The sequence below is a fragment of the Gordonia mangrovi genome, from assembly GCF_024734075.1.
GTDB classification, from domain to species: domain Bacteria; phylum Actinomycetota; class Actinomycetes; order Mycobacteriales; family Mycobacteriaceae; genus Gordonia; species Gordonia mangrovi.
The window spans coordinates 514,089-569,789 of record NZ_CP102850.1 but is presented as its reverse complement, the minus strand read 5'-3'; the positions used below and the strand labels follow the sequence as shown (position 1 = coordinate 569,789).

Sequence of the window (55,701 nt, the reverse complement as noted above, 5' to 3'; positions counted from 1 at the left end):
CCCGGGCGATCCGTTCGGTCTCACCGATGGGCTTGGCGTCGCCGAAGGCGAACGCCGAGTCGTGTGGGTACTCGTGCGGCTGGTCCGGGTCGTCGTCGATGAGGGCGTCGGCCGGCTGGTGATCGTCGCGGGGGCTGTCGGACATGATTCAACGATAAACCGAGTTCTGCCCGGACGATCAGGATCCGCGCCGGGAGAATCCGCCGTCGGTGTGTTCGTCCCAGTCGTCGAACAGACGTAGCACCTTGGGATCGCCCTGAGCCTTGATCCAGTCGCACAGATCTTTTGGCGCGGCCGGGTTGGTGACGATGAACGTGTGCAGCGCCGGGTCGTGCTCGGCGAGGTAGCGCAGTGTCTCCGGCGTACTGTCGGGGTTGGCCGCGGCCAGCGCGTCGCGCGGGTCGAAGGCGGCCGCACCCATGGCGTCGCCTGCCGACAGGCCCAGTCCGTCCTTGGTGACCACCTCGATCTCGCCGGTGTTGTGGTAGTCCGCTGGATCGGGCGAGGTGCTCTTCGTGTTGAGCAGCAGGTTCAGCAGGATCGCCGTGAGCGCGCCGGCGGAGATGCCGGAATGGAAGATCGTCTGGAACCAGTCGGGGAACTGGTGATACAGGTCCAGCGACACGTTGACGGGGCTGTCGCCGAGGTCGCGGTTGGTGTAGTACAGCTTCGCCTCGGTCAGCATCGCGACACCCACCGAGATGGCGACGACCAGCACGTTGGTGTTGTTGAACTTGACCTTGCTCAACGTCCGCACGCCGCTGGCGGCGACCATGCCGAACAGGGCGACGCCGGCGCCACCGAGGACGGGCTGCGGGATGCCCTCGACAATGGCGGCCATCTTCGGCAGCAGACCGAGGATCACCAGGATGACGCCGGCACAGGTGGCGACGTGGCGGGTCTTGACCCCGGTGATCGCGACCAGGCCCACGTTCTGGGCGAACGCGGTGTACGGGAAGGTGTTGAAGACACCACCGAGCACGGTGCCCATACCGTCGGCGCGCATGCCGTCGGCGAGTTTCTGAGGCGTGATCTTCTTGTCGACGATCTCACCGACCGCGACGATGTCGCCCGTCGTCTCGGTCATGATCACCAGTGCCACGATGATCAGCGCGATGATCGAGGAGATCTCGAAGGTCGGGAAACCGAACTGGAAGGGCTGCGGAATGCCGACCCACGGGTTCTCGCCGACGGCATCCCAGTTGGCCATGCCGAACGGGATCGCTACGAGGGTGCCGATGACGAGGCCGATCAGCACCGAGACACGCTTGATCGGTTCGGGGCCGAAACGTTCGAGGGCGATGATGACGGCGAGGGTGAAGAACCCGAATGCGATCGCCTTGGGCTCACCGAAGTCCTCGCCGGTGGCGGTGCCGCCACCGAACCAGCCGGCCGCCACACGCATCAGCGAGACGCCGATGATGAGGATGATCGTGCCGGTCACCAGCGGTGGGAAGAACCGGATGAGCTTTCCGACGACGGGAGCCGCCAGGATCATGAACAGGCCGCAACAGATCACCGAACCGTAGATCGCGGTGATGCCGTGGGCCTGTCCGATGGTGATCATCGGACCGACCGCGGCGAAGGTGACGCCCTGCATCAGCGGTAGCCGGACGCCGAACCGCCAGAACCCGACCGCCTGCAGGATCGTCGCGATACCGGCGACGAACAGGTCGGCCATGATCAGGTGGACGATGTCGCCCTGCTCGAGCTGGCCGGCGCTGACCATCGCGCCACCGACGATCAGCGGCACCGCCACCGCGCCGGCATACATCGCCAGGACATGCTGCAGACCGAGCGGGAGGAGCTTCGCCAGAGGCGGTATCTCGTCCACCGGGTGGGGAGTCGTCTTGCCGCGTTTGATCGTATCGAGAACCGCCATACGCAGTGTCTACGAGTCGGGCATTTCCGGAAGCGATCGATCGTGTGACGGTGATGTTTCCGCGAAAATATATGTCGCCGGACGAAACGGCTGTCGGCGGCAGCGGGCCAGAATGATGGCATGGCGCGACGCACCCCCACACGCAGTGCCGGACTGCTGCTGTTCCGGCGCCTCGATGACGGCATCGAGGTACTGATCGCCCACCCGGGCGGTCCGCTGTGGGCGCGCAAAGATGCCGGTGCCTGGTCGCTGCCGAAAGGACTCTACGACTCCGACGAGCAACCGGAGGCCGCCGCGCGACGCGAATTCACCGAAGAGCTGGGCACCGCGCCACCGGACGTGCCTGCGGTCGAACTGGGTGAGGTCACGCTGGCCAGCGGCAAGATCGTGACCGGGTTTGCGATCGAGGGAGATCTGGACACGGCCACGGTGGCGAGCAACACCTTCGAGATGCAGTGGCCCCCGCGCTCCGGGCGGATGCAGGCCTTCCCCGAAGTCGACCGCGCGCAGTGGGTCGACCCGGCCACGGCGCGGGCGAAGCTCAACCCCGCGCAAGCCGCCTTCGTCGACCGCCTGCTGGATTCACTGCGCTGAGTCGACGCGTTAGGTCACCCTGACTTCAGTGAACACTGAGGTTGTGCTTGACGCCCGCCGAAACGAGCGCACACTGGACGTGGTCGTGCCACCGTGATCCGGAACACAGTACTGGCCGGTGAGATGAGGACGTGTAGATGCGAGATGTGCTGCCCGTACTGCTGGAGCGCTGGCGCAACGGCGAGACGGTCGGATTGACCACGGTGGTGGCGACGTTCGGCTCGGCCCCCCGCCGGCCCGGCGCGGCGATGCTCCGGCTGACCGACGAGACCGTCGTCGGCTCCGTGTCGGGCGGTTGCGTCGAGGGCGCGGTCTACGAACTCGCCGGCGACGTGATGAGCTCCGGCGTGGCGACCACCGAGCGGTACGGCATCGCCGACGACGACGCCTTCGCGGTCGGCCTCACGTGCGGGGGCACCCTCGACGTGTTCGTCGAACCTGTCTCCGCGCAGACCTGGCCGCATCTCGACAGACTCGCCGATGCGCTCGAAGAGCGGCGGCCGGTGGCGGTGGCCACCGTGACGCTCAGCGCCGACCCCGCGACGGCGGTCGGTGGCCACCTCGTGGTGGGACCCGACGAGGTGAGCGGCAGTCTCGGCGATGCGGAACTCGACCGGGTCGTCGCGCAGGATGCGCGCGGCCTGCTCGACCTCGGTGAATCGTCCACGCTCCGATACGGCGCCCGAGCACGTCGGATGGGTGAGGACATCACCGTGTTCGTCAACAGCTTCGCGCCGCCGCCCCGGCTCATCGTGTTCGGGGCCGTCGACTACTCCGCGGCCGTCGCCGAGGTCGGCTCGGCCCTCGGCTATCACGTCACCGTCTGTGACGCGCGCGGGGTTTTCGCCACCCGGCACCGTTTCCCGGCCGCCGACGAGGTCGTCGTGGACTGGCCGCATCGGTACCTGAGCGCCGAGACCGCGGCCGGTCGCGTCGACTCGCGGACCGCGATCTGCGTCCTCACCCATGACCCGAAGTTCGACGTTCCCGCACTGCAGGCGGCCTTCGAGACACCCGAGGGCGTCTACATCGGCGCGATGGGTTCGCGCCGAACGCACGACGACCGCATCCGGCGCCTCCGCGAGGCCGGGGTGACCGAGTCCGACCTCGCCCGGCTGCATTCGCCGATCGGACTCGACCTCGGGGCGGCCACCCCGGCCGAGACCGCCGTGTCGATCGTCGCCGAGATCATCGCCGCGCGCCGCGGTGGCAGCGGCGCCAACCTGACCCGTCTTGCCGACCACATCCATCCCGACATCATCCGCAGGCCCGTCAGCTCACCGTAGAGGAGACACCATGCAGGTACCGGCCCCCTTCGAATACGAACGCGCGACAAGTGTGGAGGATGCGATCGGCCTGCTCGGGCGCCTCGGCGACGAAGCCCGCCTGATCGCGGGCGGCCACAGCCTGCTGCCGATGATGAAGCTGCGCCTCGCGACTCCGGAATACCTGATCGACATCAACGATCTGCACGACGAACTCGGCTACATCCGGTTCACCGACGACGACGTGCGCATCGGCGCGATGACGCGTCACTGCGAATTGCTGGCCAGCGAACCACTGTTCGACACCTTCCCGATCTTCCGCGATGCGGAGAAGGTGATCGCCGACCCGGTGGTCCGCAATCGCGGCACCCTCGGCGGATCGCTCTGTCAGGCAGACCCGTCAGAGGATCTGTCGAGTGTGTGCTCCACCCTCGACGCACGCTGCGTGATCCGAGGCGCCGACGGGGAGCGGGTGATCAGCATGGCCGAATTCCATCGCGGCCCCTACGAGACCGCCGTCGAACAGAACGAGATGCTCACCGAGGTGCGGATTCCGGTCCGGCCGGGCGGCGCCAGCGCGTATGAGAAGGTGGAGCGCCGCGCGGGGGACTGGGCGGTGGTCGCCGCGGGTGCCGCGCTGTGGCTGACCGACGGCACCATCGCCGACGCCCGCGTCGGCCTGACCGCGGTCGGTGCCAACACGACCGACATCCCGGCGATCTCCGACGCGCTGCGCGGCGCGGACCCGACGGAGCAGACCTGGCGGCAGGCGGGGGAGATCGCCGCGCAGGCCTGCGATCCGGCCGCTGACGGTCGCGGCACCGTCGACTACAAACGGCACCTCGCCGCCGAACTCACCACACGTGCGCTGCGCCGCAGCGCGCACCGTCTCGGCGTCGACGCACCCGCCCCGGCATCCTGACCGTCCCGTCCGACAAGTGCTGAGCAGCAAGGAGAACACGATGAAAGTGACGATGACCGTCAACGGCGAGTCGGTGACCCGCGACATCGAGCCGCGCCTGCTGCTCGTCCACTTCCTGCGCGACCACCTCGCGCTCACCGGTACCCACTGGGGCTGCGACACCAGCAACTGCGGGACCTGTGTGGTGCAGGTCGACGGACAACCGGTGAAGTCGTGCACCATGCTCGCCGCGATGGCCGGGGGTCACGAGGTGCGGACCGTGGAGGGGCTCGAACAGGGCACCACTCTCGATCCGCTGCAGCAGGGATTCATGGAATGTCATGGGCTGCAATGCGGATTCTGCACACCCGGCATGCTGATGACCACCCGCGCACTGCTCGACGAGAACCCGAATCCCACCGAGGCCGAGATCCGGGAGGCGATCAGCGGGCAGATCTGCCGCTGTACCGGCTACACCACGATCGTGCGATCGGTGCAGTGGGCCGCACAGCATGAGGCCGGCACCACCGAAACAGCCGCCACCGATGACGTTGCGGAAGAGGCGCTCCGATGACCATCACCACACCCCCCGAACCGGCCGCCGCGCCGGGACCCGACGACCTCGTCGACAACAACCACAAGCCGATGGGCTACGGCCGCATGCTGCGCAAGGAGGATCCGCGCTTCATCCGCGGCCTCGGCCGGTACTGCGACGACGTGCAGTTGCCCGGCATGCTGCACATGGCGATCCTGCGTTCACCGGTGGCACACGCGAGGATCGTCGGCATCGACACCACCGCGGCCGAGGCGCTGCCGAAGGTGAAGGCCGTCATCACCGGCGAAACCCTGAAGGGACTGGGTCTGGACTGGATGCCGACCCTGTCGAACGACGTGCAGGCGGTGCTGGCCACCGACAAGGTCCGTTTCCAGGGCCAGGAGGTCGCGGCCGTCGTCGCCGAAGATCGCTATGCGGCACGTGATGCGCTCGAACTGATCGACGTCGACTACGACATCCTCGACCCCGTCCACGATGTCCGCGCAGCCCTCGACCCGTCGGCGCCGGTGATCCGGGACGACCTCGAGGGCAAGACCGACAACCACATCTTCGACTGGGAGACCGGTGACAAAGCAGCCACCGACGCGGTGTTCGCCGACGCCGACGTGGTGGTCACCCAGGACATGGTGTACCCGCGCGTGCACCCCGCGCCGATGGAGACCTGCGGCGCGGTCGCCGATTTCGATCGCGTCGACGGCAAGCTGACCCTATGGTCGACGAGCCAGGCGCCACACGCACATCGCACCCTCTACGCATTGGTCGCCGGCATCCCCGAACACAAGATCCGCGTCATCTCGCCGGATATCGGCGGCGGGTTCGGCAACAAGGTGCCGATCTATCCCGGCTACGTGTGCGCTGTCGTGGGGTCGATCGTCACCGGCAAACCGGTCAAGTGGATGGAGGACCGCACCGAGAACCTGACCAGCACCGGCTTCGCCCGCGACTATGTGATGCGCGGCGAGATCGCTGCCACGAAGGATGGCCGCATCCTCGCCATCCGCACCAACGTCCTCGCCGACCACGGAGCATTCAATGGCGTCGCGGCGCCGGTCAAATACCCGGCCGGGTTCTTCGGTGTCTTCACCGGCAGTTATCAACTCGAGGCCGCGTACTGTTCGATGACGGCGGTCTACACCAACAAAGCTCCCGGTGGTGTCGCCTACGCGTGTTCGTTCCGGATCACCGAGGCGGTCTACCTCGTGGAGCGGCTGGTGAACTGTCTGGCCTTCGAGCTGAAGATGGACCAGATCGCGTTGCGGCGCAAGAACTTCATCGAGCCCGACCAATTCCCGTACACCACCAAGACCGGCTGGATCTACGACTCCGGCGACTACGACGCGGCCATGGCCGAAGCGATGCGGATCGCCGACTACGACGGCCTGCTCGCCGAGCAGGCCGCCAAACGCGAGCGCGGTGAACTGATGGGTATCGGCGTGGCGTTCTTCACTGAGGCGGTGGGCGCCGGCCCGCGCAAGGACATGGACATCCTGGGCCTCGGCATGGCCGACGGGTGCGACGTGCGGGTCCATCCCACCGGCAAGGCCGTCGTCCGGTTGTCGGTGCAGTCCCAGGGCCAGGGACACGAGACGACGTTCGCGCAGATCGTCGCCGAGGAACTCGGCATCGCCCCCGACGACATCGACGTCGTCCACGGCGACACCGACAACACGCCGTTCGGCCTGGGTACCTACGGCAGTCGATCCACGCCGGTGTCCGGGGCGGCGGCGGCGATGGCCGCCCGCAAGGTCCGCGACAAGGCCAAACTCATCGCCGCGGGCATGCTCGAGGTCTCTGTTGCCGACCTGGAGTGGGAGAAGGGAAGTTTCGCGGTCAAGGGCGATCCGGGCACATCGGTGACCATCGCCGACATCGCGATGAAGGCCCACGGTGCCGGTGATCTGCCGCCAGGGGTGGAGGGTGGCCTGGACGCCTCAGTGGTCTACAACCCGGCCAACCTCACCTACCCGTTCGGCGCCTACATCTGTGTCGTCGACATCGACCCCCACACCGCGGTGGTGAAGGTGCGCAGGTTCGTCGCGGTCGATGACTGCGGTACCCGGATCAACCCGATGATCGTCGAGGGGCAGGTGCACGGCGGACTCACCGATGGCATCGGCATGGCGCTGATGGAGATCATCGAGTTCGACGAGGAGGGCAACTGCCTCAACGGGTCGTTGATGGACTACCTGATCCCCACCGCACTCGAGGTGCCGCACTGGGAGACCGGGCAGACGGTGACCCCGTCGCCGCACCATCCGATCGGTGCCAAGGGCGTCGGCGAGTCGGCAACGGTCGGATCGCCGCCGGCAGTGGTCAACGCCGTGGTCGATGCGTTGGCGCCCTTCGGGGTTCGGCATGCCGACATGCCGCTGACCCCGTCGCGGGTCTGGGAGGCGATGCAGGGCCGGGCACGGCCGCCGATCTGAGCCCAGGGCTCGCGAGCCGAGCCGGGGAGCGCAGCAGCGTGTAGACGAGAGGAGTGCCATGACATCCGACGACCGCAGATCGCTCGACGAGGTGGCCGCCGAGTTCACCGATCGGCGTACTCCGTTCGCACGCGCCACCGTCGTGCGGGCACAGCCCCCGACCTCGGCGCGGGCCGGTGACCAGGCATTGGTGACCCCGGACGGTCAGATGTTCGGATTCGTGGGTGGCCAGTGCGCGATCGAATCGGTGCGGCAGACGGCCGTCGACTCGATCGCCGACGGCGAAGGCGTGCTGCTGCGGGTGCTCCCCGACGGGGCCGACGCCTATCCGGAGACGTCCGGTGCCCTGGTCGCGGTCAACCCATGCCTGTCGGGCGGTGCGCTGGAGATCTTCATCCAACCGGTGGTGCCCACCCCGATCATCCACGTGATCGGTGACAAGCCGATCGCACTGGCCGTCGTCGATCAGGCTCGGCTGTTGGGATTCGAGGTGCGCCGAGCCGACCCGGACGAGGCCGGAGGACATGACGTGTCCGAACCCGACGCGGTGATGGCGTCGATCGTCGCGACACACGGCGGGGACGAGGCCGGGGCGATCCGCGCCGCGCTGGAGAGCGGCGTCCCGTTCGTCGGGCTGGTGGCCAGCAGAACGCGCGGGGCGGCGATACTGGACGCGATGGATCTGTCGGCACCGGAGCGCAAGCGGGTGCACACCCCGGTCGGTATCGACATCGGAGCGCGCACCCCGCCGGAGATCGCCCTGTCGGTTATGGCGCAGGTGGTGGCAGCCATCCGACAGGGCGGGATCGCGGTCACTCACGGCACCGCTGCCGGCGCCGACGCCGACGCTGCCGGTGCAGACGCCGAGGGCCCGCGACGGGAGGTCGATCCGATCTGCGGGATGACCGTCGTGGTGACCGACGACACCGTCCAATGCACCGACGAATCCGGCCCACATTGGTTCTGCTGCACCGGATGCCGGGACACGTTCGTCGCCCGGTCGGCAGGTGGGCTGCAGGCGGCCCGATGACGGCGCCGGTATGTGCGGTCATCCTCGCCGCCGGCGGATCCCGCCGCCTGGGACGGCCCAAGCAGTTGCTCCCGTATGCAGGCACCACACTGCTGGGTGCGACGCTGGAGAACGTGCGCCGCCTGGGATTCGACCAGATCATCCTCACCCTCGGCACGGCCGCCGACGAGGTGATCGCGCACCACGACCTGGCCGATCTGACCGTGGTACGCAACCAGGTCCCCGAAGCCGGCTGCTCGTCGTCGATCCGGCAGGCGATTCGGTATGTGCCCGCCGACGCGGACGGAGTGGTGTTGCTGCTCGGCGATCAACCGGGAGTCGCCGGTTCGACGGTTCGGTCCCTGCTGTCGGCGGCCCGCGCAGCACCGTTGGCTGCGATTCGGTACCGAGACGGTCTCGGACACCCGTTCTGGTTGGGGCGCGAGGTGTTTCCCATGCTCGATCAACTCCACGGCGACAAGGGCGTCTGGAAGCTGATCGACGCCGCCGGTGCCCAACTCGTCACCGTCGACGTCGACGATGAGACCCCGCTCGACGTCGACACCGAGGACGACTACCGGAGACTGCTCGCCCGGTCACCCGAGGCGGATGCGGCGAGATCGCGATGACCGGCGAGGCGCCACTGTTCTCCTCACCCGACGACGTCGTGCGCCGCCTCGACGCCGTCGACTACCTCGCCGACGACGGACTGGCCACCGCACTGTTTCTCGCCACGTCGCTGCAGATGCCGATCCTGCTGGAAGGCGAACCGGGTGTGGGCAAGACGTCGGCAGCGACCGCGCTGGCGAGCGCCGTGGACACCGAACTGATCCGGCTGCAGTGTTACGAGGGGCTGGCCGCCCACGATGCGCTCTACGAGTGGAACTATCAGCGGCAGCTGCTGGCGATCAAGATGTCCGAGTCGCGTGGTCGCGCGCTGGACGACGCTGATCTGTATGCGCCCGAGTTCCTCTCGGAACGACCGTTGCTGGCCGCCATCCGGCATCGTGGGCAGCGGCCGCCGGTCCTGCTGATCGACGAGATCGACCGCGCCGACGACGAATTCGAGGCGCTGCTGTTCGAATTCCTCGGCGAGGGGGCGGTCACCGTGCCGGAGCTCGGCACCATCACCGCGCAGCGCCGGCCGCTGGTGGTGCTGACCTCCAACCGCAGTCGGGAGTTGCATGAGGCGCTGAGGCGGCGTTGCCTTTATCACTGGATCGTCTACCCCGGTGCGGCGCAGGTGGCCGCGATCCTACGGCGCACCGTGGCCGGCGCATCGGAGCGCCTCATCGCCGACGCATCGGTGTTCGTCGGCCGGGTGCGTGACCTCGACCTCGACAAGCCGCCGGGCATCGCGGAGGCGATCGACTGGCTGTCGGCGCTGATCACGTTGGGCGTCACGGAACTGGCCGCGACCACCGTCGCGCCGAGCATCGGCACGTTGGTCAAGACACCCGACGACCACGACACCCTGCTGGCCGCCCTCGATCACGGCGGCGTGTGGTGACCCGGCATCCGAGATGACCGGATCACAGATACTGGGGCACGTCGATCGTGCGGCGTTTGCCGCCGGATTCACCGACCGCCTCCGCAGCGCGGGTGTCCCCGTCGGCCACGCCGACGCCGCGGTGCTGTGTCGTGCTCTCGACGCGTTGCCGCGTGGGTCGATGTCGGATCGGTACAGACTCTATTGGACGATGCGGATCACCTTGGTGCGCAGACGATCCGACCTGGCAGTCTTCGACGCCGTGTTCGCCGCGGTGTTCGACGACGCCGTGTTCTCCCTCGACCCGGCAGCGCTGCGTAGCCGGTCGTCGGCTCGGTCCGGGGACCAGGAGCATCCGATACCCGGTGCGGCCCGGGGCGGAGATGACCCGGAGGGGCTACCGTGGGCCACTCTGCCCCGAATGTCGGTGGCCGAGAACTCCGACCGATCCGACGACGGCGGTGCACCGGTGTGGGTGCCCCGGCCGAGTGCCGTCGAAGCGATCTCGCAGGTGCCCTTCGATCACCTCGACACCGAAGAACTTCGGCAGGTCGAGGCTTGGCTGGACCGCGCCGTCGCCACTTGGCCCCGACGAAGGGGCCGTCGCGAACGCACCCTCGCCGACGGCAGGCGCATCGATCTGCGCGCAACGCTGGCACACTCCCGGCACACCGGATGGGAAGTCGCCGATGTCGCCTACCGTGGCCCGAGGTGGCGCGACCGTCGCGTGGTGATGATCTGTGATGTGTCCCAGTCGATGCAGGCCTACACCCGTGCATACCTGCATGTCATGCGCGCCCTGTCGCGACGGGGGCGGGGCGAGACCTTCGCGTTCGGCACTGCACTGACCCGAATGACACCGATGCTGGCGAGATCGTCGGTGGACGAGGCGATCGAGGAGGCGAGCGCGACAGTGGCCGACCGATTCGGCGGTACCCGGATCGCCTCCAGTCTGGACGCCCTGGTCACCTCGCGCCATGGCCAGGCCCTGCGCGGGTCTATTTGCGTGATTGCCTCCGACGGTTGGGATTCCGACGATCCAGAGCAGATGACCCGGGCGATGGCGCGGATCGCACGGCGCACCTTCGCGGTCATCTGGCTCAACCCGCGTGCGGGTGCCGCCGACTACGAGCCGCTCGTCGGCGGCATGGCTGCGGCTCTTCCGTACTGTGACCGACTGATGCCCGCGGCGACCGTTGCCGATCTCGCCGCGGTAGTCACCACCATCACCGAGCTGCGGCGGCGATGAGGCCCACGAAGCACACTCGCGGGCGGCCTCGGCCAGGCATCACGCGCGGCCGTCAATTCCACAGCGTGACATAGACGGCCGGCCGGAAACTCTTCAGCGGCACACCCGCTCCGCGGAGCATCGCCTGTATCGCCTTCGGGGTGGTCACGAATCGCATGAGTTCGCCGGCCGTGCGCGTGGGGTCGTGGGCGAGTGTCATCGCGCTCCAGGTCGCCCGTCGATGGACGCCTGGACCGGCCACCCGCGCGAGGCGTTCGGCGCGGAGATCGGAGTGCACGGCGAAGGTCAGGGCCAGGGTCAGACCGGTGCCGCGTTGCGTTTCCTCCCATGCGGCGGCGTCGCTCTGGAAGATCCGCTGACAGTCCTCGGGGACACCGAGATCGGCCAGCATCTCGGGGACCACACCGCTCTCGCCGGCTGCCGACGGGCCCAGATTCCACGTGGCGTGGGCCATCTCCTCCGGACTCACCCGGCGAGTGGTGAAAGGATGCGACGGCGACGCCATCACCTCGACGTCATAGGTCAGGAATTCCTTGCAGCTCAGCGTCGGCGCAGCCGATGCCGTCTCTGCCTCCAGCGGGGCGGCTCCGATCGCGACGTCGACGGCGCGCGACGCCAGTAGGGACGCGAACTGATCCGGCGGCTGCACGGTCAGCTCTACCTCGAGGTCTTTCGCGCGACGGGTGAACAGGTCGATCAGGCCGCCGACGGCGTGTTCGGCGAACAGGCTCGAGGTGGCGAGGCGGATCGTGCGCTGCCCGCCCGCGGCGGCCTCGACCTCACTGATCGTCTGGTCCTGCAGGCCCAGGATCTCCACCGCGCGCGCCGCGAGCCGCAATCCGCCCGGGGTGAACGCCAGCCCGGAGTGTGTCCGCCGGAACAGCTGATCGCCCAGACTCTTGCGCAATTGCGCGACGTGCATCGACACCGCCTGCTCGGTGAGGCCGAGTTCGGCGGCTGCCTGCTTGACCGACCCGGTCCGCACGATGGCGACAAAGGCGCGCAACTGGGCCGAGGTCATGGAGCCCATGATATTGAGGCTGCGGCGTCGATTCCGCGCTTCGGCGATGCTGCGGCGGAACGCTTTGCTCTCGAAAATCGTTGCCAACACGACTAAGTTGTGGGCATGAGTGGACCGTCACTTGCGGACATCTTCAATTCCACCAGCCCGGACTTCGACACCGTCACACCGTTGGTGTGGGGACCCGCCGGTGAGGCGCTCGTCGACGAGGTCGGCCTGTCGCCCGGTGACCGGGTTCTCGACGTGTGCGCCGGCACCGGTGCGAGTGCGTTGGCTGCGGCTCGGGTCGTCGGGCCGCAGGGTTCGGTGGTGGCCGTCGACTTCGCGGCCGATTTGATCGGTCGTGCGCGCGCGGCCGCCGATGCGGCGGGATTGCGCAACATCGACTTCCGGGTCGACGACGTGACCGCTCTGCCGGGCCGCGACGACGGTGGATACGACGCGTTGATCTGTGGCTTCGGGGTGTTCTTCCTCCCCGACATGGATGACACCGTGCGTCGACTCCTGACCTTGCTGCGCCCTGGTGGGCGACTGGGTTTCGCGGTCTGGCATGGCGACGCACTGTACGACTTCGTGGGAACCTTCTACACCGAGGTGGCCCGGATGACGGGTGCGGAGCCGCCGCCGTCGCCCCGTGACCCGTCGGACGGCCCGCCCCATCCCATCACGCGGATCGACACGGTGGACAAGATCACCGGGTGGCTCGCCGCTCTGGGCGCGGTCGGCGCGTCGGCGTCGGTGCTGACCTTGCGGGTGCCGCGCACGGACGAGTTCTCCTGGTCGATGGTGTTGGGTAGTGGGATGCGCGGCGCCCTGCACGGTATGGAGCCGCAGACCGTCGCCGACCTACGTGACGTGTTTCTCCGTCGACTCGCCGACGACGGCATGTCCGAGGTCAGGTGCGACACCCTGATCGCGACCGCGCGGCGGCCCTGAGCTCGCTGTTCTCCCCCGGAATTCGTCCCCCTGCGCCGCGACTCGACACCCTCCGCGCCATGGTCGTGCCCAGGTTCTCACGGGTGCCCGGTAATAGTGGACGTGATCGATGTGGTCGACCGTCCACGCAGCCCTCGATCGTCCAATTGGTACAGAGTATTGTGTATTCAGTATTGCGTGTACTGTTCGACGTATGGAAACTGTGGTCGCGGTCCGCGATGCGTTGACGAGGTTCGGCTACGCGTTGTCGGATTCCACCCGTACGCAGGTGCTGCTACGCCTGCGTACCGGCGGGGCCTACCCTTCCGAGTTGGCCGAGTCCATCGGCGTCACGCGGCAGTCGCTGTCGAATCATCTGAGCTGTCTACGTGGTTGCGGCTTGGTGGTGGCGGTACCGGAGGGGCGCCGCACCCGATACGAACTGGCCGATAAGCGAATTGCGCACGCACTCGACGACTTGCTCGGGCTGGTTCTGGCGGTCGACCCGACCTGCTGCGACAACGCTGATGACGAGGACTGCTGCTGATGGCGTCGGAACTGGGGATGCCGTCAGTGGGCAGCCGGACGACGAGCAGTCCGACGATCAGCCCCGACCATCGGAAGTTGTTGCAGCGTCGAATTCGATGGTTTGTCGCGATCACGATCACTTACAACGTAATCGAGGCGGTCATAGCGCTCACCGAGGGTGCTCGGGTGTCTTCCGGAGCGCTCATCGGCTTCGGTCTCGATTCGGTCATCGAGGTGTCGTCGGCGGCCGCCGTCGCCTGGCAGTTCGCCGGTAAGGATCCAGAGCATCGCGAGAAGATCACGTTGAGGATCATCGCGTTCTCGTTCTTCGCGCTGGCGTTGTACGTCGGAGTCGATTCGATCCTCGCCCTGGTGGGATTGGGCAGTGAGGCGCAGCAATCGTCGATCGGGATCGCGTTGGCTGCGGCGAGTGTAGTCGTCATGCCGGTGTTGTCGTGGGCTGAACGCCGAACCGGCCGCGAGCTCGGATCCCTCACGGCGGTCGCTGATTCCAAACAGACGTTGCTGTGCACTTATCTGTCCGCGGTGTTGCTGATCGGCTTGCTGCTCAACAGTCTGCTCGGGTGGTCGTGGGCCGACCCGATCGCGGCGCTGGTGATCGCCGGGATCGCGGTCCGCGAGGGTGTCAACGCGTGGAAGGGCGACGCATGCTGTGCGCCGGTAATCAATCGCGAGGCCACCGCAGCGCATGATTGCGACTGCTGCTCCTGACCGTCGACTGGGCGTCGGATTTCGTCGACTGGGCATGCCGGCGCCGTGCCGATATGGCAACCCCTCGACTTCAGCCCTGCCGTGCCTTGAAACGAGGATTGGCCTTGTTGATGACGTAGATCCTGCCCTTGCGCTTGACCACCTGAGAACCGGGTTGGTTCTTCAATGACCGAATGGATGCGCGGACCTTCACGAGGCAACCTCCTTGTTGGGAATCGTTTCCATTAAAGCATGAGCGTCCGGCGACTCGGAAATCGTTCTCGATACGAGTTCTTCGGTGACCAAGTCGTCCAATGGGTTCGCATCGGGACGACGGTGACCATCGCCCCCTGACCGATGGCAGGGCGCCGGTCGCGAGTCACAGGAGGTACGTCCTGGTCATCGACTTCCACAACTCGAGGTGCGGGTCCGTGGTCGGATCGCGGCGGTCGATCAGGTAGGTGGTGGCCACGCCGCGCATGCTCGACAACAGCAACGGATACAGCTCCGGGTATCGCGGTCGGGAGGTGAGTTCGTCGCCGAGGAAACCCGCGACGGCCTGACGCACCGTCGGTCCCAGGCGCCGCTCCGTCGGTACCAGCGCATTGCGGAGCTGCTCATTGGTCCGTGCGGCGATCCAGAGTTCCATCGAGGCAACGAAATACGGTTGGTGAAACGTGCTCCAGCCCACATCGATCGCGGGGCCGATTCGTTCGGCGGGATCGCTGGGCCAGTCCACCTGCTCGGGCATCTCGGCGATGCGGGTGCGGGCGAGATGGTCGACGGCGGCCATCAGCAAGCTGTCCCGGGAGGGATAGTGATGCAGCAGCCGTCCGCGCGTCACACCTGCCTCGGCCTGGATCGCCAGCGTGCTGGTCTTGGCGTATCCCCGCTCGACCAGTACCCGGATCGCGGCATCCAGGATCTGGGTGCGCGTGCGGTCACCGCGCGGCTGCGTGCCCGGCGGAACTGCTGCACGCGCCGATGAATCCATTCCGCGATAGTAGCCCGCGACGACGTGCTCAGACGTCGAGGAAATGCGGCAACCCCGCACGGTAACGGTTGCGATCCTCGGCCTTGAACGGATCGAGCATCGGCAGCTCCCACAACGGGAACACCGGTGCCGGCCGCGCCGGACTGTCGGCGGCGGCGAGGATCGCGTTGGTCACGCGCCGGCCGGATTCGTTCGCGCCCTCCATGGTCGCGAGATCGATATTGGTTCGGACATGGTCTCCGGCGATGAAGAAGTTGGGGATACGGGTGTGCGCGGTGGGGCGATGTGCATAGGAGCCGGCGGTGTTGACCATCAACGGGGTGGCGTTCTGGATCGTCGGCGACCAGGTGATGCCCGGGTCGAGCGACCAGGTGACCAGATCCTCGTCGCGGAGGATGCGTTTCCCGCCGGCGTTCATCGCGCGGCTCATCTGCGCCCACACCTCGCGCGCGATCTCCTTGCGGCTGCACTGTTTTGCTGTCTTGCCGTAGAGGATCCCGGGTTTCTCCCATTCGGAGATGTCGATGGACAGGCAGTCGCGCACGGTGCCGTCGCCGTAGGTCTTGGCGAAGTCGACATTCCAGGGCTTTGCCTGGAACAGGCCCGTCAGTGCCCACGGGGTGCCGAGTGAGGCGATGTGACTCGGCGGCACCTCGGACTTGCGGGACATGAAGTACTGGATGCCGACCATCCAATCGTCTTCGAGGCGACGGATTCCGGTCAGCGACGGATCGGCGCCCACGAGATCGGGGGTGAGCAGGGGCTTGAGACGGTCGATGGGCATGGCTGCGACGAACCAATCGGCGGTCGCTGTGCTGCCGTCGCTCATCGAGGCGCCGGTGATGCGTTTGCCCGCCACCTGGAATCGGCTGACGCCGGTGCCCATGGCGAATCGCACACCGCGCGACCGGAGATAGGCGACCCACGGATCGATCCAGGTGTGGTTGGTGGGTCCGTTGAGGATGCGGTCGACACCGCCGTTCACGAGCTCGGCATCGTAGTGTCCGACCAGGCCGGTGGCCGAGGTGGCCAGGGCCAGACCGATCTGCCCGATCGTGCGGGCCGAGGCGGTATGCGACTTGGCCGCGACGAGGGCGCGGGTGAGCGCACCCGCGAGGTAGGCGCGATACGCCGGAGACTTACCGTCGGCTTTGACGAACTGCAGCCACGACTGCTTCTCCCACTGGCCCAGCCGGCGCTCCTCGCAACTGGTGGCGATGATCAGTTCGCGGGCGACGAAGTAGGCGAGCTCATGCGGCGGGATGTCCACCACGAACTTCAGTCCGGTGGTCAGCGCGTTGCGTAGGTTCTCGAGATTGACGATGGCGGGAGCGTGGTCGATGAAGCCCATGATCGAGGCCGGAGCCGAGACCGGGGCGTATCCGGTGTCGTCGAAGGCGACGACCGCGGTTTCGACGTTGACGAGATGCCGGTTCTTGACGTCGCCGCCGCCGGCCAGCGGGATACGTTCCATGGTGTCCGGAACATGTTGGTAGCAGCCCGGGTAGAACCGGAAGCCGTGTTCGCCGGGCAGGTGCTGTCGGCCGCCGCGGGCGGTGTTCGGCACATCGTGACTGCGGGCCTTTCCGCCGAGGAAGGCGGGCTCGTACACGGTCACGCGGAACCCGCGTTCGATCAGCTCGTGCGCCGCCGCCAGCCCCGACATCCCGCCGCCGAAGACTGCCACTTCGCGGCCCTTGCCCTGGCCGGTGCGCGGCACCGCGCGGGCTGACGGCACCGCCACATTGGGCAACGCGACCGCGGTGCCGGCGAGTACTGCCGCGGCGGCCGCGCCCTTGAGCGCGGAACGTCGTGTGAATTCGTTGTGGTTGTTGTCCATGGTCCCCGTCCCTTGACAAACCAGTCAGCACTGACTGATGTGATGTGTACCACCCTGGGGGGTCGCGGTGGGACGGTTTGGGGAAATAGTCTCAAGAAAGTTGGTCAACTGTCTCAATCCCGCCGATCCGCGACTGTCTTGGACCTGCCCGTCCGTGCTCAGTCGACCGGAGACAGCGCCCAGCCAAGACAGCGCCCAGCCAAGACAGCGCCCAGCCAAGACAGCGCCCAGCCAAGACAGCGCCCAGCCAAGACAGCGCCCAGTTAACGGGGTCAGATGAGGAACGGCGCGACGAGGTCGGGGGAGACGGTGGCCATCGCCTCGGTGGCCGCTGCGGGGTCGACATCGACCATCGCATAGGCCTCGGTACCCGCCGCGGTCGCCAGCACCAGGGTCTCGACGCCTCGGCGTCGCTGGAAGAACGATGCGCGTGATGCCCAGCCGACCACGCCGTCGCGGTCGACGACGTAGCGATGGCGCGCCACCCGCGGCGGCCCGACGACCACCGACCGCTCGGTGATCCGGAAGCCGAGGTGGCGGTAGCGGACCACGCCGAGGCCGGTGGTGCCGATCGCCGCAGCGCCGGCAACGACCAGCCAGGGCCAGGTCAGTGGCCCGATCACGGCGACGATGACGCCGATCGCGACGAGCGCGCCGCCCCAGAATGCTCGGGTGAGACGACGGGACAACGCCACGGCTCCGTGGCGGATCAGCGGCACCGTGAGTTCGTCGCCCTCGTGGGTGACCAGCCGGCCGACGCGGACGGCTTCCTCGGCTGGTGCCGGCGGCAGCAGCAGCGGGGTCTTCGCCGGCCCGGTGGCGATCGCATGCAGACGTGACCCGCCCAACGGGCGCATGAGTATCGGTTCGTGTAGGTGGACACCGCGGACGCGCGCCTCGTCGAGGCTGGTCGCGTTGGTCGTCAGCAGCCCGCGGCGAATCCGCAGAGTGGCGTCGTCGGAGTTGCGGCTCAGGTCGAAGTTCCAGTAACCGAGGACGTATCCGGCGACCGACAGCACCGCACCCACGACGAGCACGGCCACCACGACGGCGGTGACGAGCAGTGGTAGCGGAATCGCGCGGAGACTGTCGGCGGTCTTCTCGGCGATGCTCGCGCCCCGCTCGTAGAGCCCGGTCTCGTTGGCGAGCTGCACCGAGAGTCCACCGACCGCGGCGGCCGCGGCCAGTCCGGCCATCGAGAACGGTGCGAAGCGCAGCCACGACGGCTGCAGGTGCGACAGCTGCTGGGGAGCACCGGCGGGTGTGGATTGTGCGGTGGCCTGCGCGGATTCGCGCGCCCCGGTTGCCATCAGGTACTCGTGCAGCATCTGTGCCTCGGGTGCGCCGACGGCGTTGAGCTCCACCACCGACGACTGCTTGTCGCCGCCGGTGCCGATGCGCACCTTCTGCAGTCCGAGTAGCCGCAGCGGCAACGACGCGGTGAGGTCGACGCTGCGAACGCGGTCGCGGCGTGCGGTGGCCACCTTTCTGGTCAGCAGTCCGCTGCGGACACGCACGTGTTCGTCGGTCACCTGATAGCGGGTGGTCAGCCACGGCACCACGGCGACCACCAGCACCGCGACGATGGCCAGGGACAGCATCAGCAGCGGCGCGCTGCGGCCGGCGAACACGATCGCCAACAACACCGGGATCAGCTGCGGCAGCTGCTCCACGGGGCGGACGGCGATCATCCACGGGGACAGCCGATGCCACTCGTCGGCTTGGTCGACGACGGTGCCGGCGAGGTCAGGTCGCGTCATCGGCCTGCGTACGTGCGGTGAGGTCGGCCGCGGTGGCCCGGGCGACACCCGAGTCGAGTCCGACGATGCGGATGGTGCCGGCCGACGACGCGGTGGTGACGGTCAGGGTGGCCAGGTTGAGCAGCTGTTCGATGGGGCCGGCCGCGGTGTCGACGACCTGGATGCGCGCGATCGGGATCATCACCCGCGACCGGGTGAACCATCCCGATTGGGTGTAGACGGCCTCGTCACTGATCTCCCACCGATGAAACCGGTACCGCCAGATGGGCACGACCGTGACATAGAACGCGGTACCCAGCACGCACGCGATCGCGGCGATCAACGCGATCAGCCGGACCTGATCGACAAGCGACGCGACGATCACACACGCGGCGAGCAGCGGAAGTCCCACCAGTAGCGGCGTCATCCGCCACATGGTGATCGACCGTCGGTCGACCTGGTGGGCGGGTTCGCGCAGGAGTAGTTCAGGGGTGGCAGCCATGTCTCCGACAGTCTACGAAGACCGGTGCCGGGTGCGGCTCAGCCGACCGATGCCGTGTCGACGGTGATCCAGGCCGGATGTTTGGCCGAACGGGCATCGCCGGACGATCGACCGCGCAGGCGGCGGATCACCCATGGCGTGAGATGGGTGCGGACGAAGCGCAGGTCCTCGACGGCGCGACCCCGGGTGATCGGCGCGGCCGGACGCTCCGGGATCGGTACCGTGTGCACGCCGAGCGCCCGCAGGAGTGCGGCGGCGACGCGCTGGTGGCCGACGGGATTGAGGTGGAGCCGATCGTCCGACCAGTACTCCGGCCGCCGCAGTTCGGTGTCGTGGAACAGGTCGACGAAGGTCACGCCCGCCTCGTCGGCGAGCGTGGCGGTCTCGGTGGTGAGCAGTTCGCCGCGGGCCCGGATCGTCTCCCCGAACGGCAGCCCGCCGGACGGGTCGGCGCCGGCGAGCAGGACCACCTCGACGCCGGCGTCGAGGCAGCGCCGCACCGCGACGCGGGTCATCTCGATGAGCTGCGCGGGTTCGATTCCGCGACGCAGCATGTCGTTGCCGCCGCCGTTGAATGTCAGCAGGGTCGGCAGCGGATCGAGAGCCAACGCGGCATCCATCTGACCGGTCGCGATCGGTGCCAACAGCCGGCCGCGGATCGCGAGGTTCGCGTATTCGATCTGCCCGTGGTGCATCGCCAGCCCGTCGGCGACCAGATCCGCCCATCCGCGCACGTGGTCGCCGACCGGCACTCCACCGACACCTTCGGTGAAACTGTCGCCGACCGCGACGTACCGAACCGGATTTGTCTGCTGCCGCATGGACTATGTGACGGTGATGCCGCCGTCGACCGGGATCGTCTGTCCGGTCACGTATCCGGCTGCCGGCGAGGCCAGCCAGATGGCGGTGGCCGCCAGCTCCTCGCCCTGACCCATCCGGCCGAGCAGAATGCGCGGCAACTGGGATTCCAGATAGCCGTCGTGGTAGCTGTCGGTCATCTCGCTGGCGAAGAATCCCGGAGCGATCGCGTTGACCCGGATGCCCTTTCGTGAACCCCACTGCTGGGCGAGGTCTCGGGTCAGACCGATCACGCCGGCCTTGCTGGCGGCGTAGGCGGCCTGGGGAAGCCCGGCGGTGGTGATGCCGAGCACGCTGGAGATGTTGACGATCGCGCTGCCGGGCTGCATGACCCGCCCGCACGCCTGCGCCATCCAGTACGACCCGTTGAGGTTGATGTCGACGACCGAGCGGAACTGGTCGGGGGTCTCGCGGGTGGCCGGGACGGCGGTGCCGATACCGGCGTTGTTGATCAGTACGTCCACGCGGCCGAACGTCTCCATCGCGGCATCGACGACGGCCTGGCACTGGTCGGGGTCGGCCACGTCGGCCGTCACGTTGAGCGCCTTGCGGCCCAGGGCTTCCACCATCGCGGCGGTGTCGGCCAACTTCTCCGCGCGGCGCGCAGCGAGCACGATGTCGGCACCGGCCTCGGCGAACGCCTTGGCAAATGCCACCCCGAGCCCCGACGATGCGCCGGTCACGATCACGACCTTGTCGGTCACGCCGAACAGATCTGTCACGGACATGCAGTTCTCCTCAATTGCTGGTGATCGGGTGCGTCACGGCGGACTGGTGTTCCGGCCTACAGCCAGGCCGGGTCGGCGTCCAGGGTGGTGCGGTCGAGCGCGGCGACCAGATCGAGCTGGATGCGGGTCTTGGGCAGCTCGTAGCGGTAGAAGTAGCGTGCCGCCGCGCGCTTGCCGTCGTAGAAGTCGCCGGTCTTCGTGCCGACGGCGAGCAACTGTTCGAGCCACATCCACGCCACCACGATGTGTCCGGCGGCCTCGAGGTAGGCGGTGGCATTGGCCAGGGCGACGGCGGGATCGCCACTCGACCATGCGGTGGCGGTGGCTGCCACGAGCTGATCGACCGCCCCGCGCAGCTGCGTGGCGAACTCGGCGGCCTCGGTGTCGTCGGTCTGGCTGTTGTCGGCGGCGCGTTCGATGGTGGCGCCGATCGTCTCGGTCAGCAACGAAAGTCCGGCGCCGCCGGCCATCACGACCTTGCGACCCAGTAGATCCAGGCCGTGGATGCCGTGGGCGCCCTCGTGGATCGGGTTCAGCCGGTTGTCGCGGTAGTACTGTTCGACATCGAATTCTTTGGTGTAGCCGTATCCGCCGTGCACCTGGATGGCCAGGCTGTTGGCTTCCAGACACCACTGCGACGGCCAACTCTTGGCGATCGGGGTCAGCACGTCGAGCAGCAGCCCGGTGCGGGAGCGTTCGTCGTCGTCGCCGGTCTGTTGGAGGTCGACGAGCTTGCTGCAGTACAGCTCCAGTGAGAGCGCGCCTTCGACGTAGGACTTCTGCGCCAGCAGCATCCGTTTGACGTCGGCGTGCTCGATGATCGGCACCGGCTTGCTCGCGGGGTCCTTCTGGTCGACCGGACGGCCCTGGGTACGCACCTTCGCGTACTCGAGTGAGGCCAGGTAGCCGGCATATCCCAGTGCGGTGGCGAGGAATCCGACGCCGATGCGGGCCTCGTTCATCATCTTGAACATGTACGAGAGCCCGCGGTGTTCCTCGCCCACCAGATAGCCCACCGCGCCGGGGGTGTCGGTGGGGGAATGGCTGCCGTCGCCGAAGTTCAGCAGGGTGTTGGTGGTGGCGCGGTTGCCCATCTTGTGGTTGAGGCCGACAAGAGCGACGTCATTGCGGGTGCCGTCGGCCAGGTACTTCGGCACGATGAACAGCGAGATGCCCTTGACGCCGGGGCCGCCGCCGGGGGCCTTGGCCAGCACGAGATGCACGATGTTCTCGGACAGTTCGTGTTCGCCCGCCGAGATCCACATCTTGGTGCCGGTGATCCGGTAGGTGCCGTCGTCCTGCGGTTGTGCCTTGGTGGTGATGTCGGCGAGCGACGATCCGGCCTGCGGCTCCGACAGGCACATGGTGCCGAAGAAGCGCCCCTCGATCATCGGTCGCACCCAGGTGTCGATCTGTTCGGGGGTGCCGTACTCGGCCAGCAGGTTCGCGTTGCCGACACTCAGGAAGGCGTACGACGACATCCCCGCATTGGCGGCCTGGAACCATGCGCTCGAGGCGCGGCTGACCACGGTGGGCAGCTGCATGCCGCCGAGCGACTCGTCGAAGGACCCCGCGGTGAGGCCGGCCTTGATGAACTCGGCGATGCCCGAGGTGATCTCCTCGGGCAGCACGACCTTGCCGTCGTCGCCGACGTAGGGCTCGTGCTGGTCGCCGAGCTTGTTGACGGGAGCGAAGCGCTTGGTGGCGAGGTCCTCGCTGAGCTCGAGTACGGCGTCGAACGTCTCCCGGGAGTGCTCGGCGAACCGCTCGCGACCGGTTAGCGCCTCGGCGTCGAGCCACTCGTAGAGCAGGAACTCGAGGTCGCGGCGGGAGAGTGGTGCAGCCATGGGGCTCCTTCGTCGGCATCTCGCTAAGCGCTCGCTTATGATGCATCGTACTGTGCGACGAGGTCAACAGGTCCTGATCGAGTGAGGAGTGAGATGCCGGTGACGACGCGCGACTCCGCGGCCGCCGAACGGATCCGGCAGGCGGCGATCGCCTCGTTCGCCGAGGTGGGTTACGGCGGCACGTCGACACGGCAGATCGCCAAGCGGCTGAACATGAGTGCTGCGGCCATGTATCCGCACTACAAATCGAAAGAAGAACTGCTCTACGTCATCGCGCTGGACGGCCACCGCGGCGTCTTGTCGGCATTGCGCGAGGCGGACGACGACGCGCTGCCCGCCGCCGACCGGCTGCGGACCGTGATCGAGGTGTTCACCCGCTGGCAGGCCGAGCACCACGAGCTGGCCAAGGTCGTGCAATACGAACTGCACGGACTCACCCGCGAGCACTACCGGACGATCACCGCGATCCGGCGCGAGACCTCCGCCGTGTTGGCCACGATCGTGCAGGGTGGGATCGACTCCGGTGAGTTCACCGTCGCCGTCGCCGACGACGCGGTGCTGGCCCTGTCGTCGTTGTGCGTCGACGTGTGCCGGTGGTTCCCCTCACGAACCCACCGGGATCCGGTGGCGCTAGGGCGGGCCTACGGGGAGCTTGCGGTCCGCATGGTGCGGTGATCGCCACGCGGCATACGGTTTGCGGGCAATGTGGCCGCCGGCGCACGGTGTCGCGTACCGCGCACCACCCTGGTTGGCGTGCAACTGTGGTGGCCGTCGGGTACGCGTCACCATGGTGGTGGCGCCGGTTTACGCTGTGGAGTTCTCAAGGGACGGTTGCGGTCCCGACCGGGGCCGGGTGCGTGGGAAGTGGTGGGCCTGGCTTCAGGCGGCTGCAGGCAGGTTGTCGAGGTTCAGGGTGCGTCGGTTGTAGGCGGGTATCGGTCGGCGGTGCGGGTCGACCGAAACGGGTGGGATGAGCCAGGGGTGTCGGTCGTGGCCCATGATCACCTCCCATCCGTTGTGGTGGATGTCGGCGTGACAGGATGGGCATAGCAGGCATCCGTTGTCCAGCACTGTGATTCCACCGTCAGCCCAATGCACGAGATGGTGTCCCTGGCAGCGGGTGGCCGCCACTCCGCATTTGATGCAGCACTGATCCCGCTTGTGCAAGGCTTTGCGTAGGTGGGGCGGGAACAGGCGTTTCTCCTTACTCATCTCCATCGGCACCTGCTCACCGTCGACGATCGCCACGGTCGCGGTGGTGTCGCAGGTCAGGGTGCGCAACGTGGCTTCGGTGAGTGACCCCATGAACGGTAGTTCGGCCAGGTCCGGGGTATCGGCCGGTACCGACACCAGCATCTGATGACGCGGTGCGGACGCGGCATCCCCGCTGCGGGCGGCGATATCCAACAACGCTTCGAGTGCATCGGCGTGGCGGCGCTCCGGGCCGCGGGCATCGGGTGAGCCGTCGGGTTCGGGTCGGGGTGCGGCCAACTCTTCCATCGCCGCACTGAATTTTTCGCCGACTTCGGTGTTGAGGTCGGCGCGCACCTGCAGGCGGCCGTCGCCGTCGACGTCGTGGGTGAGGGCGTTGAGGTTGCGGTCCTCGGATGCGGGTAGCCCACCGGTGTCCTCGGCGTGCTGGTTACCCAGCCGGCGGGCGTGTTTTCCGATCTCGGCGGGGGTGGCGCCGGAGAAGAATTGGGCGAGGAGGTCGGTCACGATGTTCAGACGTGCCGGGTCGTCGATCGGTTCCGCCGATCTTGTCGCGACGTGCTCGACACCTTTGCCGACCGCGTCGACATGTTCGGCCGAGATCGCCCCATCGGCGGCATGGGCGCCCAGGGTCGGGAGTTTCGTGCGGGCGGCGGCGATCCGGATCAACCGGGAGGCGACCGCCGGGGCCAACCCCATCACGATCAACAGTTCACTCACCTTGCGGCCGTGATCGGTGGCCACGCCGAGTCGGTCGAGATGGCCGACCACCGTGGCAGCGTGATGCTCGATCAGATTACGCAACGTGACCAGCGCGGTCATCGCGTCGAACGCCGCCCGCCCCGACATGTCGTCGTCAAAATGCAGCTCGCGCAATGAATCAGTGATGGTGGTGAGATCCCCCGAAGTTCTCATGACTCCAAGGTAATCGCAAGAGTGTTCGATGTCAAGGGAATGGTTCGTGAGAATTATTCTGGGACAGAGGGTTTGGACGGAAACGCAGTGAATTGTGCTTTTCAGTGGACTTTGGTGATCAGGAGTCACAGGAGTTACATGTTTCGGGTAAATATCACCGCGAGAAGATAATTCGCCCGAGCGTGCAGCGAGTTCGGCTGGATAAGCCTCGAGCCACCGATCGATGATTCGTGGTGCGGTGACTCGTGTTGAGCGGGTCGGGGCGTGGTGGTTAGGGTTCAGGTTGGCTGTTGTCGGTGGATCACTTTGGTGAACAACAGGTTCCACTCGGTTTCCCATGGCCACCGGACGGGTACGTGCAGGGTGATGCGCCCACCGCCCGGTGTCGGCGTCGTAGATGGCGTCGGTGTATTCGATGGCCGTCCATGCTGAATCGCCGAGTTCAACCCGCGGACCCGGGTGTAGCCGAACCCGGCACCTTGTTTGGCGGGCCATGTACTTCGATGATCGAGTCGTCGATGTCGACCATCACCGGCCCGTCGGCCCGGGCCGGCACCGGCGTGTGCGTGTGTAGACCGGCCAACAGTCGGGTGGCGGGCAACTGTCCGGGTGACCAGCCTGTCACGTCCAGGGGGGAAGGGTCTGGGTCAGCATCTTTCGACTGACACCCGCGATGATCCGAGATAGCTCCGAATACCGCAGGGTCAGGGCTTCTTCCGCACCGACTGGGTCATCGCGCCCAGGGCCACAAGATCCAGGACGACCCATTTGTCCGACAGTCGCTCGAGCAATCGGCGGAATCAGCCCCAGACGGCACCGGTGTTCACATCAATCCGGATGGGCTCGTGGCGTAAGACCCCGACGGCAACAACGGGTCGTTCATCCTGGGCGCGTACTGGTCGAAGTAGACGCGCGCGATGAGTTCGCGTCGGCTGCGCACACCGGCCTTGTCGAAGATCGACTTCAAGTGGTCCTGGACGGTGTAGGCGGATACGTGCAGGGTGGCGGCGATGTCCTTGGTCGCCACACCCTGCAGCACCATCTGCGTGACGTCGCGCTCGCGGGAGGTGAGTCCGAAAGCCGCGACGACGAGCGGCACGATCTCCGGGGGACGCGCCTCCTCGATGGTGACCACCACTTCGCCCACCCGATCGACGGTGCTCGACAACGGCGACGCGTGCACCACCAGCCACATGCCTGACGCTCCGCGCACCCGCAGCCGCGGCGGAACCTCGGATTCGCCGCGCCCGTAGCGGCGTGCGGCGCTCACCAGGCCAGTGATCACCGACGTCGCGGCACCGCTGTTCGCGCCGGACAACAGGTCTGCCAGCCGCTCTTCGGCGCCGGCACTCATCTGGATCATCTGGTTGTGGCTATCGACGATCAGGACGCACGGGCCGGACGGCACCGCCTGCGGCTCGGCGACGATGGTGGCGAGCAAGCCGGTCCGCACACCCCGGGCCAAGGGCTGGGACAGCGTACGTAGGAAGTCCACCTCGCCGGAGGTGAAGGGCTTCTCCTCGAATTCGCGGAAGAAGGCGATGGCGCCCCATACCTGATCGCCGTCGCGCAGGATCAGTCGCGCTTCGTCGGTGAAGTCGTAGTTCGGCCGCATGAACTCGTGCATGCGGGGCGAATCCTGGGTCTTGCCCGCGGTCATCTCGTGCATGCCGACCGCGTCGATGCCGGCCCGGGCGAGCTGCCGAAACGACGAGCATTCCGGCGCCCCGTATTCGCGCAGTCCCCACTCATCGTCGTGGTCGTTGCGGCCCAACAGGTTTCCGTACTTGCGGGTGCTGGTGAGCAGCAGCGTGTTGGGGTCGACCGTGGCCATACACGCCGCCGCGTGCGGGACGGCCCGGACCAATGAGCTGATCGCCTCGCCGAGGAAATCGCCGACGTCGAGGCCGGCGCGGGCGAGGACGTCGACATCGCTGCGCACGCGCTCGAGGGTCAGACTCGTCGTCATGGATAGATTCTCCGTTTTCGCAGGTCATCTGTCTATCCCAGATATGTGGGGGGGCACCGGACAGCGCACGGCGAGGGTGCGTCGGGACGCACCCTCGTCGTGCGAGTGAGATCACCCGAGGCGGGAGAACATCCCTGTCGAGTCGTGCCGGCGTCGGATCTCCGCGAGTCGTGACCACTCGGCGGCCGACCAGAGCGTGGGCAACTCAGCGGCCGGGGTCTGGCCGGCGAAGTTGAGCAGACCGCCGGCCGACCACGGTGCGACCGCGCCGTTGACGGCGGCGACATGTGCGCCCGCCTGCTCGCCCAACGGGCCCGCGGGCACCCCGATCGCCAGCACCGTATAACCGGCGGCACGCCCGGTCACTGCGTTCGGCACCCCCTGGGGTGCGGCCAGGGCGCCGCCGAGCAGGCGGATCTCGACGATGGCCAGCGGACTCGCCACCTGCGGGCCGGCGACGGCCAACACGGCGTCGACCGCCTCGACCGGCAGGTCGCGGATGGCGCAGCCGCGCTCCACGCTGGGCAGCGGGCCGGGTGGGTCCATGTGCACGGCGTCGAGCGCCGCGGTCGGCAACACGTCGACGTTCTGCAGCAGTACCGGTCCGGCAGACATCATCGGCGCCAGCAGTTGGGCACCCACGGCTGGATCGCCGGTGTAGGTGAACCGCAGGTGCACGGCGGTCTGGCCTTGCAGCGGCGGCGGCAGGGTGGGATCCGGTGGGAGTCGCAGGATGGCCACCGACGTCCCGGCCGTGTCCGGCAGGGTCGGCGCCCAATCGCGCCACATGTGCAGCACCTGTTCGGCGGCGTCGCCGGCGAAGAAGACCCCACCCCCGTAGATCGTGCTCAGATCGAGCAGTTCGAACTCGATCGCCGTGACGACACCGCAACCGTCGCGGCCGCCGAGCAGTGCCCAGAACAGATCGGAGCCCGCGCCGGCGTCGACCGTGCGGATGATGCCGTCGGCGGTGACCAGTTCGATGCGTCGCACGCGGTCGGCGGCGTAACCGAACTGGCGTCCCAGCGGGCTGAGCCCGCCGCCCAGCGTGTAGCCGACGATGCCCACCGACGACGACGACCCGGCCAGCCCGGTCAGTCCGTGCGGTGCGGTCGCCGGGGCGAGGTCACGCCACCGCACGCCCGCGCCGACCCGCGCGGTCCTGGCCGCCGGATCGACATGGATCTCCGTCATCCGGGCGGTGGTGACCATCAGGTAGCCGCGCCCGTCGATGGCTGCTCCGTGGCCGGTGGCCCGGGCGCCGACGCGCAACCCGTTGGCCCGGGCGTAGCGCACCGCCTCGGCCACGTCGGCGGCGGAGGTCGCGCCGACCACGACGGCGGGTGCCGGTGTGCCTGCCGCATTGAAGCCGGCGAGTTCGGTGGCGTAGTCGGCGTCCTCGGGGGTGAGCACCGGGCCGGCGACGGCCGCGCCGAGCTCCGTGACGTCGAGGGTGCGGGTGGGTGGGATGTGTTCTTCGGGGGTGGTGACGGACATGAGTTCTCCTTGGGTTGGGGTGATGCTGGGTTGGGTTGGGGGACAGGGGGTGCTGGTGTCGAGATCGTGACAGCTACCGCAGCGGTGCAATCGATCCGACGACGAAGCTCACCGACCCGCCTGCGCGGTGATCTCGATCGCCAGGCCGGGCAACGCGAGGGCGGCGACACCGACCAACGCGGCCGGCGGGGTGGCGCCGTGGGCGTCGAGCCGTTCGGTCAGCGCCTCGTAGGCCGCCAGGGTCGCGGGGATGTCGGTGGCGTAGATGGTCAGCATGTGGACGTCGGCGAGCGTCATATCCGCCTGGGCGAGGATCTCTTCGATGTGGTGCACGGCCAACGACAGTTGCGCGGCCACGTCGCCCTCGTGCAGGACGGTGCCGTCATCGTCGACCGATGCCTGTCCGGCGATGGTCAGCACTTCCTGTGGGGCAGGCCGCAGCTGGGCGTGATCGAAGCGGAACTGTGCGTTCCAGGTCGTGGGGTTGATTCGAGTCGGGTTGATACGAACGGTGGTGGGGGTCGGTGTGTTCATGCATTTCAGCGTGCGCCTTCGGCACGCCGGTGCACATCCCGATCGGCCGGGGAATTGCCGGCCCAGAATTCTGGGGGTCGGTCAGATGGCCGACGCTGGGGGGCGGTCAGCTGTCCGACACGGGTCTCCCACGTCATCTCCCGATGATCGGAGCCGAGTCCGCAGGCGACGATTTCGGCTACGGCACAACCGACCTCGGCGGACCCACGCAGACCCTCCCGTGCCCCGGGCGGCGAGAGACCCGGCGGAGAAGGCGTCGCCGCAGCCGCTGGTGTCGACCACGTCGACAACACATGCCGTGGCGTGACCGACCCTGTCGGCGGTCACCACGGAGGCGCCGTCGGCGCCGTCGGTGGGTGCAACACACGCGACACCGCGCTCGATGAGCCGCTGGCTCGCGATCTCGCCGCGCAATCTGGAGCTCGAGCGCGCGACCGATGTCGGTCGAACAGGCGAAGGCGCCGTGACTCCCACCGAACGGTGGTCCTCCGAACGAACGAAATCCGGACCGAGCCGGAACCGCGGGTATGGCTGATGCGTCCACACTTCGTGGAGGTCGACGAGGGGAGCGTGATGCGGGGAGAACGTCTCACCGATCTGCGGGAGCTGATCAGGTCGCGACTGGTGCCGGGGTTCACCGGCATCGACGAGGTCGTGTCCGACGCCCGCGATTGGGCCGAGGACAACGGGGAAGCAACCGATGAGGTGACCGCCGAGGTGCGACGGATGTGGGACGCGCGCCGAGCGGAGGAGGCGGCCTGGACCGACACCGGCGACTTCGGCCGATTGCGTGCCGCGTTCGCCGAACTCGACGACATCGGGGTGCTGGCCCGCATGAACTTCGCCTGCTGCGCGAAATGCGCGACCGCGTCCATCGACGACGAACGCACCCCGGCACCCGACCGCGACGACTGGTACAAGTTCCGGGAATGGGCCTACGTCTTCTTCGACGAACAGGACGCAGCCCACCTCGCCGACGACGACCCGGTTCTGCACCTGTCCTACAGCGGTTTCCGGCCGCACGAATCTGTACCCGAATCGGTGCTGGATGCGATGTCGGACGGCGACACCGACGCAGAGCACCTCGCCTACGCGCAGACCGAGACGCTGCTCGCCGAGCAGATCGTGGCGGTGCTCGCCAGACACGAGCTCGAGGTGAGCTGGTCGGGTTCACCCCACGACCGGATCGGTGTCCTGGTGCGTGCGTGGCGCAAAGCGTTGCCGGACACCGACGACGTGTGATGGCGGGCCGTCAGAGGTCGATGCCGAACTCCTTGATCTTCCGATAGATCGTCGCGCGTGAAATGCCCAGCGCGGCAGCGGCAGCCGGCTTGTGGCCACCGTTCTCTTCAAGACTCCGGATGATCGCGTCGCGTTCCATCGCCTCGATCCGGGTCAGGGTGTGCCGACTGAGCGCCCGGCACGACGGCGGAAGCTGGTTGACGTCGATGACCCCCGACCGCTGGTGGGTGACGATCTCGCGCAGGATCTGCCGGAGCTCGGCGACGTTGCCGGGCCAACTGTACTTCGCAAGCTGACGCATGGCCGCCGAGGACACCGTCAGCTCGCGCCCACGCGTCAGTTGGCGCAGCAGCGACGGGATCAGATCCTGCAGATCCTCGATGCGGTGACGCAGCGGTGGGATGGGCACGGTGTGGGTGAAGAACGGCAGCAGAATGGCTGCCGCGTCCGCGTCGTGCAGGGCATCGACGGTCAGGTCACCGACGGTCACTCCCACCCAGCCGGCGCCTTCGCGCCCCTGCAGCATGTCGGCGATGTGGTCGAGCGTGTCGCCGTCGAGCGCGTCGACGTCGCGCAGCACGATACTGAAGTCCTCCCGGTCGAGTTCAGTGTCGAGCGCATCGAGGGATTGCGGTATCCGTAGGTCGGCGGCCGAGAACACGCGGACATTGCCACGAGTCAGGGCGGCACCGGTCCGCAGCACGGTGGATCGTCCGGTCCCGGGTTCGCCGGACACCGCGAGCCAGTCGCCGGCTCGGAGGGAACGGACCACCCGATCACAGGCCTGATGCCACGAGGAACTCCGTCCGACGACGCCGGGAAGTGCGGTTCCGCGTCTGCGGGCCGTGGCCGGTTCGGCGCGCTCACCGGTGTCGATCAGGTGAACATGGAAGATGGCCATCCCCGCTGTGTCGTCCCAGAACTCCGGAACGGGCGACAGCCGCGCGACCCGGCCGCTGGCCATCGTGCCGACCCGGCGGGACGCCGTCGTGTCGAGCGTTTGATCCACCGCGTGCTCGAGCAGCGAGATGTGATCCTGGGGATCGATGGCCAACCGCAGGCGCTGGTTCATCAGCACCACCTCACCGGCGATGGCCAGCACCATCATCTGTGGGGCGCGTCGACACGTGGCGAGGTAGGCGTTGAGCAGACGGGATTCGTGTTCGCTGGCCTGCGACAACATCCGCTGTTCGATCTGTGCGGTCGCCGACTTCGCGAGTGACAGCAGCAGCGGGCCGCCGTCGTCGGCGAGGCCGGTGAGGTCGAGGGCGCCCACGCACGCGCCGGACACCGGGTGCACGATCGGGACGCCGGCGCAGGACAGGTCGGCCAGTACCCCGGCGTAGTGCTCGGATCCACGTACCAGGGTGGCCTGCCGGTTCTCCAGTGCGGTGCCGATCCCGTTGGTGCCGGCATGCTCTTCGCTGTAGCTGTACCCGGGGGCCAGGCTCACGTCGTCGAGCATGCGTTCCAGCGGCCGGTGGGCGGTGGCCCGGGACAGCACCACACCGTCCGGGGAGGTCAGGATGATGCTGACCGGTTCGGCCGACAGGTCGTCGGCGAGCTGCCGGATGACGGGCCGGGCCGCACTCACCAGGGGACTCTCGAGATTGGGTTCGCGGACGAAGGGCAGTTCGAGACGATCCGCGTGCACGTTGAAGGCCCGCGATCGGCGCCACGAGGTGGAGATGCTCTCGCGCACGCCGACCGGTACGTCGTCGTCAGAGAGGAAGCGTTCCCGCGCCGTGGCGATCGTGGTGGGTGTTCTGGGTGACGATGGCTGGAATCCCACAGACAAACAAGGCTCCTCTGGATGTGGATCACGATGTGATGTGGATCTCACACCTGTCCGAGTCTAACGGCTCACGCACGCCCTGGATCGTGGTATGCGAGATCGTTGCGAAGGAGGGCCGGCCGCGATCAACGCCGCGAACAGATTCGTTCGGATCGCGGCCGACCCAGTTCAGGGGAGCGGAGTCAGTAGATATTGGACGGCCGCACCATCCCCTCGGCGAGGTCGCCGAAGCCCGGGGCCTCGATGGCGCCGGGATGGGTGAGCACCTCCTCCACGACGGCGGTCTCGGTGGTGATCAGTAGCGCGGCGATGGACGCGGCGCTTTCCAGCGCAGCCCGCGTCACCTTGCAGGGGTCGATCACCCCTTCGTCGAACATGTCGCCGTATCCGCCGGTCAGCGCGTTGAAACCATGCCCGATGGGGAGCCCGGTCACCACCCGCACAACCTCGTCACCATCGAATCCGGCGTTCGTCGCGATCCAGCGCAGCGGTTCGGCCAGCGAGCGCCGCACCACGTCGATGCCGACCGCTTCGTCACCCGGTGCCCGGTCACCCTGGTCGGCCAGTGCCTCGAGCGCCCGATGGGCCTGCGCGAGGGCGGTCCCGCCGCCGGAGACGATGCCGGCCTCCACGGCCGCCCGCGTCGCCGCCAGCGCATCCTCGACGCGGAGCATGCGCTCCTTGAGTTCGACGCTGGTGACACCGCCCACGCGGATCACCGCCACCCGGCCGGTCAGACGCGCGATGCGCAACTCGAGGGCGTCGCGGTCGGCGTCGATGCGCGCCCGGCCGAGCTGTGCCTCGAGCTGCCCGACCCGGGCGTCGACCAAGGACTGGTCGCCATGTGCGCCCACGATCGTGGTCTCGTTCTCGGTGACGGTCACCCGGTCACAGGTGCCCAGGTGTTCCAGCGAGACCTCGGAGAGCTCCAGTCCGGTGTCCTTGGCGATCACATGCCCGCCGAGCGCTATCGCGAGATCCTCGAGTTCGGCGACCCGCCGATGGCCGAATCCGGGGGCACGGACGACCACCGATTGCATCGTCCGGTGCATGTTGCCGCCGACGAGCAGTTGCAGCGCCGGGCCGTCGACCTCTTCGGCCAGCACGAGCAGCGGGCGGTCGGCGCGCTTGGCCGACTCGACGGCCGGCATGATCTCCTGCACCGAGGTGATCTTCTTGTTCGTCAGCAGGACGACCGGGTTGTCGAGGACGGCCTCCATGCGTTCGTGGTCGGTCACCATGTAGCCGGAGATGTAGCCGTGGTCGAACTCGATACCGTCGACCACATCGACCGACAGACCGAGTGCGTCGCTCTCCTCAGTGGTGATCACACCGGTGCGGCCGACATGTTCGACCGCCGAGGCGATCACCTCGCCGATGACGTCGTCGTCGCTGGCGGCCAGACTGGCGATCCGCTCGAGATCGGCGCGTCCGCCGATCTGGACCGCCTGGTCGGTGAGTGCGTCGATGACGGCGCCGACGGCACGCTCGATACCGCGGCGCACCCGCATCGGGTTGGCGCCCTGATCGACCGCGCGCAGTCCTTCGCGGACCATCGCCTGGGCCAGCACCGTGGCGGTGGTGGTGCCGTCGCCCACCACCCCGTTGGTCTTCATGGCGACTTCTTTCACCAACTGGGCGCCCATGTTGGCGAAGGGATCTCGCAGTTGGATCTCCCGGGCGATGGTGACCCCGTCGTTGGTGATGGTGGGTGGGCCGGTGAGCTTCTCGAGGACCGCGTTGCGGCCTTTGGGTCCGAGGGTCACCTTGACTGCGTCTGCGAGGGCGTTGACGCCCCGTTCCAGCCGTAGCCGCGCTTCGGCGTTGTAGCGCAACTCTTTGGCCATGGTTTCACTGCCTTTCGTGATGGTTGGGGTGGAGTGGATCAGGGGACGAGGATGGCTCGGCCCCGGACCCGGCCGGCGTCGAGGTCGTCGACGGCCTGCTGGAACTCGTCCAGGGCGTATTTGGTCGTGTGCAGGGTGACCTTGCCCTGGGCGGCCAGTGTCATCAGTTCCGTCAGGTCGTTGTACGAGCCGACGAGATTGCCGATGAAGTTGATCTCCGTGGAGATCACGTCGATGGTGGGCACGTCGATGTTCTCGCCATAGCCGACGACGAAGTAGTTGCCGGCGCGGCGCAGCATCGCGATGCCCTCAGCGGTCGCACCGCCCTCACCGACGAAGTCCAGGACGGCCTCGGCGCCCTTGCCGTCGGTGAGTTCGAGGATCTTCTCGACGTGGCTCCCGTCGGCGACGATGCCGTGGTGGGCGCCGACCTCGACGGCCAGCTCGACGGCCGCCGGGTTGCGGTCCACCACCACGATGGTGACCCCGGTGATCGCGTTGAGGACCTGAATGCCGATGTGTCCCAGTCCACCTGCGCCGATGACCACGCACGTGTCACCCGGGCGGGTCATCCGCGCGACCTTGGCCGCCGCGTGGTAGGCGGTGAGTCCGGCATCGGCGAGTGCGGCGACATCCGACGGCTGCAAGGAGTCGTCGATGCGCACCACGCTGCGTGCGGTCGTCTTGAGGTACTCGGCGTAGCCGCCGTCGGTGTCGATGCCGGGGAAATCACTGTTCTCACAGTGCACGTCGTCGCCGGCGCGGCAGGCCCGGCACAATCCGCAGGTGATCAGCGGATGTAAGATCACGGTGTGGCCGACGGCGACATTGGTGACCGCATCACCGACGGCGTGCACCCACCCGGCGTTTTCGTGACCGATCGTGTAAGGCAGTGTCACCTGACTCTTCTCGGCCCACTGGCCCTCGAGGATGTGCAGGTCGGTGCGGCAGACCCCGGCACCGCCGATCTTCACGATCACATCGAGCGGCCCGGTGATCTCCGGATCGGGTATGTCGTTGAGCTGTAGTTTGTCGTGGTACCCCACGACCTGAACCGCTTTCATGAGTGGCTCCTCTCGGATCGGCGATCGATGATGACCGGACCGCTGCGTCCGTTGCAGTCGTCATCGTCGGCGTAGCGGGTGGCGAGCAGGCCGCGGCAGAAGTGGCCGTTGCCCTCGATGGAGATCCGCACTGCGCGGGCGAATCGCAGTTGCATGGCGATATCGTCGGCGGCGACCGCCCGGCCGTCGTCGTCGACCAGGACCAGACTGTTGGGACACAGACTCAATCCGGCGTTCGCGCGGCGGCGCAGCAGAGCCCCCTTCTTCGGCCCCGGTGGCAGATCACGCACCGTCAGGTGAGGAAGATCGGCGACGGTGATCGCCCCGCGGGCCAGGAGATCGGTGATACACCGTTCCATCGCCGCGATATGCGCCTTGCGGACGAAGATGTCGCGCAGGTCATCGAGGCTGTCGTCGGCCTCCACGCCGAACGTGCCCACATAGCCGGCGTCGGCGGCCAGACCCGCATTGATCTTGTCGCTGTCGTGGTGATCGTCGAGGATCACCCGCACCAGTCCGATGTCGCCGAGGCGGTGCAGCGCGTCCTGCGCATCAGAGGCCATGAGGTAGGCGAAATTCGGTGAGCAGAATGACGTCGGGAGACGCAGATGTACCGTCACGCCCTCGTCGTCGAGCAGGATCGACCGGACGAAGTTGAGGTCGGTGATCGGTTCGTCGAGTTCGGGATCGACCACGGTGCCCAGCGCCGCGACGACCTCCTCGATCGTCGCGGCGTGCGTCGTCGGGGCCAGGGTGGTCATGCGGTCACCGAATCTTTCGCGCCGGCGGCGACCTCCACCCCCGGATCGGCGGCGTCGGTGGGGATGCGGAGTTCCTCGGGCACGGCGATGTTGGGATACAGTGCCGCCGCGTTGAGTCCGAGGATCTTCTTCTTCTGCTCGACGGTGATCGGTGCGTATTCCGTCATGTCCTCGGGGATCTGGAAGTCCACGAACCGTTCGACCAGCCACTGCGGGGTCCACAGCGCGTAATCGGAGGCGAACAGGATCTTGTCCTCGCCGATCCAGTAGAGCAGCTCACCGATGATCTGCGCGAAGTACCGCGGACGGGTGTGGATGAACGGGATCGCGACGGCCAGACCGCCGTACACGTTCGACTCCTGGGTGGCGATCCAGCAGAAGTCCTCGAGTCGGGGCAGACCGACGTGTTCGATGATGAAGTTCAGATCGAGATAGTCGGTGGCCACCTTGTCCACGTCGGCGACGTCGAAGGCGTCGCGGTCCAGGGGGCGGATCGTCGGCCCCTTGTGGACATGAATGTTCTTGATGCCCAGATTGATACACTCTTCGAGGTAGCGCCGCGACCACGGATCGTCGAGCTTGTATCCGCGCGAGTCGCCGTGCCATTCGGCGGTGTAGAGCTTGACGCCCTGCAACTGCATCGTCTCGGCGTCTCGGCGCAGTTGCACCAGACCCTGCTCGCCGTCGCGCGGATCGTAGGCGTGGTTGTACGTCAGTTTGTCGGGATGATCCTGGGCCAGTTTGAGCGAGTCGTCGACCTGGGCGAAGCCGTTGACGTAGAACTCGCGCAGGATGGTCGCCTGGAAGATGGCGTGATCGACCGGACCGTTGACGAACAGGTCGTTCCAGAATCGATCCGGGCCGTAGTAGCAGTAGGTGTCGTAGTCCCACACCTGCTCTTCGGGGCTCAAATTCTTGTGATAGTCGTAGAAGCAATCGATGAACTGCTTGCCGTGGATGTTGCGCTGATTCGCTTCGCGGCCGTCCCACAGGTGGACATGGCCATCGACGATGAAGTACTTCTCGCCGTTCTTCTCGTACATCGGTTCGCTCGCAATCTGATCAGTGGCGTTGGGCTGGTGGGTTGGGCAGCTACCGGTTTCGGGGTGGGACGGGTCACCGCCCGGGGACGGGGAGGCGATCCCCGGGCGGTGAAGCGATCACGTCGATGCGGTGAGGTCGAAGCCGATGAACTCGGCGGCGTCCTCGGGGCTGGCGAACAGGATCGTGCGGTCGTCGAGGTGGACCATTCGTCCGTAGTGTGTCGAGCTGATCTCCTCGAAGATCGAACCGTCGAACTCCTGACCGAGCGCGTCGGTCAGTTCGTCATAGTCGAAGGTGAGGCGGTTGACGCCGTCGACGCGGATCATCGAGGGATACTCGGTCAGATCGACGCCGTCCTTCGCGCCCATGACGTCGGCGACCACTCGGCCGATTGGCGTGTTCATCAGCGTGACGCCGCACATGTTGGAGAACTCGGTATCCGTACCGAAATGCATGGTGCTCACTGGTTCAACTCCTCGGGGATGTCGACGTCGATGGTGGACAGGACGTCTCGGAACTTGGTCTTCGCGGCGTCGAGGCTGGCGGAGAAGGTGACCGACTTGTCGGTCGGCTGCGACCAGATCGGTTGCAGACCGCGGGCCGCGTCCAGGCACCGCGGCACCCACACGGACATCCAGTCGGAGAACAGCTTCCGGTTGTCCACCGCGTACTTCTCGTCCCGTGCGAGCTGTTGGAACAGCGCGCGCGAGTAGTTCAGATCCCGGGCGTAGTCGTACTCGCCGGTGCCGACGATGGTCGGGGTGATGTAGTCGCCGTTACGGGCCGCGACCTGCATCACCAGATCCGAGCGGAACAGCGAACCGACCAGCTGCTCGAAGACGATGTTGGTGGCGAACAGCAGTTCACACCAGTCGCCGATGGCGGTGAGCCGTTCGACCGCCTCCCGGGTGGGCTGCCACTCCGGCGCGGACTGCCAGACCTCCTTGTGCACCGATCCGTCGAAGGCCTCCTCGGCCTCGGACAGGTCGAGGTTGAACAATGCGAGATCCTGCGCGAAACGCAGTTTGTGAGCGGCGTTGACGGCGACCGCGTTGTTGATCATGTTGGTGGGTGCCGACCGCTGGATCGAGGTGAACACGTGCAGCCCCATGCCGCTCTCGGCGTGCATCCATGCGCCCAGATTCCGTTCGATGAACTTCATCCAAGCCGAGTTCCAGTTGTCGTATGCGCGTGCCCGCTTCGCGTTCTGCAGGCAGAGATCGACCTGGTGCACCACCGCCGAGTTGTTGCGGTAGATGGACTGTTCCCACTCCTCGTTGGGATCGAGGAAGGCATGCCAGTTGCTGCTCTTGGCGGCCGTCCACTCCTGTGGATATCCGCCCGGGCCGTCGCCGAATCCATAGATCCAGCCCTGGCTGAGGTGGCGCTCCGGATCGGGTTGCACGTCGACGGTGACGTCCTCGTACATCGTCGCGCGCTTCTTGGCCGGCTGATAGTAGTTGTACTTGCGGCTCTTGCTACTCGGGAAGTCCTTCGCGCCGGCCTCGGCGTCGGTGAACTCGATGGAGGGGAAGCTGCGTTCCCGGGGTGCTGCTGGTGCTGACATGCCTTTCGTTCCTTGTCGTTCTGGCCGCCGGAGAATCACACCGCGGTGCGTCGGGGGCGGGGGTGGACTGCATGTACGGGATCGGTCCGGTCACGGCTCATCGAAGGCCGGGCTCGTGAACTTGTCGTAGAAGACCTGATCGTGGGGCACCGATTGCGCCTCGGCGAGCGCGAGCGCCGCGTCGACCATCGGTGGGGGACCGCAGAAATACACCTCCGTTCGCGCTAGGTCGGGCTCGCATGTGTCGACGATGTCGGTGACGTTGCCCTCGATCACTCGCACGCCCGGTGGGGCGTCGGCCATGGACTCCGAGAGGCAGGCGGTGAACGAGAAATCGGCGATCTTCTCTCCGAGAGAGGCGATCTCATCGAGATAGAAGAGATCCGCCGCGGTTCGGGCGCCGTAGTAGAAGCGCACCGGACGGTTGATCTCCTCCTCACTGATGTGACGCAACAGCGACAGCAGCGGGGCCATGCCGGCGCCGCCGCCGATGGCGACGATCGGCAGCACGTGACCGTTGCGAAGCGTGCACGAACCGTAGGGGCCGTTCACCATGATCTCGTCGCCGACGTTCAGACCCTTGCCGTTCTCCTCACCGCTCAGCATGCCGGCGAACAGTCCGCCCGGGTACTTCTTGATGACGAACTCGAGCCGGTCCGGTGTGCGCTGGGTGGTCGCGATGGAGAACGACCGCTTCTCGTCGGTGCCCGGTATGAAGAGGTCGACGTACTGTCCGGACTTGAACTCGATCGTCGCCGGTTCGACGACGTCGAGACGCAGTGACACGATGTCGCGGGTCAGCGGCTCGATCGCGGCGACCCGCGTGCGAACGTCCTGGATCGGTGCACCACCGAGTAGCTCGTCCTCGTCGAAGTTGAGCAGTTCGATGTCGCAGTCGCTGTATGCGTAGGTCCGGCAGAGTAATACGTACCCCTCCGCCTCTTCGGCCTCGTTGCAGGCGAAGGTGGAGTAGTCGTCCATCTGGACGTCGCCGTCGAGCATGTACGACTTGCATGCCGAGCACCGGCCCTCTCGGCACCCGTGCATGAGGTGGATGCCCTGCCGGAACGCGGCGTCGAGGATGGTCTCGTCCTCGCTGACCTCCATCTCGATGTCGACGGGATCGAAGTTGATGCGGTGGGTGTCGGCCACGGGTTCTCCTGTGTGAGTGGCTGGTGTGGAGTGGTCTCGATACGTTCCTCGCCTAGCGGCTCGGAACTATTCGACCACCGGCGAAAGTCGAGAAGCGACGAGCGGGAGGCTCTTTCGCTGGTCGAGTAGCCGGCGAGCCGCTAGGCGAGGCGGCGTATCGAGACCACCTGGCAACCCGCAACCTCAGGCGGGCACAGCCCCGTTGCGGTTGGCCTTGTAGGCCGCGACATGCGCTTCGCGTTCGTCGTCCGACATCTCGTTGAGCAGAATGTTCGGACTCTGGAACGTGTTGCCGCGCACGTCGTCCAGCGTCCACATCTTGTCCGGATCGAGATTCAGATGTGGTTGCGGGATCAACGTCTTGCCGTCGTCGCGGACGTAGCCCAGATCCTTGATGATGTCGGCGAGGTCCTTGCCGTGATGCAGCGTCTCCCATTCACGGAAACCGGTGAGGCGTCCCATGTTCGGGGTGTCGCGGCCCTCGTACTCACCGCGGAAGGCGGTGGTGTCGGTCCACGCGCACGTCTCCGAGCAGTAGGTGCGCCACTGGCCGTCGACCTTGTCGGTGACCATGTCCTCGCGGATGAGGCACGGGACCATGCAGGTCCAGCAGCGGTGCGGGTACTCGTAGTCGACGTCTTCGAAGGCGATCGGCTTGTTGCGGCCCGGGTAGCGCAGGCGGTTGTAGTTCTCCCACCACTTGCCGAACTTGTTGTACCAGCCGGGATACTTCTCCTCGAACCACTCGAAGTCCTTGTCGGTCATCGGGTCGATCCGCCAGTAGTTGACCGGCCAGCCGGTGGCGAAGAACCGGGCCACCTCGTGCACGTAGTGCTTGTTGGTGATGCGGTTCCAGGCCTCCTCGACCAGGTCGTGCGGGATCGTCAGGCCGTACTTCTCCAGCGGCAGAAGGTAACTGCGGTAGTAGTCGTCGTAGATCCACCGCCGCCACATCTCGGCGTAGCTCTCGCGGTCCTTGCGGCGGTCCTTGGTGCCGTACTCGATGAACGTGCCGATGGCCGCATCCACGACGCAGTGGTTGTTCCACCAGGCGTAGCGCAGATCACGCTCGAGCAGTGGACGATTGCGCTCGTCGGCCAGCGCCATCAGCAGGATCGAGTAGCCATTGGAGATGTGTCGGGACTCGTCGGACTGCACGGAGTGGAAGACGGTGGGCAGCAAATAGTCGCCGTTGGCCGCGGCCTCATCCGGCATCGCCACGAACAGGGTGTTGGTGAACGCGGTCTCGGCGACCACCGTCAGATAGATGTTGGCCGCGGTGATCGCGTCGCCGGTGATGAAGCCCTCGCCGAACTGCCGGCCGATGGTGCCGGCGTAGTTGTTGGCGAACGCCTTCTCGGTGATGTCGAAACCGGCGGGGTCGATGTAGTTGTTCATGTACAGCTTCTTGAGGTTCATCTGGATCGTCGAGTGACGAACCTCATCGATCATCTGTACGGCCAGTCCGTTGTGGATCTCGGGATTCGGCACGGCGTCGATGGCCATCGGCATCGCGCGGGCCGCCGAGATCTCCGGGAACGGGATGATCGACAGGAACAGCTTCTGCCATTCCAGCCAGCGCTCCTGGACCTGGCGGAACATGTTGCCGCGGATGGCGCCGTCCATCGCGCCGTAGACGCGGTTGTCCTTCTCCTCCTCCATCGGGAAGTACGAGCGCATGATCTGCTTGAGAGGGTCCTTCTTCGGGGCCTTCTCGAACGTGTAGTCGGTGCCGAATCGGGTGGCCGGTGTCGCGAAGGTGGGTTCCCACGACAGCTCGGTGATCTTCGCATGTGCCTTGGTCAAGCTCTGCCTGCTCAATGTGCGCCTCCTCGTGAGAAGGCCGACGAGGTGCCGGCCTGCTGGGCTGGAGCGCTTCCGATACAACCCTGTGATTCAGGTCATAGGCGTCTCAGTGTGAGACGCACGACACATTTAGCAGGGTGAACTTGAGATTTACGCAGGTCAGCTGCGTTTTGGCAGGGTGCGGTAGACCGTCGTCTCGAAGTCGAGATAGGCGTCCAGGGCGGTCGGGTCGAAGAAGGGAAACAACTGCGTCGCCCAGAACCCGCCGATCGCGGTGCGCCGGTCGATCCAGAAGTAGAGATTGGCCAACCCGGCCCAGCCGAGCGAGCCGGCGGGGCGCCCGGTGGGCGCGTCCTCCTTGTTGATCATCGCGGCGAGTCCCCACGTTTTCGGCACTCCGGGAAAGAACTCCACATCGTGCGACAGGGCCGGGATGACCCCGGGGAGCGGGGTCACCCGACGAGCGCCGAGTTGATTGCGTTCGGCCATCTCGATCGTCGCGGGTCGCAGGATCTGATCGCCGGCGTCCGACAGGCCGTCGTTGAGCCACATCCGGATGAAGGTGAGGTAGTCGCGGGCCGTCGAATAGAGGCCGTGGCCGCCCATGTGCAGGTCGGGTTCGGCGGGCAGTGCCCATTTCCGGTTGGTCCTCAGTCCACCGTCAGGGGTGCGGTGATGCATCAGCGCACGCCGGTCGGACATCTCCCAGGAGAGCGTGAACGCGGTGTCGGACATGCCGAGCGGCGAGAACACCCGCTCGCTCATCACCGAACCCAGGCGTTGCCCGGTGACCCCTTCCACCACCAGCCCGGCCCAGTCGACGTTGCTGCCGTAGCGCCACGCCGTGTCCGGATCGAACAACAGCGGGGTCGCCAGTGATTCGCGGGTGGCGCTGATGATGCCCGGGACGCCGTGCTCACGGGTCAGCCGGTGATAGGCGCCGTCGAAGAAGTCGTAGCCGAAACCGGCGGTGTGGCTGAGCAGCTGTCGGGTGGTGATCGCCGATCGCGGTGCGCGCAACTGTGGGTTACCGGCGCCGTCGAACCCCTCGAGCACGGCGACGTTGCCGAGTCGGGGCGAATACTCGGCCGCGGGTGCGTCGAGGTCGAGCGTGCCGTCCTCCACGAGTTGCAGCGCGACCGTCGCGGTGATGGTCTTGGTGGTCGAGAAGAGCGCGAAGACGCTGTCGGTGGTCATCGCGTCCGGGCTGCCGGGGTGGCTGTCGATGGCGCGCACCCCGCCTGCGGCCAGCGAGAGCAGCCTCTCGTTCGACGTCGTGCCGGCGACGACCCCGGCCATTCGAGGCGCGCCGGACGTCGCGTCGGCGACCGCCGACTCGGTGGCCGCGACGATGGCGGCCGTGTCGACCGTGTGTGGACTGCCCATGCCTGTCATCCTCCTCGACGCTCGAACCCGGCGATCACGCCGATCGGCAGTCTATGGGTTCGGCATCCGACGACCCGTTGACGGTCAGTGCCGCAGCGCACTCACGAAGTCGCCGAGCCGGCGGATCCCCTCGGTCAGCTCGTCGGTGGATGCCGCGTAGGACAGCCGGACGTGGTCGTCGGCGGTGTGATGTCCGAAGTCCTTTCCCGGCGTCAGCGCGACATGTGCCTCGGCCAGGGCCCGGTCGCAGAATTCCGCCGAGGTGAGGCCGGTGGGGGCCACGTCGATATAGACGTAGAACGCCCCATCGGGCACCACGGGCACCGACAAACCGATCCGCTGTAGCCCATCGATCACCAGTTCGCGGCGGATGCGGAATTCGGCACGGCGTGCCTCGGTGAGGACGAGTGATTCGTCGGTGAAGCACTCCAGGGCGGCGTACTGGGCCGGCGTCGGCGGACAGATGTAGAAATTCTGTGCCAGGCGTTCCAGGACATCGACCACATCGTCGGGAACGATGCACCAGCCCAGCCGCCACCCCGTCATGCCGAAGTACTTGGAGAAACTATTGATCACGATCGCGCCGGGGTCGCTCGCGAGAATGCTGCGGGGTGCGTGACCGCCGGCGTCGTCGGCGAGTCCGAGGTAGATCTCGTCGACGATCCGCCACCCGTCACGGTCGCGGACCTCCGCGCAGAGGCGGGTCAGTTCGTCGAACGGGACCGACGTACCGGTCGGATTGGACGGGGAGGCCACCATCACGCCCCGGGTGCGCTCGTGCCAGGCGTCGACGACGAGGTCGGAGGTGAGCTGAAAGCGGGTGGCCGCGGTGGTGGGCACCAGACGCACCTGCGCACCGTAGCTCTCGGCGAACCGGCGATTGCACGGGTACGACGGGTCGGCGACCAGCACCTCGTCGCCGGGATCGATGAGCGCTGCGCAACTCAGCAGCAGCGCCGCCGATGCCCCCGACGTCACCACGACCCGGCCGGGAGCCACATCGCATCCGAAATGCCGTGAATAGAAGTCGGCGATCGCCGAGCGCAGTTCGGGCAGACCCAGCGCCGCGGTGTAGGTCAGCGGACGGCCGTCGGTGAGGTCGCGCACCGCGGACAGGAATGCCGGTGGCGCCCCGAAATCGGGCTCGCCGATGCTGAGCTTCACGACGTGATGACCTGCGGCCTCGAGTTGCGCGGCCCGCTTGCCGAACTCCATCGCGTAGAAGGGCGCGACCGCCTCGGCCCGCCGGGAGATCTTCATGGCGTCATTGTGCTCTGGCACCGATCTTCGAGCGGGTCGAGGGGTCGCGCCCTATTCGCGACGGGGGCGTCAGCTCACGGGATGTAGTTGAACTCGTCCGGATTCGGCCCGCGCCGGCGGTCCCGGTTCATCCCCTCGATGGCGGCCATGTCCACCGGCGACAGTTCGAAGTCGAACAGAGCGAAATTGTCCTCGACGCGCGAGCGGGTCACCGACTTCGGGAACACGATGTCGCCGCGCTGGATATGCCACCGCAATGTCACCTGCGCCGGTGTGCGGTTCTTCTCACCGGCGATCTTGGTCAGCACCGGATCGTCGAGCACGTCACCCTGGGCGATCGGCGACCACGCCTCCGTGGCGATGCCGTGCTCGGCATTGACGGCGCGCAACGAATTCTGGGTGAGGTAGGGGTGTACCTCGATCTGGTTGACGGCGGGCACCACATCGGTCTCGGCGAACAGTCGCTCGAGGTGTGCCTGCTGGAAGTTCGAGACACCGATGGCGCGGGCCTTGCCCTCGGCATGGATCTTCTCCAGCGCCCGCCAGGTGTCGACGTAGTCGACGTCGATGCCGGGCAGCGGCCAATGAATCAGGAACAGGTCCATGGCGTCGACGCCCAGGTCCGCCAGCGTCTGGTCGGTGGCACGCAACGCGTCGTCGAAGGCGTGGTAGCCGTTGTTCAGCTTGCTGGTGATGAAGATCTGATCCCGCGGGATACCCGACTCGGCGACCGCCTGACCGACCTCTTTCTCATTGCCGTACATCTCGGCGGTGTCGATGTGGCGGTAGCCGACCTCGAGCGCCGTGAGCGTCGCGGCCTTGGTGTCCTCCGGCGGGATCTGGAAGACGCCGAAGCCGAGCTGCGGGATCTCGACGCCGTTGTTCAGGGTGATCGTGGGTACAGACATGCTGTCACCTTTCCTCGTGAATCGAGCGGAACCGTGCTGTGCGATCGTGCCCGTTGGTCTCAGGGCACGAGAACGAATTTCCCTCGCGGGTGGCTGGTCTCGAGCTCGGTGAGCGCGATCGCCGCATCCGCGAGTGGGAAGGTCTTGGCCACCTCGGTGACCAGATCGCCGGTTGCGGCGTCGGCGATCAGGCCGTCGACCGCTTCGGTGCGGTGGCGCCGGCTCTCCGGTGTGCTGCCGTTGAGCAGGACAATTCCGTCGGATGCGCGGCCGAACGCCGCGATGCTCACGATCGTGCCGGGGTTGTCGACGAGTTCCAGTGAGGTGTCGATCGCCTCGTCGGTGCCGGTGGTGTCGATCACCGAGGTGACCGGTCGGGGAGCGGCCTCGCGCACGCGGTCGAGCAGCCCGTCCCCATACGCCACCGGGATCGCCCCGAGTGATCGGAGATGATCGTGGTTGCGGGGGCCCGCCGTCGCGATCACCGTCGCCCCCGCAGCGCGGGCCAGCTGGATCGCGATGACGCCGACCGCGCCGGAACCGCCGTGAATCAGCACGACATCGTCGTCGCCGACGTCGGCGGTGCGCACGGTGTCGGCGGCGGTGACCCCGACCAGCAGGAGGCCGGCGGCATGCTCGAAATCGAGATCGTCGGGGATCGGATGCACGGTGGTCAGGTCGGCCTCCAGCCGGTCGGTGTAGGCGCCGTGTGCTCGGTACACGATCACCCGATCCCCGACACCCAGGGCGCCACCGGGGACTGCCGCGCCGTCCCCGACCGCCGAGATCACCCCGGCTGCCTCGAAGCCGATGGGTAGCGGCAGCTTCGACTCGTCCGCACCCATCTGGCCGCGAACGGTCTTGGCGTCGGCGGGGTTGACGCCGATCGCCTTCGTCTCGACGATCACATGTCCGGGTCCGGGGATTGGTGGTTCGGTCTCCACGAGTGCCAGGACATCGGCGGGTGGACCGTAGCCTGTCACGACGATTCTGTGGGCCATGCCCGGTTCAAGGCCCGGGGGCCGTCGGACTATTCCGGGGATCTCCGACGTGCTGGTCATGGCGGCAACCCTCGCGACAATTGGTAACTGATGAGTTACCATTAAGGGATGTCGGTCTTTGATGCGATCGCCGATCCGGTGCGGCGACAGATTCTCGGCATGCTTGCCGGTGGACCCCGCAGGGTCGTCGACATCCAGCGGGAACTCGGTCCGGTGCACCCGATCTCTCGGCCCGCCGTCTCCCGGCACCTCCGGGTGCTCGGCGACGCGGGATTGGTGCGGGTGACCGAGTCGGGGCGTGAGCGGCACTATCGCCTCGACACCGAACCGCTCGATGAGGTGAGCGGTTTCGTCGCGAAGGTGGCCGGTCGGCACGGTGACCTCGCACGTCGAGGACCGGTGGGCCCGCACATGCTCGACGCACTCGACACCGAGGTGTACAGGACCCGCCGCGAGCGTCGCACGGCGCGCGCCGACCACGAGGAGAACACCGCATGACCATCATCCCCACGCCCACCGGACGCCACCGGAGCCGGCCCGAGGGCGACGCCGTGGAGTTCACCCGCACCTACCGCGCCTCGATCCAGGACGTGTGGGCGGCCGTGACGGAATCGGATCGGCTGGCGCGATGGATCGGCTTCTACAGCGGAGATCCTCGGGAGGGTCACGTCCAGTTCACGATGAACGCGGAGGGCGAGGACAACATGATCCCCGTGCGTTACGACATCCGGCGATGCGAACCACCTCGGATCCTCCAGATCCACGCCACGGATGATTTCGGCACGTGGGATCTCGTCGTGGAATTGACGGAGGACCGTGGGATCACCACGCTGACGCTCGCCGAGATCGTGAACGACCCGTCCATGATCGAGAACACCGGACCGGGATGGGAGTACTACCTGGATCGGCTGATCGCGGCGATGGACGGAACTGACCCTGCGGCAATCGATTTCGACGACTATTACCCGACCCAGCAGGAGTACTACCGCCGCATTCAGCGGGCGATCACCGACAGCGCCGCGTCATCGTCGTGAGCCGGACGCGGGTCAACGCCGAAACCAGGCGGTGGGCTCGTCGCGCAGGGCCTTCTCGATGCGCAGTCGCGACGTGTCGGCGAGTTCATGCGGCAGGGCATCGACGGCGAACCACTCGACGGCGGTGTTCTCGTCGTCGGCCGGGTGTGGATCGCCGTCGACGTGGCGGGCCAGGAAGCAGACGTCGAGGTATTGCGTCTGGTCGCCGTTCGGGTAGGTGATCATCGGGGTGACGTCGACGCTGGTCAGCCGCTGCACGTCAGCGCTGATGCCGGTCTCCTCGGTGATCTCGCGCACGATCGCGCGGGCCGGTTCTTCCCCGGGTTCGAGCACCCCGGAGACCACCGCCCACTCGCGGGTGTCGACGCGCTGTGTGAGCAGAATGCGGCCGTCGGCATCGAGCACCACCGCACTGACGCCGGTCAGCCACAGCGGCTGATGTCCGACGTGGCTGCGGAGATCGCGGATGAATTCGGGTATGGGCATCAGTCCATCCTGCCGTGGCCCGTCCGCCCGGCGCCCGAGGTGGGGTCCGCGCGCCGGTGACATTGTCGGTGTCGGGTGATTGTCGGTGTCGGGTGATTCACTGACTGCGATCCACTCACAGGAGGTGCACCGTGGCCGAGTCCCCGCCCGATGATCACTCGCAGCGCCGTGTCGATCGACAGCGCTCCGATTGGCATCCCGCACATGCCGGACGCAAGCGGGAGGTCGACTGGCCTGCCATGCAGCGGTGGCTGGTGGAGTCGATGGGGGAGATGGAGCGTGCCGCGGTCCTCGACATCGGCCCCGCCGCCGCGGGCGCCGATGGCGAGGGTGATGTCGACTGTGCGCAGATTCGCGTGCTGGCCTCGCAGACGTATCTGGTCCGACTGTCGACGATGGTCATGGCGCCGCCGGCGCTGGTCTCCGATGTGGTGGGACACGAAGCGCTCGACACGTGGTTCTACGACGACACCTTTGCCGACTGCACACACGGGTTCTTGATGAGTCGCTCGCGCCGACGTGTCGCCGAGATCGTCGTCACCTGGTTCCGCGACCGGTGTGGGTTCTCGGTGCCGGACGAGTTGGGTTGTGCATATCAGCCCTCGACGACCCTGCCGAGATCAGCGTCGGTGCAGCGTCAGGGATACCCCTGAACTTTCCCCGATTTCGCCTGCAGGGACGTGCTTTTTCGCCCGTTTCGGATCACAGTGGAGACATGACAACATCGACAAACCCCAACGGAACCACCAACAGCGGCATGAGCTTCTGGAAGGTACTCGGCGTCATCGCAGTGGTGCTGCTCGCACTCGCGATGGTGGGCCCACTGCTCAAGGGCCTGTTCTGGATCGCCTTGCTCGGCCTGGCGATCTATGGCGCCTTCGCGCTGTACCGGGCGCGCTCGCGCAAGAACACCAACGGACCGGCATCCTTCTGACCCACCGATAGCCTGGACGCATGGCCACGATCGAGGTCACCGTCGGCGACATCACCACGCAGCGCGTCGACGCGATCGTCAATGCGGCGAACTCGTCGCTGCTCGGTGGCGGCGGCGTCGACGGGGCGATCCACCGTGCCGGAGGTCCCGCCATCCTGGCCGAATGTCGATTGCTCCGCGAGACGTCGCTGCCGTCCGGACTCGAATCCGGCGCGGCGGTCGCGACCACCGGCGGCGACCTCCCGTCGCGGTGGGTCATCCACACCGTCGGGCCGGTCTACTCGGCCTCCGACGACCGGTCGGTCGTCCTGCGGTCCTGCTACACCCGCAGCCTGTTGCTGGCGAACGCACTCGGCGCGGCATCGATCGCCTTCCCGCTGATCTCGGGCGGTGCCTACGGGTGGCCGCTCGAGGATGCGGTCGAACAGCAGATCCGCGCTGTCAAAGGCGCGGATTCGACTGTCGAATCCGTTACGCTCGTGGCATTTTCGAGTCGTATCGCCGACATCACACGCCGCATCCTCGCCTGAACGCCGCATCGGCGCGTCCCGCGACTATCCTCTGTGCGTGGCCGACTCATGGGGGACACGACACAGCCGTGCGTGGCGCAGCCGTCCGCTGCTCGCGCGCCGCGCAGATGCATGCGGGTCCGCCGATGACCGCTGACGCCGACAAAGCCGACGGTGCGCTGGGACCGCGAGGCGTCTTCGAGTCCGATGCCTTCCTGGCCGACCTCGAGGCATCCGCGCGGTTGCGAGAGATCGGCGATGCGCCGCCGGTGGAACCGACGGTCCTACGACCACCCCGGTTCGCCTACAGTTCGGCGCAGTGGCATCACGGCGGTCGCCGGCAGGCACCGGCGACCGACATCCCGATCCTCGATCGACTCGCGCAGATGTCGGTATCCGCCAGTCGCGTCACCGACGCCGACACGATCCCGGGCGAGATCCTGGTCGACGTCGATGAAGACACCTGGAGCAGTGTGCTGGCGCCCGGCTATCTGCACTTGTATCTGGCGGCTCACGGGCACGAGGGCACGATCGCAATCGTGCTGACACGCTTCGTCATCGACCACGGCGTGGCGGTGTGCGATCTGATGGATCATGCTTTCGTCGAGGCTCGGTCGTTGCCCGAGTGGGCGGAGAGCGAAGCCACGCGGACCCAGCCCGGCTTTCGCACCGAGGGCTCGTCGATGCAGTCCGGAACCTACGTCGGCGACGACGAGACCTGGTTCTGCGCGATCCGCTATGCCGCCTACCGTCGCGGCAATGTGGCCTATCTGTTGCACGCCACCGGAACCGCGCCGGCCCGTGAGGGGGAGGCGTTTCGCCGGTCGATCGCTGCCGCGGTCAGTTCGGTCCGTTTCGACGATTGACCGGACTCGAGCCCGAAACGTTCGACGCCCGATACCCATTCGACACCGACAGGGGATGGCATGGTCCGACGCAGTGATCGTGTGGACGATCTCGAGCAGGTGCTGGCCGCGGAAGCGATCTTCGCCGACGATCCAGACGACCAAGGCTGGCTGACGGCCCGCGCCGGCGACCAGCAGATCTATGTCCGGATGGGTGACTTCCCCGACGAAGACCTCTGGTCGCTCTGGCTCGGCGACGGTCGGTGGATGGATTTCACTGTCGCGCCGGCCCGCTGGAACCTCCGGATCCCGGGACGACGACGTCCGACGGGGACGCGCCCACGGCTGCCCAAGAACGAGTTCCACGAATGAGGGCGGTCGGCGGTCGCCCGCCGCAGCGCTTCGGGGCGGGAGCGGCACCGTAATTGAACCCGCGCGCCGAGTACGGCCATCACGGGCACTTCGAGCAGTTTCGCGGCGTGACGCAGGCACTGATGATCGAAGCGGCCGCGAAGGTGTCGTCCACCGCGTAGCGTCGGAATGGGTGTGTCGACCGAATGCGGTCCGGTCCAGATGCCGCCGCGTCCCGACCAGGTGGAGGAATGATGCTCGGACTCGGAATCATCGGATGGATCATCGTGGGCGGCCTCGCCGGCTGGATCGCCAGCATGATCATGAAGACCAATGCTCAGATGGGCATCCTGCTCAACATCGTGGTGGGCATCGTCGGCGGGCTCCTCGGTGGATTCATCCTCGCTCTGTTCGGCGTGGACGTGGCGGGCGGTGGCCTGATCTTCAGTTTCGTGACCTGCCTGGCCGGGGCGTGCCTGCTGCTCTGGGTCGTCGGCCTCGTCCGCGGTCGATCCAAGGTGTGACCGCCCTGCGATCAGTGGGCGTGGTGGAACACCAGTAGTGCCAGGCGTGCTTCGATTGCCGAGATGGGTGGGGGGATCATCTCGGTGAGTTCGTATGTGTTGCGCCGCTGGGGTGGTGGCGCTGGTGTTTGTGGTGGTGGTGGGTGGATGTGGGCGCGTGCCTGTTCGAGGTTGCGCAAGAACAGGGCGGCGACGTCGGGGCGTTGGTTGTGGCGTTTCGGATTCGGTGGGGCGCCGGGTTCGCTGTTGCGTCGCCACCACACCCGCCCGGCGTCGGGGCCGTCGGTGTACACCCCGGTGGTGAACTGGCCCGGGTTGTTGCCGACCATCCGGTTGTGCGGGCCACACGCGGGGGCGAGGTCGACGATGTCGGTGTTGCCGCCGTCGGCGTAGTCACGCACGGCGTGATGCATCTCGACGTGGGCGGCGGGCTGGTCGCAGTCGGGTGCCGAACACACGTGCCCGTCGGGGCGGGCGAAGGACACCAGCCGTTGCGCGCGGGTGGCCAGTCGTTTGGCCTGCCCGAAATACAGCGGTATCGGACTGTTGTCGGCGAACACCGCTAGATACTGTTGCGCTTGGGCGGCCAGCCGGATCACCTCGGCCATCGGCAGACTCGAGCCGGTCGCGGTGATCCCGACCCCGGATTCACGGATCAGATCGTTGAGGTCGGCCTTGATGATCAACTGCACCGGCAGACCACGATGCGACTTACCGAGCAGCCCATCGGCGAACACCGCCCGCAACAACGCCGCCAACGCATCGTGTTTACGTTGCGCCGGGGACCGCAGATCCCGTGCGGCCGCGGCTTCCAACGCTTCAGGGTCGGCGTCGTCGACACCGCCGGTCGGCGAGTCCGGGTCGTCGGGATTGTTGAGGCCGGGTTTGGCCCATACCGCCCACAACGTTTCGATCAGGGCGCGGGTTTCCGGGTCGAGGTGGCCGGTCAGTTTCGACATCTGCTGGGCGTCTTGCCGGTTGACCCACACGTTACGACGCCGTTTGCGGTCACTGTCGTCGGTCAACTCGCCGTCGGGGTCGAGGTTGTCGAGCAACCGCTGCCCGAGTTCGCCGATCTCGGCGGGCGTGTGCTGGCACGCCAACCCGGCCAGGGTGGCCTCGGCGGCCACCTTCTTGTCGTGGGGCACCTGGTGGGGCAGCGCGTCGAGGAACTCCACGGTGGTGTCGATGTGGGCCGGCCCGACCCGGCCGTCGGCGAACGCCTCGGCCAGCGTGGGATACTTCGGCTCGGCCGGCTGCCCGTCGAGTTGACGGAACTCGCCGGTCGCGGTCATCTGCTGTCGGCGACGACCGGGGTGCGACACCCGCAACACCGCGTTCATGAAGTTGGGCAGACTGCGATAACCCATCGACCGGGGCACATCACGATCCGAGATCTCCAGGATCTGCCGGTTACCCTCGAACAACATCCGGTTGATCGCCCGTTCCTGCGCGGTGGCCACCGCCACCAACTCGGCATCACTACACTTCGACAGATCCGCCGACGCCAACCGATCCACCACCGCATGCAACTCGGCCAGCAAACCCGGCACCTCCGACAACGACCCAGCCGATTCAGTGGACCCAGGTTCCGGCGACACCGATTCCGGGCGCGCAGCATCGACCGCATCAGACTCATCAGACCCGGTCATACTCACCCCCGACAGACCGCGTTGCGAACGTATGTTCGAGAGTAACCCATGCGGACAGATCGCGCAACCCTCCGGCTTGACTCCAGAGATCTGCCCGCGAAACACCTCGGTGCGGTCTCGGGTCGAGGGCGTCGAAGAAGGGCCGGGGCCGGATCCTCGATCAGGTGATGGAGGTGACCGGCTGTTCGTGCCAGTCGCCGGGTGCAGGCAACACGGTGGCGGTGACCACACCGTCTGTGTTCCTGCGTAATCCCATACCGTCCGCAAGGCTGGTGATGAGGCCGAAGCCGAGCCGGGGTTCTTCGAGGGCGACACGGTCGCCCATGGTCGATATCCATAAGGGTGCTCGAGTACCCGCCGGCTGACCTCGGATTCGCGGGAATTGTGACATGAGGCATGACGCCCCGCGGACCACAGGATCGGTACGTTGGTGGGCGTACCGCAACAGAAGGAGTGTTCATGACACGCGTCGCGATCATCGGGGGTCACGGCAAGATCGCTCTGCGCTTGGCAAAAATCCTGTCCGACCGGGGTGATGAAGTGACCTCGCTGATCCGCAACCCCGCCCATCGCGACGATGTCGAGGCCGCAGGTGCCACGCCGGTCGTCGCCGATGTGGAGAACCTCGACGTGGCAGGGATCGAATCGGTATTGGCCGATCAGGACGCGGTGGTCTTCTCCGCCGGCGCGGGCGGTGGCGATCCGGACCGGACGTACGCCGTCGACCGCGATGCCGCGATCCGTTCGATGGAGGCCGCCGCCGCCGCGGGTGCGACCCGCTATGTGATGGTGTCCTATTTCGGTGCCGGGCCCGGACACGGTGTGCCGGAGGACAACTCGTTCTACCCGTATGCCGAGGCGAAAGCCGCCGCCGACGGACACCTGACGGCCTCGGATCTGCAGTGGACCATCCTGGGACCCAGTCGACTCACCGATCAACCCGGTACCGGCCGGGTCACGGTCGGTGGGGACCGGGTGGCCGGCGACGAGGTGAGCCGCGACAACGTCGCGCAGGTCGCCGCGGCCGTGCTCGCGGACCCGGCGACGGTGGGAAAGCGGATCGAGTTCAACGACGGCGACACCCCCATCGCAGACGCGCTGTCGTGAGATCTGACCGGATGTCGCTCACAATCGGACCATGACCGATACGCGCGGCACGTCGTTCCTCTCCGATGTCGTGGCGATCGTCGGGCGCAGCCATGTGCTGACCGACCCCGATGCCATGGCGGGCCACCTCACCGATTGGACCGGTCGTTGGACCGGGGCCGCGGATGCGGTGATCCGGCCCTGCACCACCGACGAGGTGGCCGCGGTGGTCGCCGCGTGCGCCGCCCACGACGTGGCGATCTGCGTGCAGGGTGGCAACACCGGACTGGTCGGCGGGTCGGTGCCGCCCATCGAGCACGCCGGCCGCCGTCCGCTGGTGGTGTTGAGCACCGTCCGCATGACCGACATCGACGAGGTGGACACCCGCGGTCGCTGTGTCGGGGTGCAGGCAGGCGCCACGATCGAGCAGATCGACTCCCGCGCCGCGGAACACGGCCTGCGCTTCCCGGTCGACCTCGCGTCGCGCGATTCGGCCACCGCCGGGGGTGTCGTCGCGACCAACGCCGGTGGTGTACGGATGATTCGGCACGGCAACACCCGCCGTCAGGTGCTCGGCATCGAGGCTGTCCGTGCCGACGGTCAGGTGCTGCGCAGATGGACGTCGCTGGTCAAGGACAACGTCGGCTACGACATCCCGGGACTGCTCGCCGGTAGCGAGGGCACCCTCGCGATCGTGACCCGGGTGCTGTTCCGGCTGGTGGCGCCGCCGGTCTCGACGATCGTGACCGTGGCCGCGGTGCGCCACGTCGAGGATTGCTTCGCGCTGATCGACGCCATGACCGAGCGTGGGCTCGCCGTGGAGGCGGCCGAGATCATGACCGATGCCGGTGTGGAACTGGTGCACGAGCACGGGGTCCGACGGCCGGTGGCCGCCCACGCGCCCTTCTACACCCTGGTGGAGGTGTCCGGCACCGGCGACGTGGAGGCCGTCGTGATCGACGTACTCGATGAGGCCGACGTGGTCGACGCGGTGCTCGAACCCGGACCGGCCCGCGACCTCTGGGCCGCCCGGGAACGTCATACCGAGACGATTGCTCGTTCCTCGACCACCCCGGTGGTGAAACTTGATGTCTCCGTGCCGATCCGGGCGCTTCCCGAGGCTTTGGTCGAACTCGCCGCAATCGCCGACCTGGTGGATCACCCCTGTCGGCCGATCCTGTTCGGGCACGTCGGAGACGGCAACATCCATGTCAACCTCCTCGACGTGCCCGAGCCGCGCGCCGAGGAGCTGACCGGCCGGGTGTTCGGGATCGTCGCCGCCAACGGCGGCAGCATCAGCGCCGAGCACGGCATCGGCCGAGCCAAGGTGGCCTGGACGCACCTCGGTCGCAGCGAGGTCGACCTCGCCACGATGCGGGCAATCAAGGCGGCCCTGGACCCTGCGGGCCGGCTGAACCCGGGTGTGCTCTTCGGCTGACGCGCGCGAATGCCCGAATCCTGAGACGATGCATGTCGTGACGACCGACGATGGGGCGCGCGAGAATCTGGTGAACCTGGCCCGACGCTGCGGGGTGGCCGACCGATACGTGGGCTGGGATCAACTCGATCACGACGTGAGCTCGGAGACCATCGTCGCCGTGCTCGGCTCGCTGGGCATCGCGGCCGCCACACCCGAGGAGATCGCGGCGGCCCACACGAACCTCGACGACGCCCCCTGGCGGCAGCTGCTGCCGCCGGTGACAGTGGCCGTCGAAGGTGCCCGGGCGCGGTTCATCGCTCATGTGCCGCACTGGGATCCGCTCCACGTCTGGATCGTCACCGAGGATGCTCGCACCGTGCAACCGGCACAGGTCGACGAGTGGGTCGAACCCCGGGAGGTCGACGGGATACTCGTCGGACGGGCGACTTTCGAGATCCCCGAGGATCTCGAGCCGGGATATCACCGGGTCCATGCACTCGATCCGGCCACCGAACAGACCGTGGACCGTCCGCTGATCGTGACACCCCGTCGGCTGTCGACAGCCGATGACCTGCTCGACGGCCGACGGTGGGGGTTGGCAGTCCAGCTGTATTCGGTTCGCTCGTCGAAGTCGTGGGGAGTCGGCGACTTCGCCGACCTTGCGGGCATCTGCGAGGCCGCGGCCAGCAGCCATGGCGCAGATTTCGTCCAGGTCAACCCGCTGCATGCGGCGCAGCCGACCGCACCCATCGAACAATCCCCGTACCTGCCGGTGACGCGGCGTTTTGTCAACCCGCTCTACATCCGGGTCGGCGACATCGCCGAGGCCGCCGACCTGGACAAACG

Annotated in this window: 57 protein-coding genes and 2 pseudogenes (2 of these 59 running past the window's edge); 25 read left to right on the top strand and 34 right to left on the bottom strand. The window is 67.0% G+C overall.

Annotated elements, in window-relative coordinates; translation table 11 throughout:
- Together NWF22_RS02770 and NWF22_RS02765 are read right to left on the bottom strand one after the other, a co-directional pair.
- Positions 1-145, bottom strand: the 5' portion of a protein-coding gene (locus tag NWF22_RS02770) for a hypothetical protein (RefSeq protein WP_160900732.1). Its footprint begins 92 nt before the window's first position; the window shows 145 of its 237 coding nt (coding positions 1-145); the start codon lies at positions 143-145; the stop codon falls past the left edge of the window.
- A 33-nt stretch (positions 146-178) separates the two neighbouring features.
- Positions 179-1,882, bottom strand: coding sequence for a nucleobase:cation symporter-2 family protein (locus NWF22_RS02765; protein WP_160900733.1), 1,704 nt, complete (start codon positions 1,880-1,882; stop codon positions 179-181).
- Positions 1,883-2,002: 120 nt separating this feature from the next.
- Here NWF22_RS02765 and NWF22_RS02760 point away from each other — a divergent pair, with 120 nt between their 5' ends.
- From NWF22_RS02760 to NWF22_RS02720, 9 genes are all read left to right on the top strand, one after another.
- Positions 2,003-2,476 carry an NUDIX hydrolase gene (locus NWF22_RS02760; protein WP_160900734.1) on the top strand — a complete coding sequence of 158 codons (474 nt, stop codon included), beginning with the start codon at positions 2,003-2,005 and terminating at the stop codon, positions 2,474-2,476.
- A gap of 137 nt (positions 2,477-2,613) precedes the next feature.
- A complete protein-coding gene (locus NWF22_RS02755; RefSeq protein WP_160900735.1) occupies positions 2,614-3,762 on the top strand; it encodes an XdhC family protein in 1,149 nt (382 codons plus the stop codon).
- Between the two features lie 10 nt (positions 3,763-3,772).
- Entirely contained in the window at positions 3,773-4,663 is an 891-nt protein-coding gene (locus NWF22_RS02750) for an FAD binding domain-containing protein (protein WP_160900736.1), read from the top strand.
- A 40-nt stretch (positions 4,664-4,703) separates the two neighbouring features.
- Positions 4,704-5,216, top strand: a complete 513-nt coding sequence (locus tag NWF22_RS02745) for a (2Fe-2S)-binding protein (protein ID WP_160900737.1) — start codon at positions 4,704-4,706, stop codon at positions 5,214-5,216.
- On the top strand, positions 5,213-7,624 hold the full coding sequence (locus NWF22_RS02740) for an aerobic carbon-monoxide dehydrogenase large subunit (RefSeq protein WP_160900738.1): 2,412 nt from the start codon (positions 5,213-5,215) through the stop codon (positions 7,622-7,624). Before NWF22_RS02745 ends, NWF22_RS02740 begins: the two co-directional genes overlap by 4 nt.
- Before the next feature lie 58 nt (positions 7,625-7,682).
- Positions 7,683-8,654, top strand: coding sequence for an XdhC family protein (locus NWF22_RS02735; protein WP_160900739.1), 972 nt, complete (start codon positions 7,683-7,685; stop codon positions 8,652-8,654).
- Positions 8,651-9,262 (top strand): nucleotidyltransferase family protein, encoded by a 612-nt coding sequence (locus NWF22_RS02730; RefSeq protein ID WP_160900740.1) that lies wholly within the window; start codon positions 8,651-8,653, stop codon positions 9,260-9,262. Before NWF22_RS02735 ends, NWF22_RS02730 begins: the two co-directional genes overlap by 4 nt.
- Positions 9,259-10,143 (top strand): AAA family ATPase, encoded by an 885-nt coding sequence (locus NWF22_RS02725; protein WP_160900741.1) that lies wholly within the window; start codon positions 9,259-9,261, stop codon positions 10,141-10,143. The genes NWF22_RS02730 and NWF22_RS02725 overlap by 4 nt, the downstream gene beginning before the upstream one ends.
- Before the next feature lie 13 nt (positions 10,144-10,156).
- A complete protein-coding gene (locus NWF22_RS02720) occupies positions 10,157-11,371 on the top strand; it encodes a vWA domain-containing protein (RefSeq protein ID WP_160900742.1) in 1,215 nt (404 codons plus the stop codon).
- A 52-nt stretch (positions 11,372-11,423) separates the two neighbouring features.
- On the opposite strand, the gene NWF22_RS02715 is transcribed toward NWF22_RS02720, so the two are convergent.
- On the bottom strand, positions 11,424-12,392 hold the full coding sequence (locus tag NWF22_RS02715; RefSeq protein WP_160900743.1) for a LysR family transcriptional regulator: 969 nt from the start codon (positions 12,390-12,392) through the stop codon (positions 11,424-11,426).
- A gap of 105 nt (positions 12,393-12,497) precedes the next feature.
- Between NWF22_RS02715 and NWF22_RS02710 the strand changes: the two genes are divergently transcribed.
- From NWF22_RS02710 to NWF22_RS02700, 3 genes are all read left to right on the top strand, one after another.
- Positions 12,498-13,328 carry a class I SAM-dependent methyltransferase gene (locus NWF22_RS02710; protein ID WP_160900744.1) on the top strand — a complete coding sequence of 277 codons (831 nt, stop codon included), beginning with the start codon at positions 12,498-12,500 and terminating at the stop codon, positions 13,326-13,328.
- Between the two features lie 193 nt (positions 13,329-13,521).
- Entirely contained in the window at positions 13,522-13,854 is a 333-nt protein-coding gene (locus NWF22_RS02705; RefSeq protein WP_160900745.1) for an ArsR/SmtB family transcription factor, read from the top strand.
- Positions 13,854-14,567, top strand: a complete 714-nt coding sequence (locus NWF22_RS02700) for a cation efflux transmembrane domain-containing protein (RefSeq protein WP_160900746.1) — start codon at positions 13,854-13,856, stop codon at positions 14,565-14,567. Before NWF22_RS02705 ends, NWF22_RS02700 begins: the two co-directional genes overlap by 1 nt.
- Before the next feature lie 70 nt (positions 14,568-14,637).
- Here the strand turns inward: NWF22_RS02700 and ykgO are convergent, their stop codons facing one another.
- The 8 genes from ykgO to NWF22_RS02660 all read right to left on the bottom strand — a co-directional run bounded on the left by ykgO (position 14,638) and on the right by NWF22_RS02660 (position 23,054).
- The gene (ykgO, locus tag NWF22_RS02695) at positions 14,638-14,760 is read right to left on the bottom strand and encodes a type B 50S ribosomal protein L36 (protein WP_160900747.1); all 123 of its coding nucleotides are present in this window, start codon (positions 14,758-14,760) and stop codon (positions 14,638-14,640) included.
- Positions 14,761-14,925: 165 nt separating this feature from the next.
- Entirely contained in the window at positions 14,926-15,540 is a 615-nt protein-coding gene (locus NWF22_RS02690; RefSeq protein ID WP_160900748.1) for a TetR/AcrR family transcriptional regulator, read from the bottom strand.
- Positions 15,541-15,568: 28 nt separating this feature from the next.
- Positions 15,569-17,380 carry a hydroxysqualene dehydroxylase gene (locus NWF22_RS02685; protein ID WP_160900749.1) on the bottom strand — a complete coding sequence of 604 codons (1,812 nt, stop codon included), beginning with the start codon at positions 17,378-17,380 and terminating at the stop codon, positions 15,569-15,571.
- Between the two features lie 272 nt (positions 17,381-17,652).
- Positions 17,653-19,140, bottom strand: a complete 1,488-nt coding sequence (locus NWF22_RS02680) for a PH domain-containing protein (protein ID WP_160900750.1) — start codon at positions 19,138-19,140, stop codon at positions 17,653-17,655.
- Positions 19,127-19,621 carry a PH domain-containing protein gene (locus NWF22_RS02675; RefSeq protein ID WP_160900751.1) on the bottom strand — a complete coding sequence of 165 codons (495 nt, stop codon included), beginning with the start codon at positions 19,619-19,621 and terminating at the stop codon, positions 19,127-19,129. The genes NWF22_RS02680 and NWF22_RS02675 overlap by 14 nt, the downstream gene beginning before the upstream one ends.
- 38 nt (positions 19,622-19,659) lie before the next feature.
- Positions 19,660-20,442 (bottom strand): SGNH/GDSL hydrolase family protein, encoded by a 783-nt coding sequence (locus NWF22_RS02670; protein WP_160900752.1) that lies wholly within the window; start codon positions 20,440-20,442, stop codon positions 19,660-19,662.
- Between the two features lie 3 nt (positions 20,443-20,445).
- Positions 20,446-21,207, bottom strand: coding sequence for an SDR family NAD(P)-dependent oxidoreductase (locus NWF22_RS02665; RefSeq protein ID WP_160900753.1), 762 nt, complete (start codon positions 21,205-21,207; stop codon positions 20,446-20,448).
- Positions 21,208-21,263: 56 nt separating this feature from the next.
- Entirely contained in the window at positions 21,264-23,054 is a 1,791-nt protein-coding gene (locus tag NWF22_RS02660) for an acyl-CoA dehydrogenase (RefSeq protein WP_160900754.1), read from the bottom strand.
- A 93-nt stretch (positions 23,055-23,147) separates the two neighbouring features.
- Here NWF22_RS02660 and NWF22_RS02655 point away from each other — a divergent pair, with 93 nt between their 5' ends.
- Positions 23,148-23,729, top strand: a complete 582-nt coding sequence (locus NWF22_RS02655; protein WP_160900755.1) for a TetR/AcrR family transcriptional regulator — start codon at positions 23,148-23,150, stop codon at positions 23,727-23,729.
- A gap of 204 nt (positions 23,730-23,933) precedes the next feature.
- Here the strand turns inward: NWF22_RS02655 and NWF22_RS02650 are convergent, their stop codons facing one another.
- From NWF22_RS02650 to NWF22_RS02620, 7 genes and pseudogenes are all read right to left on the bottom strand, one after another.
- The gene (locus tag NWF22_RS02650) at positions 23,934-25,181 is read right to left on the bottom strand and encodes an HNH endonuclease (RefSeq protein WP_160900756.1); all 1,248 of its coding nucleotides are present in this window, start codon (positions 25,179-25,181) and stop codon (positions 23,934-23,936) included.
- Positions 25,182-25,612: 431 nt separating this feature from the next.
- Positions 25,613-25,776: pseudogene (locus NWF22_RS02645) on the bottom strand (IS1380 family transposase); the annotation flags it as partial.
- Positions 25,763-25,972 (bottom strand): annotated as a pseudogene (locus tag NWF22_RS02640) (winged helix-turn-helix transcriptional regulator); the annotation flags it as partial. The pseudogenes NWF22_RS02640 and NWF22_RS02645, both read right to left, overlap by 14 nt.
- 32 nt (positions 25,973-26,004) lie before the next feature.
- Positions 26,005-27,150: a helix-turn-helix transcriptional regulator gene (locus tag NWF22_RS02635; protein WP_160900757.1), complete on the bottom strand. Its 1,146-nt coding sequence runs from the start codon at positions 27,148-27,150 to the stop codon at positions 26,005-26,007.
- Between the two features lie 111 nt (positions 27,151-27,261).
- Complete coding sequence (locus tag NWF22_RS02630; protein WP_160900758.1) at positions 27,262-28,647, bottom strand: FAD-binding oxidoreductase; 1,386 nt, start codon at positions 28,645-28,647, stop codon at positions 27,262-27,264.
- Between the two features lie 108 nt (positions 28,648-28,755).
- Positions 28,756-29,181, bottom strand: coding sequence for a RidA family protein (locus NWF22_RS02625; protein WP_160900759.1), 426 nt, complete (start codon positions 29,179-29,181; stop codon positions 28,756-28,758).
- Positions 29,182-29,262: 81 nt separating this feature from the next.
- Positions 29,263-29,655, bottom strand: coding sequence for a PfkB family carbohydrate kinase (locus NWF22_RS02620; protein WP_258321307.1), 393 nt, complete (start codon positions 29,653-29,655; stop codon positions 29,263-29,265).
- 60 nt (positions 29,656-29,715) lie between these two features.
- Here NWF22_RS02620 and NWF22_RS02615 point away from each other — a divergent pair, with 60 nt between their 5' ends.
- Positions 29,716-30,423 carry a DUF6891 domain-containing protein gene (locus tag NWF22_RS02615; protein WP_233750876.1) on the top strand — a complete coding sequence of 236 codons (708 nt, stop codon included), beginning with the start codon at positions 29,716-29,718 and terminating at the stop codon, positions 30,421-30,423.
- Between the two features lie 10 nt (positions 30,424-30,433).
- Here the strand turns inward: NWF22_RS02615 and NWF22_RS02610 are convergent, their stop codons facing one another.
- The 13 genes from NWF22_RS02610 to NWF22_RS02550 form a co-directional block, all read right to left on the bottom strand.
- Positions 30,434-32,215, bottom strand: coding sequence for a sigma-54-dependent Fis family transcriptional regulator (locus NWF22_RS02610; protein ID WP_160901407.1), 1,782 nt, complete (start codon positions 32,213-32,215; stop codon positions 30,434-30,436).
- Positions 32,216-32,400: 185 nt separating this feature from the next.
- Positions 32,401-34,065 (bottom strand): chaperonin GroEL, encoded by a 1,665-nt coding sequence (groL, locus tag NWF22_RS02605; protein ID WP_160900761.1) that lies wholly within the window; start codon positions 34,063-34,065, stop codon positions 32,401-32,403.
- Between the two features lie 38 nt (positions 34,066-34,103).
- A complete protein-coding gene (locus NWF22_RS02600) occupies positions 34,104-35,129 on the bottom strand; it encodes an NAD(P)-dependent alcohol dehydrogenase (RefSeq protein WP_160900762.1) in 1,026 nt (341 codons plus the stop codon).
- Positions 35,126-35,890 carry an iron-sulfur cluster assembly protein gene (locus NWF22_RS02595; RefSeq protein WP_160900763.1) on the bottom strand — a complete coding sequence of 255 codons (765 nt, stop codon included), beginning with the start codon at positions 35,888-35,890 and terminating at the stop codon, positions 35,126-35,128. The genes NWF22_RS02600 and NWF22_RS02595 overlap by 4 nt, the downstream gene beginning before the upstream one ends.
- The gene (locus NWF22_RS02590; RefSeq protein ID WP_160900764.1) at positions 35,887-36,933 is read right to left on the bottom strand and encodes an amidohydrolase family protein; all 1,047 of its coding nucleotides are present in this window, start codon (positions 36,931-36,933) and stop codon (positions 35,887-35,889) included. The genes NWF22_RS02595 and NWF22_RS02590 overlap by 4 nt, the downstream gene beginning before the upstream one ends.
- Before the next feature lie 117 nt (positions 36,934-37,050).
- Positions 37,051-37,389, bottom strand: coding sequence for a propane 2-monooxygenase effector subunit MimD (gene mimD, locus NWF22_RS02585; RefSeq protein WP_202398324.1), 339 nt, complete (start codon positions 37,387-37,389; stop codon positions 37,051-37,053).
- 5 nt (positions 37,390-37,394) lie between these two features.
- On the bottom strand, positions 37,395-38,501 hold the full coding sequence (locus NWF22_RS02580) for an aromatic/alkene monooxygenase hydroxylase subunit beta (RefSeq protein WP_160900766.1): 1,107 nt from the start codon (positions 38,499-38,501) through the stop codon (positions 37,395-37,397).
- Between the two features lie 90 nt (positions 38,502-38,591).
- A complete protein-coding gene (locus tag NWF22_RS02575; RefSeq protein WP_160900767.1) occupies positions 38,592-39,653 on the bottom strand; it encodes a 2Fe-2S iron-sulfur cluster-binding protein in 1,062 nt (353 codons plus the stop codon).
- Between the two features lie 183 nt (positions 39,654-39,836).
- Positions 39,837-41,474 (bottom strand): aromatic/alkene/methane monooxygenase hydroxylase/oxygenase subunit alpha, encoded by a 1,638-nt coding sequence (locus NWF22_RS02570; protein WP_160900768.1) that lies wholly within the window; start codon positions 41,472-41,474, stop codon positions 39,837-39,839.
- A gap of 144 nt (positions 41,475-41,618) precedes the next feature.
- Positions 41,619-42,845: a methyl acetate hydrolase AcmB gene (gene acmB, locus NWF22_RS02565; RefSeq protein ID WP_160900769.1), complete on the bottom strand. Its 1,227-nt coding sequence runs from the start codon at positions 42,843-42,845 to the stop codon at positions 41,619-41,621.
- Positions 42,846-42,929: 84 nt separating this feature from the next.
- The gene (locus NWF22_RS02560) at positions 42,930-44,105 is read right to left on the bottom strand and encodes a pyridoxal phosphate-dependent aminotransferase (RefSeq protein ID WP_160900770.1); all 1,176 of its coding nucleotides are present in this window, start codon (positions 44,103-44,105) and stop codon (positions 42,930-42,932) included.
- A gap of 74 nt (positions 44,106-44,179) precedes the next feature.
- A complete protein-coding gene (locus NWF22_RS02555; RefSeq protein ID WP_160900771.1) occupies positions 44,180-45,013 on the bottom strand; it encodes an aldo/keto reductase in 834 nt (277 codons plus the stop codon).
- A gap of 59 nt (positions 45,014-45,072) precedes the next feature.
- On the bottom strand, positions 45,073-45,996 hold the full coding sequence (locus tag NWF22_RS02550) for a quinone oxidoreductase family protein (protein WP_373691978.1): 924 nt from the start codon (positions 45,994-45,996) through the stop codon (positions 45,073-45,075).
- A 126-nt stretch (positions 45,997-46,122) separates the two neighbouring features.
- Between NWF22_RS02550 and NWF22_RS02545 the strand changes: the two genes are divergently transcribed.
- Both NWF22_RS02545 and NWF22_RS02540 read left to right on the top strand, forming a co-directional pair.
- Positions 46,123-46,512 carry an ArsR/SmtB family transcription factor gene (locus NWF22_RS02545; protein ID WP_160900772.1) on the top strand — a complete coding sequence of 130 codons (390 nt, stop codon included), beginning with the start codon at positions 46,123-46,125 and terminating at the stop codon, positions 46,510-46,512.
- Positions 46,509-47,048, top strand: coding sequence for an SRPBCC family protein (locus NWF22_RS02540; protein WP_160900773.1), 540 nt, complete (start codon positions 46,509-46,511; stop codon positions 47,046-47,048). The genes NWF22_RS02545 and NWF22_RS02540 overlap by 4 nt, the downstream gene beginning before the upstream one ends.
- Positions 47,049-47,060: 12 nt before the next feature.
- On the opposite strand, the gene NWF22_RS02535 is transcribed toward NWF22_RS02540, so the two are convergent.
- Positions 47,061-47,534, bottom strand: a complete 474-nt coding sequence (locus NWF22_RS02535) for an NUDIX hydrolase (protein ID WP_160900774.1) — start codon at positions 47,532-47,534, stop codon at positions 47,061-47,063.
- Positions 47,535-47,665: 131 nt separating this feature from the next.
- Between NWF22_RS02535 and NWF22_RS02530 the strand changes: the two genes are divergently transcribed.
- The 6 genes from NWF22_RS02530 (at position 47,666) to NWF22_RS02505 (ending at position 50,697) form a co-directional block, all read left to right on the top strand.
- Positions 47,666-48,187, top strand: a complete 522-nt coding sequence (locus NWF22_RS02530; protein WP_160900775.1) for a hypothetical protein — start codon at positions 47,666-47,668, stop codon at positions 48,185-48,187.
- A 62-nt stretch (positions 48,188-48,249) separates the two neighbouring features.
- Positions 48,250-48,468, top strand: a complete 219-nt coding sequence (locus NWF22_RS02525) for a hypothetical protein (RefSeq protein WP_160900776.1) — start codon at positions 48,250-48,252, stop codon at positions 48,466-48,468.
- A 20-nt stretch (positions 48,469-48,488) separates the two neighbouring features.
- Complete coding sequence (locus NWF22_RS02520; protein ID WP_160900777.1) at positions 48,489-48,998, top strand: O-acetyl-ADP-ribose deacetylase; 510 nt, start codon at positions 48,489-48,491, stop codon at positions 48,996-48,998.
- A gap of 125 nt (positions 48,999-49,123) precedes the next feature.
- A complete protein-coding gene (locus NWF22_RS02515) occupies positions 49,124-49,843 on the top strand; it encodes an LpqN/LpqT family lipoprotein (protein WP_233750877.1) in 720 nt (239 codons plus the stop codon).
- 60 nt (positions 49,844-49,903) lie between these two features.
- Positions 49,904-50,194 carry a hypothetical protein gene (locus NWF22_RS02510; RefSeq protein ID WP_160900778.1) on the top strand — a complete coding sequence of 97 codons (291 nt, stop codon included), beginning with the start codon at positions 49,904-49,906 and terminating at the stop codon, positions 50,192-50,194.
- Between the two features lie 233 nt (positions 50,195-50,427).
- Complete coding sequence (locus NWF22_RS02505; RefSeq protein WP_160901410.1) at positions 50,428-50,697, top strand: GlsB/YeaQ/YmgE family stress response membrane protein; 270 nt, start codon at positions 50,428-50,430, stop codon at positions 50,695-50,697.
- A gap of 11 nt (positions 50,698-50,708) precedes the next feature.
- Here NWF22_RS02505 and NWF22_RS02500 read toward each other — a convergent pair whose 3' ends face one another.
- Positions 50,709-52,349 (bottom strand): HNH endonuclease signature motif containing protein, encoded by a 1,641-nt coding sequence (locus NWF22_RS02500; protein ID WP_160900779.1) that lies wholly within the window; start codon positions 52,347-52,349, stop codon positions 50,709-50,711.
- Positions 52,350-52,509: 160 nt separating this feature from the next.
- The gene (locus NWF22_RS02495) at positions 52,510-52,674 is read right to left on the bottom strand and encodes a hypothetical protein (RefSeq protein ID WP_160900780.1); all 165 of its coding nucleotides are present in this window, start codon (positions 52,672-52,674) and stop codon (positions 52,510-52,512) included.
- 134 nt (positions 52,675-52,808) lie between these two features.
- Here NWF22_RS02495 and NWF22_RS02490 point away from each other — a divergent pair, with 134 nt between their 5' ends.
- The 3 genes in view from NWF22_RS02490 to malQ are tightly spaced (at most 31 nt apart) and all read left to right on the top strand, a layout consistent with a single transcriptional unit that may run on beyond the window.
- Entirely contained in the window at positions 52,809-53,456 is a 648-nt protein-coding gene (locus tag NWF22_RS02490; protein WP_160900781.1) for an SDR family oxidoreductase, read from the top strand.
- Between the two features lie 31 nt (positions 53,457-53,487).
- Positions 53,488-54,873, top strand: a complete 1,386-nt coding sequence (locus tag NWF22_RS02485; RefSeq protein ID WP_160900782.1) for an FAD-binding oxidoreductase — start codon at positions 53,488-53,490, stop codon at positions 54,871-54,873.
- Positions 54,874-54,901: 28 nt separating this feature from the next.
- On the top strand, positions 54,902-55,701 hold the beginning of the coding sequence (gene malQ, locus NWF22_RS02480) for a 4-alpha-glucanotransferase (protein ID WP_160900783.1). 1,357 nt of this gene lie beyond the right edge of the window; the window shows 800 of its 2,157 coding nt (coding positions 1-800); its start codon is at positions 54,902-54,904; its stop codon lies beyond the right edge, outside the window.

Bases quoted from the DNA above. Each gene is read 5' to 3' on its own strand.
- NWF22_RS02545 (WP_160900772.1), top strand. From the start codon at position 46,123: ATGTCGGTCTTTGATGCGATCGCCGATCCGGTGCGGCGACAGATTCTC.
- NWF22_RS02655 (WP_160900755.1), top strand. From the start codon at position 23,148: ATGCCGGTGACGACGCGCGACTCCGCGGCCGCCGAACGGATCCGGCAG.
- NWF22_RS02750 (WP_160900736.1), top strand. From the start codon at position 3,773: ATGCAGGTACCGGCCCCCTTCGAATACGAACGCGCGACAAGTGTGGAG.
- NWF22_RS02600 (WP_160900762.1), bottom strand. From the start codon at position 35,129: ATGAAAGCGGTTCAGGTCGTGGGGTACCACGACAAACTACAGCTCAAC.
- NWF22_RS02685 (WP_160900749.1), bottom strand. From the start codon at position 17,380: ATGGACAACAACCACAACGAATTCACACGACGTTCCGCGCTCAAGGGC.
- NWF22_RS02580 (WP_160900766.1), bottom strand. From the start codon at position 38,501: ATGTCAGCACCAGCAGCACCCCGGGAACGCAGCTTCCCCTCCATCGAG.
- NWF22_RS02535 (WP_160900774.1), bottom strand. From the start codon at position 47,534: ATGCCCATACCCGAATTCATCCGCGATCTCCGCAGCCACGTCGGACAT.
- NWF22_RS02765 (WP_160900733.1), bottom strand. From the start codon at position 1,882: ATGGCGGTTCTCGATACGATCAAACGCGGCAAGACGACTCCCCACCCG.
- NWF22_RS02730 (WP_160900740.1), top strand. From the start codon at position 8,651: ATGACGGCGCCGGTATGTGCGGTCATCCTCGCCGCCGGCGGATCCCGC.
- NWF22_RS02675 (WP_160900751.1), bottom strand. From the start codon at position 19,621: ATGGCTGCCACCCCTGAACTACTCCTGCGCGAACCCGCCCACCAGGTC.
- NWF22_RS02665 (WP_160900753.1), bottom strand. From the start codon at position 21,207: ATGTCCGTGACAGATCTGTTCGGCGTGACCGACAAGGTCGTGATCGTG.
- NWF22_RS02500 (WP_160900779.1), bottom strand. From the start codon at position 52,349: ATGACCGGGTCTGATGAGTCTGATGCGGTCGATGCTGCGCGCCCGGAA.
- NWF22_RS02510 (WP_160900778.1), top strand. From the start codon at position 49,904: ATGGTCCGACGCAGTGATCGTGTGGACGATCTCGAGCAGGTGCTGGCC.
- NWF22_RS02490 (WP_160900781.1), top strand. From the start codon at position 52,809: ATGACACGCGTCGCGATCATCGGGGGTCACGGCAAGATCGCTCTGCGC.
- NWF22_RS02515 (WP_233750877.1), top strand. From the start codon at position 49,124: ATGACCGCTGACGCCGACAAAGCCGACGGTGCGCTGGGACCGCGAGGC.
- NWF22_RS02495 (WP_160900780.1), bottom strand. From the start codon at position 52,674: ATGGGCGACCGTGTCGCCCTCGAAGAACCCCGGCTCGGCTTCGGCCTC.
- groL (WP_160900761.1), bottom strand. From the start codon at position 34,065: ATGGCCAAAGAGTTGCGCTACAACGCCGAAGCGCGGCTACGGCTGGAA.
- NWF22_RS02755 (WP_160900735.1), top strand. From the start codon at position 2,614: ATGCGAGATGTGCTGCCCGTACTGCTGGAGCGCTGGCGCAACGGCGAG.
- NWF22_RS02660 (WP_160900754.1), bottom strand. From the start codon at position 23,054: ATGGCTGCACCACTCTCCCGCCGCGACCTCGAGTTCCTGCTCTACGAG.
- NWF22_RS02625 (WP_160900759.1), bottom strand. From the start codon at position 29,181: ATGAACACACCGACCCCCACCACCGTTCGTATCAACCCGACTCGAATC.
- NWF22_RS02710 (WP_160900744.1), top strand. From the start codon at position 12,498: ATGAGTGGACCGTCACTTGCGGACATCTTCAATTCCACCAGCCCGGAC.
- NWF22_RS02630 (WP_160900758.1), bottom strand. From the start codon at position 28,647: ATGTCCGTCACCACCCCCGAAGAACACATCCCACCCACCCGCACCCTC.
- NWF22_RS02700 (WP_160900746.1), top strand. From the start codon at position 13,854: ATGGCGTCGGAACTGGGGATGCCGTCAGTGGGCAGCCGGACGACGAGC.
- NWF22_RS02740 (WP_160900738.1), top strand. From the start codon at position 5,213: ATGACCATCACCACACCCCCCGAACCGGCCGCCGCGCCGGGACCCGAC.
- NWF22_RS02505 (WP_160901410.1), top strand. From the start codon at position 50,428: ATGCTCGGACTCGGAATCATCGGATGGATCATCGTGGGCGGCCTCGCC.
- NWF22_RS02650 (WP_160900756.1), bottom strand. From the start codon at position 25,181: ATGAGAACTTCGGGGGATCTCACCACCATCACTGATTCATTGCGCGAG.
- NWF22_RS02760 (WP_160900734.1), top strand. From the start codon at position 2,003: ATGGCGCGACGCACCCCCACACGCAGTGCCGGACTGCTGCTGTTCCGG.
- NWF22_RS02595 (WP_160900763.1), bottom strand. From the start codon at position 35,890: ATGACCACCCTGGCCCCGACGACGCACGCCGCGACGATCGAGGAGGTC.
- NWF22_RS02745 (WP_160900737.1), top strand. From the start codon at position 4,704: ATGAAAGTGACGATGACCGTCAACGGCGAGTCGGTGACCCGCGACATC.
- NWF22_RS02590 (WP_160900764.1), bottom strand. From the start codon at position 36,933: ATGTACGAGAAGAACGGCGAGAAGTACTTCATCGTCGATGGCCATGTC.
- NWF22_RS02690 (WP_160900748.1), bottom strand. From the start codon at position 15,540: ATGGATTCATCGGCGCGTGCAGCAGTTCCGCCGGGCACGCAGCCGCGC.
- NWF22_RS02485 (WP_160900782.1), top strand. From the start codon at position 53,488: ATGACCGATACGCGCGGCACGTCGTTCCTCTCCGATGTCGTGGCGATC.
- NWF22_RS02705 (WP_160900745.1), top strand. From the start codon at position 13,522: ATGGAAACTGTGGTCGCGGTCCGCGATGCGTTGACGAGGTTCGGCTAC.
- NWF22_RS02680 (WP_160900750.1), bottom strand. From the start codon at position 19,140: ATGACGCGACCTGACCTCGCCGGCACCGTCGTCGACCAAGCCGACGAG.
- NWF22_RS02715 (WP_160900743.1), bottom strand. From the start codon at position 12,392: ATGACCTCGGCCCAGTTGCGCGCCTTTGTCGCCATCGTGCGGACCGGG.
- NWF22_RS02725 (WP_160900741.1), top strand. From the start codon at position 9,259: ATGACCGGCGAGGCGCCACTGTTCTCCTCACCCGACGACGTCGTGCGC.
- NWF22_RS02735 (WP_160900739.1), top strand. From the start codon at position 7,683: ATGACATCCGACGACCGCAGATCGCTCGACGAGGTGGCCGCCGAGTTC.
- NWF22_RS02720 (WP_160900742.1), top strand. From the start codon at position 10,157: ATGACCGGATCACAGATACTGGGGCACGTCGATCGTGCGGCGTTTGCC.
- NWF22_RS02635 (WP_160900757.1), bottom strand. From the start codon at position 27,150: ATGACGACGAGTCTGACCCTCGAGCGCGTGCGCAGCGATGTCGACGTC.
- acmB (WP_160900769.1), bottom strand. From the start codon at position 42,845: ATGGGCAGTCCACACACGGTCGACACGGCCGCCATCGTCGCGGCCACC.
- NWF22_RS02525 (WP_160900776.1), top strand. From the start codon at position 48,250: ATGACAACATCGACAAACCCCAACGGAACCACCAACAGCGGCATGAGC.
- NWF22_RS02555 (WP_160900771.1), bottom strand. From the start codon at position 45,013: ATGTCTGTACCCACGATCACCCTGAACAACGGCGTCGAGATCCCGCAG.
- mimD (WP_202398324.1), bottom strand. From the start codon at position 37,389: ATGCATTTCGGTACGGATACCGAGTTCTCCAACATGTGCGGCGTCACG.
- NWF22_RS02560 (WP_160900770.1), bottom strand. From the start codon at position 44,105: ATGAAGATCTCCCGGCGGGCCGAGGCGGTCGCGCCCTTCTACGCGATG.
- NWF22_RS02540 (WP_160900773.1), top strand. From the start codon at position 46,509: ATGACCATCATCCCCACGCCCACCGGACGCCACCGGAGCCGGCCCGAG.
- NWF22_RS02670 (WP_160900752.1), bottom strand. From the start codon at position 20,442: ATGCGGCAGCAGACAAATCCGGTTCGGTACGTCGCGGTCGGCGACAGT.
- NWF22_RS02615 (WP_233750876.1), top strand. From the start codon at position 29,716: ATGCGTCCACACTTCGTGGAGGTCGACGAGGGGAGCGTGATGCGGGGA.
- NWF22_RS02520 (WP_160900777.1), top strand. From the start codon at position 48,489: ATGGCCACGATCGAGGTCACCGTCGGCGACATCACCACGCAGCGCGTC.